Source organism: Pseudomonas sp. B707, assembly GCF_022496685.1.
Classification (GTDB): Bacteria; Pseudomonadota; Gammaproteobacteria; order Pseudomonadales; family Pseudomonadaceae; genus Aquipseudomonas; species Aquipseudomonas paraglycinae.
In genome coordinates this window covers 54,495-109,859 of sequence record NZ_WTVE01000009.1, presented here as the reverse complement: position 1 = coordinate 109,859, position 55,365 = coordinate 54,495, and the positions used below count along the sequence as shown (strand labels likewise).

Annotated in this window: 56 protein-coding genes (2 of these 56 running past the window's edge); 26 read left to right on the top strand and 30 right to left on the bottom strand. The window is 61.8% G+C overall.

Features of this window, described 5'->3' with window-relative positions; translation table 11 throughout:
- Both GQX66_RS03455 and GQX66_RS03450 read right to left on the bottom strand, forming a co-directional pair.
- Positions 1–708, bottom strand: partial view of an alpha/beta fold hydrolase gene (locus GQX66_RS03455; protein ID WP_011333489.1) — the 5' portion only. 231 nt of this gene lie to the left of the window's left edge; 708 of the gene's 939 nt are visible here — the first part of the coding sequence; the start codon lies at positions 706–708; its stop codon lies off the left edge, out of view.
- A 16-nt stretch (positions 709–724) separates the two neighbouring features.
- Positions 725–2,179, bottom strand: coding sequence for an NAD(P)/FAD-dependent oxidoreductase (locus GQX66_RS03450; RefSeq protein WP_240866383.1), 1,455 nt, complete (start codon positions 2,177–2,179; stop codon positions 725–727).
- A 190-nt stretch (positions 2,180–2,369) separates the two neighbouring features.
- Between GQX66_RS03450 and GQX66_RS03445 the strand changes: the two genes are divergently transcribed.
- Both GQX66_RS03445 and GQX66_RS03440 read left to right on the top strand, forming a co-directional pair.
- The gene (locus tag GQX66_RS03445; RefSeq protein ID WP_129974363.1) at positions 2,370–3,443 is read left to right on the top strand and encodes a diguanylate cyclase; all 1,074 of its coding nucleotides are present in this window, start codon (positions 2,370–2,372) and stop codon (positions 3,441–3,443) included.
- A gap of 84 nt (positions 3,444–3,527) precedes the next feature.
- The gene (locus GQX66_RS03440; RefSeq protein WP_240866380.1) at positions 3,528–4,754 is read left to right on the top strand and encodes a M20/M25/M40 family metallo-hydrolase; all 1,227 of its coding nucleotides are present in this window, start codon (positions 3,528–3,530) and stop codon (positions 4,752–4,754) included.
- A gap of 88 nt (positions 4,755–4,842) precedes the next feature.
- Here the strand turns inward: GQX66_RS03440 and GQX66_RS03435 are convergent, their stop codons facing one another.
- From GQX66_RS03435 to GQX66_RS03400, 8 genes are all read right to left on the bottom strand, one after another.
- Positions 4,843–5,712, bottom strand: coding sequence for an oxaloacetate decarboxylase (locus tag GQX66_RS03435; RefSeq protein ID WP_007956238.1), 870 nt, complete (start codon positions 5,710–5,712; stop codon positions 4,843–4,845).
- 160 nt (positions 5,713–5,872) lie between these two features.
- Positions 5,873–6,907 carry an arginine N-succinyltransferase gene (gene astA, locus GQX66_RS03430; RefSeq protein WP_007956239.1) on the bottom strand — a complete coding sequence of 345 codons (1,035 nt, stop codon included), beginning with the start codon at positions 6,905–6,907 and terminating at the stop codon, positions 5,873–5,875.
- A 55-nt stretch (positions 6,908–6,962) separates the two neighbouring features.
- Complete coding sequence (locus tag GQX66_RS03425) at positions 6,963–7,979, bottom strand: arginine N-succinyltransferase (RefSeq protein ID WP_236191765.1); 1,017 nt, start codon at positions 7,977–7,979, stop codon at positions 6,963–6,965.
- A gap of 118 nt (positions 7,980–8,097) precedes the next feature.
- Entirely contained in the window at positions 8,098–9,447 is a 1,350-nt protein-coding gene (locus tag GQX66_RS03420) for an APC family permease (protein WP_011333496.1), read from the bottom strand.
- Between the two features lie 87 nt (positions 9,448–9,534).
- Positions 9,535–10,287: an N-formylglutamate amidohydrolase gene (locus GQX66_RS03415; RefSeq protein ID WP_240866376.1), complete on the bottom strand. Its 753-nt coding sequence runs from the start codon at positions 10,285–10,287 to the stop codon at positions 9,535–9,537.
- Positions 10,271–11,602 carry a glutamine synthetase family protein gene (locus GQX66_RS03410; RefSeq protein WP_240866373.1) on the bottom strand — a complete coding sequence of 444 codons (1,332 nt, stop codon included), beginning with the start codon at positions 11,600–11,602 and terminating at the stop codon, positions 10,271–10,273. Before GQX66_RS03410 ends, GQX66_RS03415 begins: the two co-directional genes overlap by 17 nt.
- Entirely contained in the window at positions 11,599–12,243 is a 645-nt protein-coding gene (locus GQX66_RS03405) for an isochorismatase family cysteine hydrolase (RefSeq protein WP_129974029.1), read from the bottom strand. The genes GQX66_RS03410 and GQX66_RS03405 overlap by 4 nt, the downstream gene beginning before the upstream one ends.
- Positions 12,244–12,245: 2 nt before the next feature.
- Entirely contained in the window at positions 12,246–13,100 is an 855-nt protein-coding gene (locus GQX66_RS03400; RefSeq protein ID WP_011333500.1) for a MurR/RpiR family transcriptional regulator, read from the bottom strand.
- Between the two features lie 320 nt (positions 13,101–13,420).
- Between GQX66_RS03400 and GQX66_RS03395 the strand changes: the two genes are divergently transcribed.
- Entirely contained in the window at positions 13,421–13,993 is a 573-nt protein-coding gene (locus tag GQX66_RS03395) for a histidine phosphatase family protein (RefSeq protein ID WP_129974028.1), read from the top strand.
- Positions 13,990–14,745: a precorrin-6A synthase (deacetylating) gene (gene cobF, locus GQX66_RS03390; RefSeq protein WP_240866370.1), complete on the top strand. Its 756-nt coding sequence runs from the start codon at positions 13,990–13,992 to the stop codon at positions 14,743–14,745. Before GQX66_RS03395 ends, cobF begins: the two co-directional genes overlap by 4 nt.
- Here cobF and ftrA read toward each other — a convergent pair.
- A complete protein-coding gene (gene ftrA / locus GQX66_RS03385; protein WP_240866366.1) occupies positions 14,714–15,703 on the bottom strand; it encodes a transcriptional regulator FtrA in 990 nt (329 codons plus the stop codon). The two genes, cobF and ftrA, sit on opposite strands and share 32 nt — an antisense overlap.
- A gap of 100 nt (positions 15,704–15,803) precedes the next feature.
- On the opposite strand from ftrA, the gene GQX66_RS03380 reads away from it, so the two are divergent.
- From GQX66_RS03380 to GQX66_RS03365, 4 genes are all read left to right on the top strand, one after another.
- Positions 15,804–16,238 carry a rhodanese-like domain-containing protein gene (locus GQX66_RS03380; RefSeq protein ID WP_085748238.1) on the top strand — a complete coding sequence of 145 codons (435 nt, stop codon included), beginning with the start codon at positions 15,804–15,806 and terminating at the stop codon, positions 16,236–16,238.
- Between the two features lie 254 nt (positions 16,239–16,492).
- Positions 16,493–17,272: an ABC transporter substrate-binding protein gene (locus GQX66_RS03375; protein WP_007956251.1), complete on the top strand. Its 780-nt coding sequence runs from the start codon at positions 16,493–16,495 to the stop codon at positions 17,270–17,272.
- Between the two features lie 128 nt (positions 17,273–17,400).
- A complete protein-coding gene (locus GQX66_RS03370) occupies positions 17,401–18,513 on the top strand; it encodes a succinylglutamate desuccinylase/aspartoacylase family protein (RefSeq protein WP_240866363.1) in 1,113 nt (370 codons plus the stop codon).
- 66 nt (positions 18,514–18,579) lie between these two features.
- Complete coding sequence (locus GQX66_RS03365; RefSeq protein WP_240866352.1) at positions 18,580–19,296, top strand: prolyl oligopeptidase family serine peptidase; 717 nt, start codon at positions 18,580–18,582, stop codon at positions 19,294–19,296.
- Between the two features lie 3 nt (positions 19,297–19,299).
- On the opposite strand, the gene GQX66_RS03360 is transcribed toward GQX66_RS03365, so the two are convergent.
- Together GQX66_RS03360 and GQX66_RS03355 are read right to left on the bottom strand one after the other, a co-directional pair.
- On the bottom strand, positions 19,300–19,866 hold the full coding sequence (locus tag GQX66_RS03360; protein WP_129974025.1) for a hypothetical protein: 567 nt from the start codon (positions 19,864–19,866) through the stop codon (positions 19,300–19,302).
- Between the two features lie 86 nt (positions 19,867–19,952).
- Positions 19,953–20,726, bottom strand: coding sequence for a hypothetical protein (locus GQX66_RS03355; protein WP_240866350.1), 774 nt, complete (start codon positions 20,724–20,726; stop codon positions 19,953–19,955).
- Positions 20,727–20,873: 147 nt separating this feature from the next.
- On the opposite strand from GQX66_RS03355, the gene GQX66_RS03350 reads away from it, so the two are divergent.
- Both GQX66_RS03350 and GQX66_RS03345 read left to right on the top strand, forming a co-directional pair.
- A complete protein-coding gene (locus tag GQX66_RS03350) occupies positions 20,874–21,413 on the top strand; it encodes a chalcone isomerase family protein (protein WP_240866347.1) in 540 nt (179 codons plus the stop codon).
- 76 nt (positions 21,414–21,489) lie between these two features.
- A complete protein-coding gene (locus tag GQX66_RS03345) occupies positions 21,490–22,809 on the top strand; it encodes an Nramp family divalent metal transporter (protein WP_240866344.1) in 1,320 nt (439 codons plus the stop codon).
- Here the strand turns inward: GQX66_RS03345 and GQX66_RS03340 are convergent.
- Positions 22,806–23,699 (bottom strand): LysR family transcriptional regulator, encoded by an 894-nt coding sequence (locus tag GQX66_RS03340; RefSeq protein WP_240866396.1) that lies wholly within the window; start codon positions 23,697–23,699, stop codon positions 22,806–22,808. The genes GQX66_RS03345 and GQX66_RS03340 overlap by 4 nt on opposite strands.
- A gap of 115 nt (positions 23,700–23,814) precedes the next feature.
- On the opposite strand from GQX66_RS03340, the gene GQX66_RS03335 reads away from it, so the two are divergent.
- The gene (locus GQX66_RS03335; RefSeq protein WP_011333514.1) at positions 23,815–24,417 is read left to right on the top strand and encodes an NAD(P)-binding domain-containing protein; all 603 of its coding nucleotides are present in this window, start codon (positions 23,815–23,817) and stop codon (positions 24,415–24,417) included.
- 117 nt (positions 24,418–24,534) lie between these two features.
- On the opposite strand, the gene GQX66_RS03330 is transcribed toward GQX66_RS03335, so the two are convergent.
- The 3 genes from GQX66_RS03330 to GQX66_RS03320 are packed head-to-tail and all read right to left on the bottom strand — an operon-like array spanning position 24,535 to position 27,116.
- The gene (locus GQX66_RS03330; protein ID WP_007956270.1) at positions 24,535–25,716 is read right to left on the bottom strand and encodes an acetyl-CoA C-acetyltransferase; all 1,182 of its coding nucleotides are present in this window, start codon (positions 25,714–25,716) and stop codon (positions 24,535–24,537) included.
- 11 nt (positions 25,717–25,727) lie between these two features.
- Positions 25,728–26,393, bottom strand: coding sequence for a CoA transferase subunit B (locus GQX66_RS03325; protein ID WP_007956272.1), 666 nt, complete (start codon positions 26,391–26,393; stop codon positions 25,728–25,730).
- Positions 26,394–26,417: 24 nt separating this feature from the next.
- The gene (locus tag GQX66_RS03320) at positions 26,418–27,116 is read right to left on the bottom strand and encodes a CoA transferase subunit A (protein ID WP_102688464.1); all 699 of its coding nucleotides are present in this window, start codon (positions 27,114–27,116) and stop codon (positions 26,418–26,420) included.
- 284 nt (positions 27,117–27,400) lie between these two features.
- Between GQX66_RS03320 and GQX66_RS03315 the strand changes: the two genes are divergently transcribed.
- Positions 27,401–28,291, top strand: a complete 891-nt coding sequence (locus GQX66_RS03315; RefSeq protein WP_129974018.1) for a LysR family transcriptional regulator — start codon at positions 27,401–27,403, stop codon at positions 28,289–28,291.
- 241 nt (positions 28,292–28,532) lie between these two features.
- Here the strand turns inward: GQX66_RS03315 and GQX66_RS03310 are convergent, their stop codons facing one another.
- Together GQX66_RS03310 and GQX66_RS03305 are read right to left on the bottom strand one after the other, a co-directional pair.
- Positions 28,533–29,375, bottom strand: a complete 843-nt coding sequence (locus tag GQX66_RS03310; RefSeq protein WP_129974017.1) for an NAD-dependent protein deacetylase — start codon at positions 29,373–29,375, stop codon at positions 28,533–28,535.
- A gap of 81 nt (positions 29,376–29,456) precedes the next feature.
- The gene (locus GQX66_RS03305; RefSeq protein ID WP_240866341.1) at positions 29,457–30,503 is read right to left on the bottom strand and encodes a class I SAM-dependent methyltransferase; all 1,047 of its coding nucleotides are present in this window, start codon (positions 30,501–30,503) and stop codon (positions 29,457–29,459) included.
- Positions 30,504–30,846: 343 nt separating this feature from the next.
- On the opposite strand from GQX66_RS03305, the gene GQX66_RS03300 reads away from it, so the two are divergent.
- Both GQX66_RS03300 and GQX66_RS03295 read left to right on the top strand, forming a co-directional pair.
- Positions 30,847–31,686 carry a DUF692 domain-containing protein gene (locus GQX66_RS03300; RefSeq protein ID WP_129974015.1) on the top strand — a complete coding sequence of 280 codons (840 nt, stop codon included), beginning with the start codon at positions 30,847–30,849 and terminating at the stop codon, positions 31,684–31,686.
- Positions 31,679–32,428: a putative DNA-binding domain-containing protein gene (locus GQX66_RS03295; protein ID WP_240866338.1), complete on the top strand. Its 750-nt coding sequence runs from the start codon at positions 31,679–31,681 to the stop codon at positions 32,426–32,428. The genes GQX66_RS03300 and GQX66_RS03295 overlap by 8 nt, the downstream gene beginning before the upstream one ends.
- A 59-nt stretch (positions 32,429–32,487) precedes the next feature.
- Here the strand turns inward: GQX66_RS03295 and GQX66_RS03290 are convergent, their stop codons facing one another.
- Both GQX66_RS03290 and GQX66_RS03285 read right to left on the bottom strand, forming a co-directional pair.
- The gene (locus GQX66_RS03290) at positions 32,488–33,795 is read right to left on the bottom strand and encodes a HAMP domain-containing sensor histidine kinase (RefSeq protein ID WP_085748251.1); all 1,308 of its coding nucleotides are present in this window, start codon (positions 33,793–33,795) and stop codon (positions 32,488–32,490) included.
- Entirely contained in the window at positions 33,792–34,532 is a 741-nt protein-coding gene (locus tag GQX66_RS03285) for a response regulator (protein ID WP_011333526.1), read from the bottom strand. Before GQX66_RS03285 ends, GQX66_RS03290 begins: the two co-directional genes overlap by 4 nt.
- Before the next feature lie 306 nt (positions 34,533–34,838).
- On the opposite strand from GQX66_RS03285, the gene GQX66_RS03280 reads away from it, so the two are divergent.
- The 3 genes from GQX66_RS03280 (at position 34,839) to GQX66_RS03270 (ending at position 36,768) form a co-directional block, all read left to right on the top strand.
- Entirely contained in the window at positions 34,839–35,108 is a 270-nt protein-coding gene (locus GQX66_RS03280; protein WP_039767844.1) for a DUF2790 domain-containing protein, read from the top strand.
- 29 nt (positions 35,109–35,137) lie between these two features.
- Positions 35,138–35,476, top strand: a complete 339-nt coding sequence (locus GQX66_RS03275) for a hypothetical protein (RefSeq protein WP_240866333.1) — start codon at positions 35,138–35,140, stop codon at positions 35,474–35,476.
- Between the two features lie 77 nt (positions 35,477–35,553).
- Positions 35,554–36,768, top strand: coding sequence for a cytochrome c biogenesis protein DipZ (locus GQX66_RS03270; protein WP_240866317.1), 1,215 nt, complete (start codon positions 35,554–35,556; stop codon positions 36,766–36,768).
- Positions 36,769–36,786: 18 nt separating this feature from the next.
- Here the strand turns inward: GQX66_RS03270 and GQX66_RS03265 are convergent, their stop codons facing one another.
- Positions 36,787–37,248 (bottom strand): GNAT family N-acetyltransferase, encoded by a 462-nt coding sequence (locus tag GQX66_RS03265; protein WP_102688472.1) that lies wholly within the window; start codon positions 37,246–37,248, stop codon positions 36,787–36,789.
- Positions 37,249–37,478: 230 nt separating this feature from the next.
- Here GQX66_RS03265 and GQX66_RS03260 point away from each other — a divergent pair, with 230 nt between their 5' ends.
- On the top strand, positions 37,479–37,751 hold the full coding sequence (locus tag GQX66_RS03260; protein WP_007957179.1) for a DUF4242 domain-containing protein: 273 nt from the start codon (positions 37,479–37,481) through the stop codon (positions 37,749–37,751).
- 25 nt (positions 37,752–37,776) lie between these two features.
- Positions 37,777–38,589, top strand: a complete 813-nt coding sequence (locus tag GQX66_RS03255; protein ID WP_103387128.1) for a class I SAM-dependent methyltransferase — start codon at positions 37,777–37,779, stop codon at positions 38,587–38,589.
- Between the two features lie 41 nt (positions 38,590–38,630).
- Here the strand turns inward: GQX66_RS03255 and pcsA are convergent, their stop codons facing one another.
- Positions 38,631–39,353 carry a phosphatidylcholine synthase gene (gene pcsA / locus GQX66_RS03250; RefSeq protein WP_240866292.1) on the bottom strand — a complete coding sequence of 241 codons (723 nt, stop codon included), beginning with the start codon at positions 39,351–39,353 and terminating at the stop codon, positions 38,631–38,633.
- Positions 39,354–39,613: 260 nt separating this feature from the next.
- Here pcsA and GQX66_RS03245 point away from each other — a divergent pair, with 260 nt between their 5' ends.
- The 4 genes from GQX66_RS03245 to ligD all read left to right on the top strand — a co-directional run bounded on the left by GQX66_RS03245 (position 39,614) and on the right by ligD (position 45,413).
- Positions 39,614–40,339: a tellurite resistance TerB family protein gene (locus tag GQX66_RS03245; RefSeq protein WP_240866280.1), complete on the top strand. Its 726-nt coding sequence runs from the start codon at positions 39,614–39,616 to the stop codon at positions 40,337–40,339.
- 168 nt (positions 40,340–40,507) lie between these two features.
- A complete protein-coding gene (locus GQX66_RS03240) occupies positions 40,508–41,884 on the top strand; it encodes an iron-containing redox enzyme family protein (protein ID WP_134023071.1) in 1,377 nt (458 codons plus the stop codon).
- A gap of 11 nt (positions 41,885–41,895) precedes the next feature.
- Positions 41,896–42,849: a methyltransferase gene (locus GQX66_RS03235; RefSeq protein ID WP_085748261.1), complete on the top strand. Its 954-nt coding sequence runs from the start codon at positions 41,896–41,898 to the stop codon at positions 42,847–42,849.
- Positions 42,850–42,866: 17 nt separating this feature from the next.
- Positions 42,867–45,413, top strand: a complete 2,547-nt coding sequence (gene ligD, locus GQX66_RS03230; RefSeq protein WP_240866277.1) for a DNA ligase D — start codon at positions 42,867–42,869, stop codon at positions 45,411–45,413.
- On the opposite strand, the gene GQX66_RS03225 is transcribed toward ligD, so the two are convergent.
- Both GQX66_RS03225 and GQX66_RS03220 read right to left on the bottom strand, forming a co-directional pair.
- The gene (locus GQX66_RS03225) at positions 45,414–45,818 is read right to left on the bottom strand and encodes a hypothetical protein (protein ID WP_178082640.1); all 405 of its coding nucleotides are present in this window, start codon (positions 45,816–45,818) and stop codon (positions 45,414–45,416) included.
- A gap of 117 nt (positions 45,819–45,935) precedes the next feature.
- Positions 45,936–46,250, bottom strand: a complete 315-nt coding sequence (locus tag GQX66_RS03220) for a DUF2388 domain-containing protein (RefSeq protein ID WP_039770957.1) — start codon at positions 46,248–46,250, stop codon at positions 45,936–45,938.
- 247 nt (positions 46,251–46,497) lie between these two features.
- On the opposite strand from GQX66_RS03220, the gene GQX66_RS03215 reads away from it, so the two are divergent.
- On the top strand, positions 46,498–48,111 hold the full coding sequence (locus tag GQX66_RS03215; RefSeq protein ID WP_102688479.1) for a methyl-accepting chemotaxis protein: 1,614 nt from the start codon (positions 46,498–46,500) through the stop codon (positions 48,109–48,111).
- A gap of 40 nt (positions 48,112–48,151) precedes the next feature.
- Here the strand turns inward: GQX66_RS03215 and GQX66_RS03210 are convergent, their stop codons facing one another.
- A complete protein-coding gene (locus tag GQX66_RS03210; protein ID WP_085613009.1) occupies positions 48,152–48,577 on the bottom strand; it encodes a nuclear transport factor 2 family protein in 426 nt (141 codons plus the stop codon).
- Positions 48,578–49,009: 432 nt separating this feature from the next.
- On the opposite strand from GQX66_RS03210, the gene mqo reads away from it, so the two are divergent.
- Complete coding sequence (gene mqo, locus GQX66_RS03205; RefSeq protein WP_039770951.1) at positions 49,010–50,659, top strand: malate dehydrogenase (quinone); 1,650 nt, start codon at positions 49,010–49,012, stop codon at positions 50,657–50,659.
- 66 nt (positions 50,660–50,725) lie between these two features.
- Here mqo and GQX66_RS03200 read toward each other — a convergent pair whose 3' ends face one another.
- The 3 genes from GQX66_RS03200 to GQX66_RS03190 all read right to left on the bottom strand — a co-directional run bounded on the left by GQX66_RS03200 (position 50,726) and on the right by GQX66_RS03190 (position 53,324).
- Positions 50,726–51,154, bottom strand: coding sequence for a nuclear transport factor 2 family protein (locus GQX66_RS03200; RefSeq protein ID WP_240866275.1), 429 nt, complete (start codon positions 51,152–51,154; stop codon positions 50,726–50,728).
- A gap of 402 nt (positions 51,155–51,556) precedes the next feature.
- Positions 51,557–52,423, bottom strand: coding sequence for a CAP domain-containing protein (locus GQX66_RS03195; RefSeq protein WP_240866264.1), 867 nt, complete (start codon positions 52,421–52,423; stop codon positions 51,557–51,559).
- Between the two features lie 130 nt (positions 52,424–52,553).
- Positions 52,554–53,324 (bottom strand): alpha/beta fold hydrolase, encoded by a 771-nt coding sequence (locus tag GQX66_RS03190; protein ID WP_240866261.1) that lies wholly within the window; start codon positions 53,322–53,324, stop codon positions 52,554–52,556.
- A 111-nt stretch (positions 53,325–53,435) separates the two neighbouring features.
- On the opposite strand from GQX66_RS03190, the gene GQX66_RS03185 reads away from it, so the two are divergent.
- Complete coding sequence (locus GQX66_RS03185; protein WP_178083790.1) at positions 53,436–54,380, top strand: aldo/keto reductase; 945 nt, start codon at positions 53,436–53,438, stop codon at positions 54,378–54,380.
- Between the two features lie 55 nt (positions 54,381–54,435).
- Here the strand turns inward: GQX66_RS03185 and paoC are convergent, their stop codons facing one another.
- Positions 54,436–55,365: the 3' end of an aldehyde oxidoreductase molybdenum-binding subunit PaoC gene (paoC, locus tag GQX66_RS03180; protein ID WP_240866257.1), read on the bottom strand. It continues 1,269 nt past the right edge of the window; 930 of the gene's 2,199 nt are visible here — the last part of the coding sequence; its start codon lies beyond the right edge, outside the window — the gene reads right to left on this strand; it ends in the stop codon at positions 54,436–54,438.

The following is a 55,365-nucleotide window of genomic DNA, read 5'->3' as shown; positions in this document are numbered from 1 at the left end:
GCTGGCGCGAAAATCGCGGAAGATCTCTTCCAGTTCGTCGCGGCATTGTTCGTAACGCTGGGCGATGGCGTCCAGCACCAGGCCGGGCACCCACGGTGGCGAGGCCATGGTCATGGCATAGAAACGTCGGAATTCTTCCCGGGAATTGATCAGAAACGGATTGTGCCCACGGGCGAGGTGGCGCTCCATGTCGCTGGGCTCGGGCGCGGTGACGCCAGCCGGGTCGATCAGCGCCACCGAAGCGATGCGATCCGGATAGGTCGCCGCCAGCCACGCGGCGATGTAGCCGCCCATGGAGTTGCCGATCACATGGACTTTCTCGACGCCGCAGACGTCGAGCAACTGGATCATGCGCTTGGCCTGCACCGGAATGTCGTAGCCACCGCCGGCCTTGAAGCCGGTTTCGCCGTGGCCGGCCAGATCCGGGATGATCACCCGGTACTGCCCGACAAAATGCCGGGCGAAGCGCAGCCACAGGTTCTTTTCGGCACTGTAGCCGTGCAGCATCAAAATGCTGCTCGATGCTTCATAAGGCCCGCCTTGCCAGGTCGATACGGTCATTTCGGCAATCGGCACTTCAATCTTGTGCAGCCGGTACAGCCTGGCCTCCAGGGCCGCGCTCAGATCGTAGAGCCAGTGGCCGACTGCCGGGTAGCTCAACCAGCTCCAGGCCACGAAAACCGCGAGGGCGACAAACAGCAAAAGCATCGTGGGTCTTCCTTGTTCAAGACAGAATGTGGTCGGCCGGTTTCAGCGCCCGGGTCAACCGGTGGTAGCTGAAACTGAAGCCGGGGAACATCGCGATCACGTGACCGCTCCTGCTTTGATACCAACTGTGGCAGCCGCCGGTTTTCCAGACCGTGCGTTCCATTTCCCGGTGAATCATCTGAGTGTAGGTACGTTCTGCTTCGGGGCGAACTTCGATGCTGCGCAGACCTTTGGCCTGCAAGGTGCGGATGCAGTCGAGGATGTAGTTCATCTGCGATTCGATGATGAACAGCGCCGAGGTGTGGCCGATGCCGGTGTTCGGCCCGGTGACGATAAACAGATTGGGAAAGTCTGGCAGGCTGGTGCCGAGGTAGGCGCGCGGGTATTGCGCCCACACATCGCGCAGTTGCACGGCGTTTTTTCCGCTGACCGGGTAGGAAATCACGCCGTCGGTGGCGTCGTAACCGGTCGACCAGACGATCAGATCGACGTTGATGTGCTGACCGTCCGTGGTGACGATGCCGGTTTCATCGAGGCTGGCGATGCCCTGTTCGCGGCTGTGCAACGTGACGTTGGGCCGGGTCAGCGCCGGGTAATAGGTGCTGGAGAGCAGCACCCGTTTGCAGCCGATGGTGAAGTCCGGTGTCAGTTTTTTCCGCAACTCGGGGTCAGTCACCTGGCGTTTGAGAAACTTCAGGGCTTGGCGCTGCACCATGTGAATCGCCGGTTTCGAGTATTTGAAGGCGATGACCCGGGTTTCGAATTGCCAGTAGATCATCCAGCGCAGCAGTTTGTAGGCGGGTTTCAGACCCAGCAGCCAGCACTGGAACCGACCGAACGTACGGTCGGCCCGGGGCAGCACCCAGTGCGCGGTGCGCTGAAACACGTGCAATCGGGCGACCTTCGGCGCAATCGCCGGAATCACCTGAGCCGCACTGGCGCCGCTGCCGACAATCGCTACTCGTTTACCGTGATAGTCGTAGCTGTGATCCCAATTATTTGTATGAAAGGTCTTGCCCTGAAAGCGATCCTGACCGGGGAAGTGTGGGATAACCGGTTGGCTCAACGGCCCGGTGGCATTGATCAGGAACTGCGCATAAAAAATGCCTTTGGTGCCGGTGTGTACGGCCCAGCGCTTTTCGGTGTCGTCCCATTCGACGCGCTCGACGTTGGCCTGCAGTTCCACCCGGTCACGCAGGCCGAAGCGTTCGATTACATGGTCGGTGTAGCGATGCAGTTCAGCCTGTTCGGCGAACATCTGGGTCCAGCGGTAAGGCGCAAACGACAGCGAATACAGCGGCGACGGCACATCCACCGCTGCGCCGGGGTAGGTGTTCTGGCACCAGGTGCCGCCGAAAAAGTCCCGGCGTTCCAGCAAGCGAAAGTCGTCGATACCGGCCTTGAGCAGATTGACCGCCGCGCACTGGCCGCCAAAACCGCTGCCGATGATCAACACTTGATAGGTCTGCATGGGCCTCCTTCTTAGAGTCTTTTTTCCATTTTCTTCCTTTCATGTATAGCCAATCATTTGCCCGCCGTGTGGTGCTGATGACGAGGTATTCGGCCCGCTGGCCGGTGATGGCTATTTAACGTTGCCCTGATAGACTCCCAGCACATCGGGTCTGCGGTCTGCGCAGTACCGTCGAGTGGTCGAGGTCCTTATGGGAAGAACGGGAGGAAAGGGACTTTCACTGGCCAGGAGGCTCTACACATCGCGAACCCTCGGGCTGGTCCTGGGGCTTTTGTGCGTGAGCGTCGCGATGTACCCGCTCGACCCGCCGGCCTGGGTCTGGGCGCTGATGCTGTTCAACGGCCTGGTCTGGCCGCACCTTGCTTATCAATGGGCCCGCCGGGCGAAGGTTCCGTACCACGCCGAACACCGCAACCTGTTGATCGACGCCTTCCTCGGTGGCTTCTGGGTCGCCGCCATGCACTTCAATCCCTTGCCCAGTGCCACGACCATTTCGATGATGGCGATGAACAACGTTGCCATCGGCGGCCTGCGTTTTCTGCTGGCCGGGGCGGCGGCGCAGTTGCTCGGCGTCGGCGTCGGGCTGGTGGTATTTGCCCCCGCGTTCGTCCCGATGACCACGCCGGCACAGCTTTATGCCTGTCTGCCGCTGTTGATGCTGTATCCGTTGGCGCTGGGCTGGATCTGCTTTCGCCAGGCCTACACCCTCGGCCTGCATAAACGTGAATTGCTGGCCCTGAGCCGCACCGACAGCCTCACCGGTCTGCTCAATCACGGCGCCTGGAAGGATCAACTGGAAATCGAATTCGAACGCTGCAAACGCCAGCAGACAGGCGCTGCGATTGCGCTGATCGACATCGATCACTTCAAGGCAATCAACGACACCTACGGCCACGTGGCCGGCGATATCGTCCTGCGCCAGTTGAGCAAGATGCTCAAGCAGAACCTGCGTATGGCCGATGTGGCGGGGCGCTACGGCGGCGACGAGTTTTGCGTGATCCTGCCGGACTTGCCGCTGTTCAATGCGGCGCAGGCGATGGAAGCCTTGCGTGAGCGTTTTTCCTTTCTGGTGTACGAACAGAACCCGGCGCTGAAAGTCAGCCTGAGCATCGGTCTGGCGGCGCTCGATCCGGCTCACGGCGACGCGACACGCTGGCTGGATGACGCCGATCAGGCGCTGTACGAAGCCAAGGCCGGCGGGCGTAACCGGGTGATCTGCTGCAGCGACGACAAGCCGCGGCGCGAGGTATTCGATTCGGTTTGAACGGATCGGGTGTCGCATCCGGGATAGAGCCTTGGGGCGATGTCAGGTACGGTTCAGTACCCGACACGAAACAAGGATTGATTCATGACGTTCAAATTCCGTCGTTCTCTGCTGGCCGGCCTGTCCCTCACTTTTGCAGCCTCCGGTGTCTTTGCCGAACCGCACAAACAGGTGCTGGCCGACGCAGAGCAATACAAACCCGAAGCCCTGAAACTGCTCGAGCGCCTGGTCAATATCGACTCCGGTTCCGGCTATGAACCGGGGCTAAAGCAAGTCAGCGACATCGCCATTGATGAGCTGAAAAAGCTCGGCGCGACCATAGAACTGGTACCCAACACCCCGGAAAAAACCAACCACGTGCTCGCCACGCTCAAAGGCACCGGCAAGGCGAAAATCCTGCTGATGGCGCACATGGACACGGTGTTCAAGGAAGGCTCCGCCGCCGAGCGACCGTTCCACATCAAGGACGGCCGTGCCTACGGGCCGGGGGTGATGGACGACAAGGGCGGGATTGTCGCCGGCATCTACGCGCTGAAGATCCTGAAGAACCTCGACTTCAAGGACTACGCGCAAATCACCTTCCTGCTCGATGCCAGCGAAGAAACCGGCTCGGACGTCGCCACCGACCTGATCAAGAAAACCGCCAAGCTTCACGACGTGACCCTCAATCTTGAACCGGGCCGTCCGGCGGATGGACTGGTGGTGTGGCGCAAGGGCAGCGCCACCGCGCTGGTGGAGGTCAAGGGCAAGGCTGCTCACGCCGGCGTCGCACCGGAACTGGGGCGCAACGCGGCGATGGAAGCGGCGCACCAGATCCTGCAACTCGGCAAACTCGGCGACGAAGCCAGGAAAACCACCATCAACTTCACCGTGCTCAAGGCCGGTGATCGCACCAACGTGATCCCGGATCAGGCCACGGCCAAGGCTGACGTACGGGCGGCGGTGCCGGAAGAGTTCGACCGGATCGAGAAGGATCTGGCGCGGGTGTCCCAGGACAAGCTGATCCCTGAGACCGAAGTGAAGACTTCATTGCAACGCGGCTTGCCACCGATGCCGCAGACGGCGGAGTCGGATCGTTTGATGGCGATGGCGCAAGGGATTTACGGCGAAATCGGCCGCAAGTTGACCGAAGAAGGCAGCGGCGGGGCGGCGGATGCGAGCCTGTCGGCCGGGGTGGGGACGCCGACGCTGGACGGGTTCGGGATTGTCGGCGGCAACATTCATACGCCGGAGGAATACGCGGAGGTGGAGAGCGTGGCGCCGCGGATTTATCTGTTGTCGCGGATGATTATGGAGTTGACGAAACGGTAACGGCAGGCAGCGGTTTCGCGGCGGGCGCCATGCGAGTGGACTCGTGATGGCGTCGGGCCGCTCTGCCTCTTTGTAGCGTGGTGCGGGGTTACTCTTTGACGCTCATGTATTCCTTGGCCCAGAGGATGTATTCCTCAGGCTGGGTGTAGGTGTGGGTCAGTTCGGTGGCGCTCAGGTCGGAGGCCTGGGTGAAGATCTGGCGTTGTTCGCGCAGGCTGTCGTAGGTCGCCTTGATCGCCGCGAAGTAGGCACCGTGGCCGTCGATGGTTACGCGCACACCCAGTTCGGCCAGGCGTTTGTCGTCGCGCAGTGCCGGGTTGCCGTAGGTGACCAGCATCAGCGGGACGGTCAGGTGTTCGGCGATCTGCTCGAGCTGATCGAAGTCCTGGATCCCCACCATGCAGATACCGTCAGCGCCAGCAGCTTGATACTGCTTGGTGCGGCTGATGATTTCCTGGTTCGGCAGGATGCCGGCGTTGGTCCGGGCGATGATTGCCATCTCCGAATCGACCCGGGCTTCCAGTGCCGCGCGGATCTTGCCGACGCCTTCGGCGACGGTGATCAGGTCGGTGGATTTGCGGCCGAATTGTGCCGGCAGCAGGGTGTCTTCGATGGTCAGCGCAGCGACGCCGGCGCGTTCCAGTTCGACGATGGTGCGCATCACGTTGAGCGCGTTGCCGTAGCCGTGGTCGGCGTCGGCGATCACCGGCAATTGGGCCACGCGGCCGATGCGGGTGGCCTGTTCAGCGAATTCGCTGAGGGTGATCAGGGCAAAGTCCGGGGCACCCAGCACCTGCAACGAGGCGACCGAGCCGCCGAGAATCCCTACTTCAAAACCCAGGTCAGCGGCGATGCGGGCGGACATCGGATCGAACACCGAGGCGGTGTGATAGCAGGTGTCGGAAGCCAGCAGCTGACGGAAGTTACGGCGCAAATCTTGATGAGAAAGCCTGGTCATACGAGTTCCACCAATACAAAGGAATGGAAAGGCTTGAGCAAAGGTGTCAACGCCGAAGGTGAAAAGGCTATCACGCCAATGGGTCAAGGATCATGACGAATTAACGAGGAAGTTAACCAGGAAAATCCTGTTCAGGCTCTTTCGCAGCAGGTATGGGCGCTCAGGCCGCCACCGCCTGCTGCTGTTGATTGGGCAGCGGTACCGCCCGCACTGAGTTGCCCGGCTGCAATTGCAGGCGTTTTGCGGTGAGGCGGTCGATCACCAGACTGCTGCCAACCCGGCGTCCCGGCGCGACGGTGATGCGGCAGTTTTCCAGGCGGCGGTTGTGGATCAACCACAGCGGCGCCTGATCGTCCGGCGTGCCGATGCTCAGGGTCAGTTCCAGGCTGTCGCGCACGGTGCGGATGCTTCGGATCGGCGCCTCGATCACCGGGCCGCCGTCGAAGATGTCGATGTAGCCTTTGTGGGCGAAGCCCTCGGACTGAAGGATTTTCAATGCCGGTTCGGTGTTGGGGTGGGCCTGGCCGATAACGGCCTGAGCCTGTTCGGTGAGTAGGCAGGTATACAGTGGCTGACGCGGCATCAGTTCGGCGATGAAGGCTTTATTGCCGAGCCCGGACAGGTGGTCGGCGTGGCTGAAGTCCATCTGGAAGAAGTGCCGGCCCAGGCTGTCCCAGAACGGCGAACAGCCTTGTTCGTCGGCACTGCCGCGCAGTTCGGCGATCATTTTCTCGCCGAACAGGTGCGGGAATTCGGCGACAAACAGCAAGCGCCCCAGCGATAGCAGACGTCCATTGCTGCCATGGCGCTGGTCGTGGCGCAGGAACAGCGAGCACAGCTCCGATTGGCCGGTCAGTTCGTTGTTGAGGAACAGCGTCGGGATCTGCCGCTGAATGCCCAGGTCTGGCGCCGAGCTGACGGTCAGCCCGACCCGATAGTTGTACCAAGGCTCACGCAGGCCGACGGCCCCGGCCAGAGCGCTGACGCCGACCACGCGCTGCTCGTCGTCTTCAAGCACGAACAGGTAATCGGCATCGGCCCGCTCGACCTGTTCGGCGAACGCCCGTTGCGCCCAGCGTACCCGGTGGGCCAGGCGATCTTCGTTGGCGGGCAGGGTGGTGAACCCCGGCCCGGCCTGTTGCACCAGCGTCATCAACGCTGGCAGGTCGCTGACTTGGACCGGACGGACAATCATGCTGCAACTCCTTTTGCGCGCCAGCTCGGGCACTGTCGTTGGGTAGGGGCGCGGTTCACAGGGCGATCAACCGGATCGTGCCGCCAGCGCGGACGTTGAGCGCCGCGCACAGGGCCGGATCGAGCGCCAGGGGCTGACCGGGCTGGAAATCCAGCTCGGCGACCACCGCCCGAAAGCCATGCAGAGCATCGTTGCTCACCAGATAGCGACCGCGAGCATCGATCAGGGGTTCCTCCTGAACCGTGACTGTCTGGCTCTGCGCGATAGAACGGATGTTGGCGGTGCGTGCATACAAGGTCGGGCCGGCATCGAACAGATCGATGTAGCTGTTGGTTTCAAAACCCTCGCGCTCGAGGATGTCGAAGGCTTCCTGACCGTCCGGGTGGATGCGGCCGATGCAGTCCTGCGCGGCTTGCGGCAGCATCGGCACGTAGATCGGGTATTGCGGCATCAGTTCGGCGAGAAACGTACGGCTCTGCAAACCGCACAGGCGTTCGGCTTCGACGTAGGGCAGGTCGAAGAAATGTTTGCCCAGCGCATCCCAGAACGGTGAGTTGCCTTGCTCGTCGCTGTAGCCAACGATCTCGGTGATCACCGCTTCGGCAAATCGCGGCGCGTGGGCGGCGATGAACAGCAGGCGTGCCCGCGACAGCAATTCGGAAAACGGCGTGCGCACCAGCGCTTCATCGATGTGAAAACCGCGCAGCAGCGTATGCCCGCTGAGGTCGTGACACAGCGACAGCGCCGGCACGCCGTGCTCGATGTTCAGCTCCCGCGAGGCGCTGGTGAAGTGGCGGTTGCGCAGGCTGTAGAACGGCTCGTTGAAACCTGCGGTGGCGAGGATTTCCGAGCAGCCGACCAGTCGATGGCTGTCGATGTCTTCCAGCACGAAGAAGTAATTCTCCGGGCCCTGAGCCGCCGCATCGCTGTCGAACGAGGCACAGGACGCGGCGATTTTTTCGCTAAGACGTTCGCTGTCGTCCGGCAGGGACGTGACGCCCACCAGGCTGTCGCGCGCCAATTGTTGCAATTGAGGCAGGTCGTTTGGCTCGACTGGGCGTAAGACCAGCATGGATGCACTCCTGTATCAAAAGGTTCGGCCCATTCGCCGAACCTGACTATCACTGTCGGTTTCCACGCGTTAAAGCGGCGGTCGCCTGATTTGTTGTCAGACGCCGCTCTTTTTCTTGTCAGCCATTGCTCGGGTCAGGCAGCGCGGTACTGGCGCCGAGCTTGTTCAGGAAGAACAGGTACACCAGACCCAGTGCGATCCAGATCAGGCCGAGTTTCTGTGCATCGACGCCCATGTTGTACATGATGGCCGCGACGATGATGAAGCCGATCACCGGGCAGATCAGGTGACGGATCACCTGGCCGGATTTCTGCCGGCGCCAGTAGTAATTGATCACGGTCAGGTGCAGCAGCATGAAGCCGCTCAGGGCGCCGAAGTTGACCAGGGAAGTCAGGGTGTCCACCGAATTGATGAACAGGTAGCAGATCACCAGCGACAGCACGGCTACCAGATAGATGCTCAGGTACGGCGTGTTGTGTTTCGGGTGGACCTTGGCCAGCACTTTCGGCAGCTTGCCGTCGCGGGCCATGCCGAACAGCAGGCGCGAGACCGCCGCTTGTGAAGTGATCGCCACCGCCACGCCCCAGGCCAGGGCCGTGGCCACGCCGGTCAGGGTCGCCAGCCAGCTGCCGGCAGCGATTTCGGCGATTTCATAGAACGCGGTGTCAGCGGACTTGAAGCCCATGCCGGCTGCCAGATCGGTAGCGATCCAGGTTTGTGCGACGAAAATCACACCCATCACTACCAGCGTGATCAGTGCCGCTTTGCCGACGCTGCGGCCCGGATCGCCCTTGATCTCTTCGGCAAGCGTAGAGATCGCATCGAAACCGAGGAACGACAGCACCGCAATCGACACCGCTTGCATCAGCAGGGCGAAGTTGAAGGTTTCCGGGTGATACAGCGGCGCCAGGGTCAACTGGCCGTTGCCGCCACCGTTGTGCAGGGCATTCCAGGCATAGAACAGGAAAATGCCCAGCACCACGAGTTGCGCCAGCAGGAACACAATGTTCATGCGAGCGGTAAAGGTGATGCCGCGCAGGTTGACGAAGGTCGCGCTGACCAGGAACGCCAGAATGAAGCCGACTTTCGGAATGTCCGGGTACAAATGGTTGAGCGCCATCGCCGCATACACGTAAAGCAGCGGCGGAATCAGCAGGTAATCGAGCAGCATCAGCCAGCCGGCGATGAAGCCGACGTGTTGATTCAGGCCCCGTTGCGCGTAGGAATACACCGATCCGGCAATCGGAAAGGCCCGGGCCATGCTGCCGTAACTCAGAGCGGTGAACACCATCGCCACCATGCCGATGATGTACGCCAGAGGCACCATCCCCGGTGCCTCGGCGTTGACGTAGCCATACACGCCGAACGGGGCGATGGGGATCATGAAGATCATCCCGTACACCACCAGATCGGTCAGTGTCAGGCTACGTTTCAACTCCTGTTTGTAGCCGAACTCTTCTATTTCCATGAAGCGCAACTCCTTGTCAGCCAATCGGTCGTTTTAGTTGTTATATCGGTCCGTCGTTTACAGCATCAGCAGTGGTTACAACATTTTTTACAGCAGTGGTGCCAGATAATTCGCCCAGCGAGAAACCGCTTCCGGGCTACGCAGCAGGTCGTTGCGCACTTCGATCAACACCGAATCGAGGCCCCTTGCATCGCCATGCACCGGCAGGGTCATGTCGCCCAGCGGGTCGATTTTGTACGGCTGGTTGCCGGCGACTTTCAGCGGGTGTCGCTCCAGACCGTCGAGCATCCGTTGGGCATAGGCCCGGGCCTGACCGAACAGCACGCCGACTTCCAGCTCGCGCGGCTGGCCGTAGTACACCGGGGTGAAACTGTGAATCCCTACCACCCGTACCGGCCGACCTTCGGCCAGACGTGCATCGATCAGTTGTTGCAGCCGTGTGTGAAACGGCTTGAACAGGCACTGGCGACGGTATTCGCGGGTGGCCTCGTCGAGCTCGCGGTTGCCCGGCACCTGATAGATCTCGCTCTGCGCCGGTATGCTGTCGGGCGCATGCCGCGGGCGGTTGAGGTCGATCAGCAGGCGCGAATAGTTGGCGCTCAGCAGAGTTGCACCCAGTTGCTCCGACAGTTGCTCGGCCAGCGCCAGGGCTCCGATGTCCCAGGCGATGTGTTCGCGCGCCGCCGTGTCATCCAGGCCCAGATTGTTCAGGGCCTCGGGGATGTAACGGCTGGCGTGTTCGCACACCAGAATCAGCGGGTGCGTCGAATCTTCACGGCTCAGGTTGTAGACCGGTCGGGTGTACAACCCAAGCTCAACGGATTCAGTACAGGCGTGCATAGTGCTCACAAAGATCAGCGGGCGAGAGCTGTTCCGTCAGCGCCAGTTCCTCGGTTTTAAGGGCGAAAAAAGTCTCGAGCAACGCGCTTGGCAGCGCTTCGACCAGCGCTTCACTGCGACGCAGGCAATCCAGTGCCTGGGCAAGAGAGGCGGGCAGGGCAACGATGCCCCGGGCCTTGCGTTGTTCGTCGTTGAGTGAATCGGGGATTTCATCGGTGATCGCGTTCAGCGCCAGACGTTGCTCGATCCCCAGGCGTCCGGCAATTAACAGCGCGGCCATTGCCAGATGCGGCGAGGCGGTGGCGTCCATGGCGCGGAACTCAAGGTTGTATTGCTTCGCCACGGGTTTGTTCCCCAGGCTCACGGTCGGGCAGATCCGCAGCGCCGCTTCGCGATTCTGCTGGCCGAGGCAAGCGTAGGAAGCGCTCCAGTGGTGCGGCTGCAAGCGTTCATACGACACCGGCGTCGGTGCAGTGAATGCGCACAGCGCCGGTAAGTAATGCAGCACACCCGCCGCCCAGTGCTGGCCGAGGGTCGACAGGCCATTGCTGGTGCCGGCGTCGTAGAACATCGGCTGACCGGCCAGATCGAGCAGGCTGACGTGCAGGTGTACGCCGTTGCACACCGCGTCGGCGGCGGTCTTCGGCGCAAAGCTCAGATCCAGACCCATCTGCCGGGCGATTTCGCGGGTGATCTCGCGCACGTTGACCGCGCGATCCGCCGCCGCCACGCCAAGGGTAGGGCGGCAGGTGATTTCGTATTGATGCTTGCCGTATTCGGGCAGGAACATTTCCGGCTCGACGCCACCGGCGCGCAACGCACTGAGCAGCCAGCCACCGAATTCGGCGCCCTGGCGCTGGGCTTCGAGCGAGAACGCCAGATGTTCGGCAAACCCGGCGTGCAGGTTGAATTCGTGCTCGAACGCGGCGTTGACCTGCAAGCCGAGCTCATCGCGATAGCGCTCGACCTCGTTGCGCAGCAGCGTGCGCGGACAGGCGGCCCATGGTCGGCCATCGGTTTCGCGGATGTCACCATGGATGAAATCCAGAGCTGGCGCTGCGGCGTCCGGGCCGTTGCCGACGGTGACGCGGCTGGCCAGATCGGGAATCAGCCGCAGGTCGCCATACGCGCCCCACGGACTGGTCGAAGCGATGATGTCCTGCGGCGTTAGCGCACTGTTGGCTGGTACCCAGCCGCAACCGGCGGCCTGATAATGCTCCAGCTCATCGGTGGGAAACGAGCGGCCACGGGTGACGCCGATCAGGTCGGTGGTGACGATGGTGGTCATCGGCAACGGTGACAGGCGTTCGCTCATGGCTGCATCTCCTGCAACCGACCGAGCACGGTGTCGGTGTCGGTGATCCAGCAGTAGCCCTTGATCGCGTTCAGGCAGGCGTCGTGACGTGCTTCGGTGTAGGTCGCGCAGGCGTCCGCCACCAGAGTGACGAGGTAGCCACGGTCGGCGGCGTCGCGCACGGCCATGTCGACGCACTGGTCGGTGACAATTCCGGCGATGATCAGGTGGCGGGTTTCCAGATTGCGCAGCACGTAGTCGATGTTGGTCGAGTTGAAGACCCCGGAAGAGGTCTTCGGCAGCACGATTTCGTTTTCCGCCGGGGTCAGTTCGGCGATGACCTGTGCCTGCGGGCTGCCCTTGGGCAGGTGCATGTCCGACAGCTTGTGATCCAGCGAGCGGTCACGGCCATCGGCGGTCAGGCTTTCGATCAGGGTGTGCAGCACGTTCTGCCGTGCTTCGCGGAAGGCGTTGAGCAGGCGAACCTGATTGGGTACCACTTGCGAGCGCGTGCGGTTGAGGAAATACGCGGCGTCCGGGCCTTCGAGGTGCGGGTCGAACTGCGGCTCGAGCCAGGCGCGCTGCATGTCCACCAGCAACAGGGCGGTGTGATCGGTGACAAACGGCAGGTCCCGTGGCGAGCGATGGGGAAGGCTGAACATCCTTATTTATCCTCCAGCAAATGGGTGTCGAAGTCGTTGCGCAGGGCATCGATGCCTTCCAGGCGATCGGCCAGGTCCGGGCTACGCAGAGTCAGGCAAGCAATCAATGCTTCAACCTGGGCCAGCGCCGGGACCATGGTGTCGAACGGCGAGGCCGACTCCACCGGGGCGCTGATGATCATGTCGGCCAGCTCGCGCAGCGGTGAGGCGTAGATGTCGGTGAACAGCACAACGCGGGCGTTGCTGTTCTTCGCCGCGCTCGCCACGCGCAGGGCCTGGGTCTGGTAGCGGCGATAGTCGAACACCAGCACCACGTCCTGACGTTGCAGGTCGAACAGGCGGTCGGGCAGTTGCGCGTTGTCTTCCAGCGCAAAGCAACCGGGGCGCAGCAGACGCAAATGATTGAGCAGGTAAGTCGCCATCAAACTGCTGAAGCGTCCGCCGAAGCAGTAGACCTGATGGCGGGTGTCGAGCAGCCAGTCGGCCAGAATTCGCACATCTTCCGGCTGGGTCAGGGCCTGGGTTTCGGCCAGCAGGTTGTGGCTATGAGCCAGATAATGACTCCAGGCATCGTCCTTGTTCTGATGCGAGCGCGGCTGCAACAGAGTGCGCGGCGAGCGCAGGCGATGGTCCATGTCACTGAGCAGGGCGTCCTGGAATTCGGCGTAACCACCGAAGCCGAGCTTTTTCACCAGCCTCACGATGGTCGGATCGCTGACGCCGGCATGTTCGGCCAGGCGCGCCATCGGGCCAAGCCCGTTGCGTGGATACTGATCGAGCAAGGCGCGAACGACTTTGCGCTCCGACGGCGTCAGGTCAAGGCCGGGGTCGGTGATCAGGTCTCTTAAAGGGGGCATCCGGGCTCCTGCTGGATGGGGTGTTGAATTCGCTTCACAATCCGTTAAAACAGTATTTATGTAACTGACGCTACATGTCTAGCGAATTTTTCCGCGTTTAAATCAGGCCCCAAAATGAGGCGGGATGCCCGTAACGCAAGGGTTACACGTATGTCGACCAGTTTTGTAGTCCATTGCCCATAATGGTGTCAGACATTGCCGCTTTCACACGCTCGGATCATCCAATCGACTCGCCCGGAGCATCCCGGTTTACGGCACAATTGCCGCTTCATCAGCGATTATGTCGATGACCGTCCTGTCTTTCAGCCGAGTAGCCTCCCGTGCAGACCACCCGTTTGACCTTGATCTGCCATGCCAGAACAGTCGCACAAAAATTGGCGTGTTTTCCTACGAACGAGCCTGTTGAAGACGTGGCGCTGGCGTCCGACTCGCTGGCTTCGCGTCTGGACACTGCGTCACGGTTGATTTGCGGCCCGGAACTGCGCACTCGCCAGACGGCGGCGTGGTTTGGCCACGACATACACATTGATCAGGCCCTGCGTGATTGCGACTGGGGACGCTGGCAAGGTCAGTCGATAAAGGATTTGCAGCGGAACGAACCCGAGGCATTGCAAGCCTGGCTCGACGATCCGCACGCCGCACCCCATGGTGGCGAGTCGGTGGCGCAACTGCGCGAGCGAGTGGCCGCGTGGCTGGTTTCACTGCAAGCCACGCCGGGGCACGTGGTGGCGGTTACCCATCCGTTCGTGATTCGTGCTGCATTGATGCAGGTCGTGCAGGGCGAGGCGTTTCACAGCATCGATGTCGAGCCGCTGGCGGTGGTCGATCTGCGGTTTGCCGGGCGCTGGCGACTACGCTTGTCCGGCATGAGCGTGGAAGGAGCAGAGCAATGAAGCGATTGCTGGTGATCGGCATCGGTGCCGGCAACCCGGACTACATCACGATGCAGGCGGTGAAGGCGCTGAACCGGGTGGACGTGTTTTTCCTGATGGACAAGGGCCGTAGCAAGGACAAGCTGATCGACCTGCGGCGAGAAATCTGCGAGCGCTACATCAGCGATCGTACGTACCGTTTCGCCGAAGCCCACAGCCCGGAGCGCGAGCGCGGCGATGTGGACTACAGCGCCAGCGTCGATGATCTGAACCGCGCCAAGCAGCAAACCTTTGAACGCCTGATCAGTGACGAATTGGCTGACGGGCAGTGCGGCGGTTTTCTGGTGTGGGGCGATCCAGCGCTGTACGACAGCACCATTCGTATCCTGCAGGCGATTCTGGATTCGGGGCGATGCGCGTTTGAATTTGAAGTCATTCCCGGCATCACCAGCGTTCAGGCCCTGGCGGCACAACACAAGGTGCCGTTGAACACCATCGGCCGCTCGATTGAAATCACCACCGGCCGACGCCTGGCGGCAGGGCAGGTGAGTGACACGGACAGTCTGGTGGTGATGCTCGACGCCGAAGATTCCTACCATCAGGTGACGGATCAGGAGACAGAGATCTACTGGGGCGCCTACCTCGGCACGCCGGACGAAATCCTCATCCATGGCAAGCTCGACGACGTTGCCGATGAGATAGAACGGGTACGCAAGGCTGCGCGGGCCGAGCATGGCTGGATCATGGACACCTATCTTCTGCGCAAGCCTTGATCTCTCGACCAAAGCGTTCGCGATACACCGACGGCGGCACCCCGACCACGCTGCGAAACGCCACACGAAAGCTCTCCACCGACCGATAGCCACAGCGCAGGGCAATCTGTTCGGTGTTCTGCGGCGTGCTTTCCAGCAATTCCCGGGCCCGGGCCAGGCGTTCGTGTTGCAGCCAGGCCTTGGGTGACTGGCCGCTGGCTTCGCTGAATTTTCGCAGGAAGGTGCGTTCGCTCATCGCCGCTTCGCTGGCCAGATCGCGCACTTCCAGCGGTTCGTGCAGGCGCTCGCGGGCCCACTGCATCACGCGCGACAGGTCGCTGCGCGGCGTCGGGCTGACCGGCGTCGGAATGAATTGCGCCTGACCGCCGGTGCGCTGCGGCGACATCACCAGCCGCCGCGCCACCGAGTTGGCGATCTGGGTGCCGAAGTCCCGCGCCACCAGGTGCAGGCAGGCGTCGATTCCGGCCGCGCTGCCGGCCGAAGTAATCAATTGGCCGGAATCGACGTAAAGCACGTCCGGGTCGACATCGATGGCCGGGAAGCGCTCGGCCAGCTCCGAGGTGTAGCGCCAGTGAGTGGTGGCGCCGTGCCCGTCGAGCAGGCCGCTGGCCGCCAGCACAAACACGCCCGAGCAGATCGACAGCAACCGGGCACCGCGCGAATGGGCTGCACGCAATGCTTCCAGCAAGGCTTCCGGCACCGGCGCACTACGGTCGCGCCAGCCGGGAATGATGATGGTGCGCGCATCCGCCAACAGCTCAAGACCGCCATCGGCCAGCACCTGAATTCCGCCCATGGCGCGCATCGGCCCTTGATCGACGGCGGCGATGCAGTGCTCGTACCACGGGAAATCGAACTCCGGCCGGGCCAGGCCGAAGATCTCCACGGCGATGCCGAACTCGAATGTGCAGAGGCCGTCGTAGGCCAGAATCGCGACCAATCCAGGTGAATCAGGCATTTGGCGGAAAATTCCCGGTGAGTGTCTTGTGCGCCACTGTAGCGGCAAGCGGCGGCTCGATAAAGTCTGTTCATCCCCACAGACAAAGGAGTGATTCAACATGCCCAGCCTGGTTCGCGAAATCCCTGCAGCGCCTTCAGCCATTGCCCTGATGCATTTCAGCAACCGTCTGACCTTTGAAACCGATTGTTCCGACGTCTTCAGCAGCCAGGAAGCCGGTGATGTCGACTTTGTGCTGGTGGACGTGCGCGGGCCGTTGGCCTACGAACGTGGACATGTGCCGGGAGCGATCAATATTCCGGGGCGTTTGCTGACGGCGGAAGGGTTGGTGGACTACTCGAAAAACACGCTTTTCGTGGTTTATTGCGCCGGTCCCCACTGCAATGGTGCCAACAAAGCTGCGGTGAAGCTGGCGGCGTTGGGTTATCCGGTCAAGGAGATGATCGGCGGGGTGACCGGGTGGCTGGATGAAGGCTTCCAGTTGAGTGTTGCGACAGCGCGCGTCGCCACTGCGCCGATCGCTTGCGACTGCTGATAGCCAGAAGGTTGCCGCTTCGGCGGCACCTTTTGTCGGCTTTGTCCTACAACCCTTGCACCGCTCTGGCGCACACTTTTCCCACGTGATGGCACTCGCCGATTTTCTGTAAGTATTTGTCGCTTAAACACAATTTGCCCCGTGCGCGCCGCCATAGACTGCCGGCCACTTCGGTTTCTTTGCGCTACACAGCCCAAGGCCGAACCTGACAATCGAAAGCTGCCAATAAAAGCCTCCGCACACGGGAGTAATAAATGAAAAAGCTGGTTATGTTCGGTGCCCTGGCACTGTCGATGTTGTCCCTGACCGCCGTGGCCGAAGACGCCAAACCGATCCGTATCGGTATCGAAGCCGGTTACCCGCCATTCTCGATGAAAACCCCTGACGGCAAACTGGCCGGTTTCGACGTGGACATCGGCGACGCGCTGTGTGAGCAGATGAAAGTCAAATGCACCTGGGTCGAGCAAGAGTTCGACGGCCTGATCCCGGCGCTGAAAGTGAAGAAGATCGATGCGATCCTGTCCTCGATGACCATCACTGACGACCGCAAGAAAAACGTCGATTTCACCATCAAGTATTACCACACCCCGGCGCGCTTCGTGATGAAGGCAGGCTCGGGCGTGAAAGACCCGCTGGTTGAGCTCAAAGGCAAGAAAGTCGGCGTGCTGCGCGCCAGTACCCACGACCGTTACGCCACCGAAGTGCTGGTGCCGGCCGGGATCGAACTGGTGCGTTACGGCTCGCAGCAGGAAGCCAACCTGGACATGGTGTCCGGTCGTATCGACGCGATGCTGGCCGACTCGGTCAACCTGAGCGACGGCTTCCTGAAAACCGACGCCGGCAAAGGCTTTGAATTCGTCGGCCCGACCTACGAAGACGCCAAGTACTTCGGCGGCGGCGCCGGTATTGCAGTGCGTAAAGGCGATACCGAGCTGGCTGAGAAATTCAACACCGCCATCAACGAAATCCGCGCCAACGGCAAGTACAAGCAAGTGCAGGACAAGTACTTCGACTTTGACGTGTACGGCCATTAATACGCCGTAGAAAAAAGTGGCCCCGTTCATTCGGTGGCCACTTTTTTTTCGCCCGTGATTTATCCTGTCAGCACATTTTCAATGCAGTCATTGCCTCGGCAACGACTACAGAATTTCCGGAGTTCCCCATGCAACGCATCGACCACCTTCTGCCCTGGAGCCACCTGGGCAGCGAACGTTCCCTGAGCGTGTTCCGTTACGGCGCCGGCCCGCGCAAGGCCTACATCCAGGCCAGCCTGCACGCCGATGAACTGCCGGGCATGCGTACCGCGTGGGAGCTGAAAAAACGCCTGGCCGAACTGGAAAGCAACGGCCAGTTGCAAGGCGTGATCGAACTGGTGCCGGTGGCCAACCCGATCGGCCTCGATCAGCACCTGCAAGGCAGCCACATGGGGCGTTTCGAGCTGGGCAGCGGCAAGAACTTCAACCGCTCCTTCGTCGAACTCAGCGCGCCGGTGGCCGAGCGCATCGGGCATCAGTTGGGTGGTGATGCCCAAGCCAACATTGCGTTGATCCGCCAGACCATGGGCCAGGTGCTTGATGCGTTGCCAGCGCCGGCGTCGCAACTGGAAGCGCTGCACCGCCTGTTGCTGCGCCACGCCTGTGAGGCCGACATCACCCTCGATCTGCATTGCGATTTCGACGCCGCGATTCATATCTACGCCTTGCCGCAGCACTGGCCGCAGTGGCGATCCCTCGCCGCACGCCTGAAGGCTGGCGTGGCGCTGTTGTGTGAAGATTCCGGTGGCAGTTCGTTCGATGAATCCTGCTCCTCGCCGTGGTTGCGCCTGGCGCGGATGTTCCCGGAGGCTGCGATTCCACCGGCCAACCTCGCTACCACACTGGAACTGGGCAGCATGGGCGACACCCGCGTCGATCAGGCTCAGGCCAATTGCGAGGCGATACTGGGCTTTTTGGCCGAGCAGGGCTTCATCAGCGGTGAATGGCCGAAAGCGCCGGACGAATGCTGCGAAGGCATGCCGTTCGAAGGCACCGAATACCTGTTCGCCCCGCACCATGGCGTGGTGAGTTTCCTGCGCGATGCCGGTGAGTGGGTCGAGCGCGGCGATGCGCTGTTCGAAGTGGTCGATCCGTTGAACGACCGCGTGACCACCGTGCGTGCCGGCACCAGTGGCGTGTTGTTCGCCATCGATCGCGGTCGCTACACCCAGCCGGGTATCTGGCAGGCGAAAGTGGCGGGGCGCGAGCCGATTCGAGTCGGCAAGCTGATCAACGACTGACACCCCATCCTCCGGATCACAGTGTTAGGCTCTGCGCCGAACCCTGCACTGTGTGAAGGAAGGCTTATGTTGAAGGTGTTTACGCTGTTGACGCTGCTCGCGTCCACTGCCGTTCAGGCTCAGACCTCGCTGCAAAACGATCTGCCGCTCAACTACCTGGCCCAGGTTCACCCGGACGCCGAACAGCGTCCGCTGGTGATTTTCCTGCATGGCTATGGCAGCAACGAAGCAGACTTGATCGGTATGAAATTTCAGCTGCCCAAGCAGTACAACTACCTGTCGGTGCAGGCACCGATGGCGTTGGGTGAAGGGCGTTTCCAGTGGTTTCGCAAGAAAGGCGAAGGTGCCTACAACGGCGAGACGGATGATCTGAAGGCCAGCAGCCAGAAACTGCGGGCCTTTATCGCCGCAGCGGCGCAGAAATATCACGCGCAACCGGAGAAGGTGTACCTGATCGGTTTCAGCCAGGGCGCGATGATGACCTACGAGGTAGGGCTGCGGCAGCCGGCGGTAGTGGGTGGCATCGCGGCGTTGAGCGGGCGGGTATTGCCGGTGCTCAAGAGCGAGCTGAAATCAGAGCAGCAGCATCCGCCGCTGGAAATCTTCATCGGCCACGGCACGGCGGATGACCGTGTGCCTTACAGCGGTGGCACCGAGGCCGATGCGTTGTTGCAGAAGCTGTCGTACAAACCGCAATTTCATGCCTATCCCGGCGTCGGCCACAGCATCAGTGCGGCCGAGCTTCGGGATTTGAACGACTGGTTGCAGCAACTCAACCCGTGAAGATCACTTTTCCTTGAGGATGGTTTTCACCAGTGCCTCGTGACCGCTCTTGTCGCTGGCTCGGGAAATCACCTGGACCAGCGCCATGCGCGTGCCGGAACCGGCCAGCAACGTGGTGTTGAGAGTCTGGCCGCCGCCCTGGGTGGCGGTGCTGTCGACCTGACGCAAGCCCAGGCCGTTACCTTTCTGGGTCAGGCTCTTTTCGCTGAGCTTGTTGAAGTCCGGCAGGGCCTTGCGTTGGGCGTCGATGAAATCGGAGACGGTGCCGTCGAGGAATGCACTGTCGTTGTCCTTGACGTTGTTGCCTTCGGGAATCTGGTTTTCGGCGACGATGACCACAGTCTTGGTGGCGTCGTTGCTGTACATGGTGCCCTTGGCGCCGGTCGGCCCGGCCGGCAGCGGGTCGCCGACAAAGCCCTTGGGCAGGACAAAACTGAATTTGCCGTCGAGCATCGAGACTTTCTCGGTGACAACCTTCTCTTTGGCCTTGGCTGCCTGAGCATTGATGGCGCCGAAACCGGCCACCGCCGCCAACAACAGGACGACGGCTTTCTTGCTAAGCAATGACATTCGAATCTCCGAGGGATGGTCGCGCTTGGGCGGCGATCATCCCACGGAGCACACCCGGCACTCCAGAGCGGTTTGTCCGGGCGGGTTCAGTTCGGCGACGGTGCCGGCGCGGGTTTGGCCAGCAACTGCCGGGTGACGCCCAGCATCGCCACCGAAACGGCCACGGCCACCACGAAACCGCCGAAACCCAGATTGGGAACCGTCAGCGCCAGCACCAGACAAAACGCCGAAAACGAATACATCCCCGTCGCTGTCGCCCGCAACAACGCGGCGGTAAACGCCGGGCCACGGGTCTGCTGGGAAAACACCGCAATCACGCTGCCGAGCACCGGGAACACCGCGAGCAGACCGCTCCAGCGCTCGCCGACGGTGCTGGCCAGCATCGTCACCACCAGCGTGAGCGCGGCCCCGGCGATCATCCGCCAGACCAGTTTGTCCGACTTCGGCGCCGGGCCACTTACCACCGGTTGTACCTTGGGAAACAGGTATGGCGCGGCAAGCAGGGCAGTTGCAGCGGCGGCAATCGAGAAGGGCAGAGAGGCCGGTATCAGCGACAGGATCAACGCCAGCACGGCCCAGACCGATAAAGAAACCACCAACGCCAGCGGCCAGCTCGCCCGCTGCGCCACCTGCGCGTAAGTGATGCAAAACGCGATCATCGCAAACATGGCCGACAGCGCCGCCACCGCCGATTGCGCGGCAAACGCCGGGCCTTGCTCGATGGCGAGGAAAAACAGAATCGGCCCGACCACCACTGGCAACCCCGACAGCCACCCGGCGACGCTGGGGCCCCAACGCTTGCCCGCGAGGGAAATCAGCAGCAGGAAACCGGGAATCAGCAGCAGTTTGAGGATCAGCACGCAGGTGTCTCCTTCGGGTCAATAAGGGCCACGTTAGCACTGTGGTTCACGGATTGCTGTATATGCATGCAAAACATGTATACAAAATGACGAGCGCAATAGCCGACTATGCTCTGAGTATCAGGGTTTACCGGAGTCGATACCGCGATGAGCAATACACCGAAGTTGTTGCGTGGATGCTGCGGGATCGGCTTGTGGGCGTTGTTGCTGACACCCACCTGGGCCAGTTGGCAGGACGCGGTGCCCGGCGCGCAGATCATCGGCACCGGCGATTTCAGCGTGTTCGGTTTCGACGTTTACAACGCCCGGTTGTGGAGCGCCGCGCGTCCATTGGCCGATGGTCAGCCCTTCGCCCTGGAGCTGATCTATCGGCGTAGCGTGTCCCGCGAAGATTTGGTCAAGGCCAGCGTCGACGAGATCAAACGCCTGGCAGGCTCCTCCATCAATCCTGCGCAACTGGCGGTGTGGCAGGCCCAGATGCAGCAATCGTTCGTCGACGTGCAGGCCGGCACGCGGATCACCGGGGTGTATCTGCCAAGGCAGGGCGCGCGGTTTTTTGTTGGCCAACAGTTGCAGCACGAGATCAATGACCCTCTGTTCGCCCAGGCTTTTTTCAATATCTGGCTGGATCCACGCACGCGCAATCCCGAACTGCGCCAGCAACTGCTGGGTACTGCCAAACCCTGATCGCAGCACATCTGCGCTTGGGCGCACCGACTGAAACGTCTAAGCTGCGTCTTTCGACTTGTTTCTGGATGTGTGCGTGAAATTCAGCTTGCCCAAAATCGCTACGGCGCCGTTCTGCCCGCCGGAAGTGGCCGGCAGTGTTCCGGTCGATCCCAACGCCTCGTTCTTCAAACGCGTGCTGCGCTTTGCCGGCCCCGGTTTGCTGGTGTCGATCGGCTACATGGACCCGGGCAACTGGGCCACCGCCATCGAGGCCGGTTCGCGCTTCGGTTACAGCCTGTTGTTCGTAGTGTTGCTGGCGAGTCTGGCGGGCATGGTTGTGCAATGCCTGTGCTCGCGATTGGGCATCGCCACCGGGCGCGATCTGGCGCAGCTGTCCCGCGAACGCTACAGCACTCCGACGGCGCGGCTGCAATGGGTGCTGGCGGAAATCTCGATCATCGCCACCGACCTGGCAGAAGTGCTCGGCTGTGCGCTGGCGTTTCACCTGTTGCTGGGGTGTTCGCTGACGTTCGGCATCGCCCTGACCGCATTCGATACATTGCTGGTGCTGGCCCTGCAGAACCGTGGTTTCCGCCGGCTGGAGGCAATCATGCTGGTGCTGGTGGGCACCATCGGCGCGTGTTTCTTCGTTGAATTGCTGTTGATCAAACCGTACTGGCCGGACGTCGCCCTAGGCTTCAAACCGTCACTGTCGGCGATCAGCGACGCCGCGCCGTTGTACCTGGCCATCGGCATCCTCGGCGCCACTGTCATGCCGCACAACCTGTACCTGCACACCTCGATCGTGCAGACACGGTTGATTGGCAAGGATCTGGCCAGCAAGCAGGACGCGGTAAAACTGGCGCGCATCGACACCATCGGTTCGCTGGCGCTGGCGTTGCTGGTCAACGCGGCGATCCTGATTCTCGCGGCGGCAGCCTTTCATCAGTCCGGACACACCGACGTGGTCGACATCCAGGACGCCTATCACTTGCTCGACCCATTGGTGGGCGGCGCGCTGGCCAGTGTGCTGTTCGGCGTGGCGTTGCTGGCCTCGGGGCAGAGTTCGACCTTCACCGGCACCATCGCCGGGCAAGTGATCATGGAAGGCTATCTGAACCTGCGGATCCCTTGCTGGCAGCGGCGCCTGATCACCCGTGGGCTGGCGCTGATTCCGGCATTCATCGGCGTGTGGCTGATGGGCGACGGCGCGGTGGGCAAGTTGCTGGTGTTGAGCCAGGTGGTGTTGAGCCTGCAACTGCCGTTTGCGCTGTATCCGCTGATTCGCATCACCAACGACAAGCAACTGATGGGGCCGTTTGTGAACCGGTTGCCGACCAAGGTGCTCGCGTGGGGATTGTTTGTGGTGATCAGCGGGGCGAATGCCTGGTTGATTCTGCAGCTGGCGGCCTAACGGCCAAACGCTTCCACCACAAAATCAATGAACACCCGGGTCTTGGCCGGCAGCAAGGTGCGGCTGGGGTAGTACAGCGAAATCGCGCCGGCATCGCATTGCCAGTCGGGCAACAGTCGCACCAGTTCACCGCGTTCGATCTGCGCACTGACATCGGGCAGCACCAGCATCGTCACGCCCAGACCCAACAACGCCGCGGTGCGCATGGCCATCGGGTCATTCAGGACGATGTTCGGGTTGAGCAGGGCGCTGGCCTGTTCGCCGGCTTCGTTGTGCATCTGCCATTGGCGCAGGCGCCCGGTGCGCAGGCCGCGCATGACGATGCCGTGGTGATCGGCGAGATCAGCCGGATGTCGCGGCAGTGTGCGGCCGGCCAGATACGTCGGCGACGCCACCGCCAGCACTTCGGCGGACGACAATGGCCGGGCGACCACGCCGGGCGTCAGTTCGAAGCCGCCACCAATCGCCACGTCGTAGCCCTCGGCGATCAGATCCACCTGACGATTCTCGAAGTGCCATTCCGGGCGAATCAGCGGATAGCGCGCCAGAAACTCCGGCAGCAGCGGCAGCATGTGATCGATGCCGAACGTCGGCGGCAGGCTGATCTTGAGCACGCCCGCCGGCTCGCCGCGCTCGGTCGCCACCGTCGCAATCGCTGCCTGCAAGGCGTCGAGGTTGCCGCCGATGCTCGCCAGAAAACCTTCACCTGCCTCGGTCAACGACAGCTTGCGGGTCGAGCGCTGAAACAGCCGCACGCCGAGGTTGCGTTCAAGAATGGCCACGTTGCGACTGACCGCCGCCGGGGTCAGCGCCAGCAACCGTGCGGCGGAGGAGAAACTGCCGGTCTCGGCGCTGCGTACGAAAGATTCCAGATTGGCGAGTGTTTCCATGGGTTCGACCTGATAGCGATGCTTGAAGATCATTCAAGGCATTACCGGCTAATCAAGTGGGAATGGCAAGCGCAAGATTCGTTTCGAGTCTTACCCCCACTTTGAGGAGAACACCATGAGCACTATCGGAATCATCGGCGCTGGCGCCATCGGTTCAGCGTTTGCCAAAGCCTTGTCGCGTCAGGGCATCCCGTTGGTCATCGCCAACAGTCGCGGGCCGGAGACCCTGGCCGAGCTGGTCGCGGAACTCGGCCCGACTGCCCGTGCCGTTACCCGTGAAGAAGCGGCGGCCCAAGACATCGTGCTGGTCGCGGTGAACTGGTCGAAACTGCCAACCGCACTGGCCGGGCTCCCGGACTTCGGTGGACGGATCGTTATCGACGCCAACAATTCGATTGAAGCGCCGTCGTTCAAACCGGTGGATTTGCAGGGGCGGCCGTCCAGCGAAGTGTTCGCCGAATGGGTGCCGGGCGCGCGTGTGGTCAAAGCGTTCAACCATTTGCTGGCACGCTTGCTGGAAGCGGATCCGGCGTCGGAGGGTGGCAAGCGCGTGTTGTTCCTGTCCGGGGATGATGCGCAGGCCAAGGCGGAAGTGGGTGCGCTGATCGATCAGCTCGGCTTCTTCGGTATCGATCTGGGTGAGTTGAGCGTGGGTGCACGACTGGTGCAGTTCCCGGGCGGGCCGTTGCCGGTGCTGAATCTGGTGAAGTTCGCCTGACGTCCGGGCAAAAAAATACCCGGTGCGACGTGAGTCGTACCGGGTTTTGTTGCCAACGGGCAGTGGATGTCGTGGATCCGCCGCCCGCTGTGAACTCGCTTTTGTAACGCTAAGGATTTACGCGCGTTCCAGTGCCAGGGCCACGCCCTGACCGCCGCCGATGCACAGGGTCGCCAGACCCTTTTTCGCATCACGCTTGATCATTTCGTGCAGCAGGGTCACCAGCACACGGCAGCCCGATGCACCGATCGGGTGACCGAGGGCAATGGCGCCGCCGTTGACGTTGACCTTATCCAGATCCCATTGCAGATCCTTGGCCACTGCCAGCGATTGCGCGGCGAAGGCTTCGTTGGCTTCGATCAGGTCGAGCTGGCCAATGCTCCAGCCGGCCTTGTCCAGGCAGCGGCGAGTGGCGGAAACCGGGCCGATGCCCATGATCGCCGGGTCGACGCCCGCGTTGGCGTAGGCGGCGATTTTCGCCAGCACCGGCAGGCCCAAGGCCTTGGCTTTTTCGGCGCTCATCAGAATGACCGCAGCCGCGCCGTCATTCAGCGACGAAGCGTTGCCCGCGGTGACGCTGCCGTCCTTCTTGAAGGCCGGACGCAGTTTGGCCAGGGATTCGGCGGTGGTGTCGCCGCGTGGCTGCTCGTCGACCTTGAACGCCACCGGATCGCCTTTGCGCTGCGGGATCAGGATCGGGGTGATCTCATCGACAAAACGACCGGCCTCGATGGCCGCGGCGGCTTTCTGTTGCGACGCAGCGGCGAAGGCGTCCTGCTGCTCGCGGCTGATCTCGTACTTCTCGACCAGGTTCTCGGCGGTGATGCCCATGTGGTAATCGTTGAACGCATCCCACAGGCCATCGCTGATCATGGTGTCGACGATTTGCGCGTGACCCATGCGCAGACCGGTGCGCGCGCCCGGCATCACATAATTGGCCAGGCTCATGTTTTCCTGGCCGCCGGCGATGATCACGTCAGCATCGCCGCAACGGATCGCCTGGGCGCCGAGGTGCAGGGCCTTGAGGCCCGAACCGCAAACCTTGTTCAGGGTCATGGCCGGTACGGCGTGGGGCAGACCGGCCTTGATCGCCGACTGGCGCGCCGGGTTCTGGCCGGCGCCGGCGGTCAGTACCTGGCCCATGATCACTTCATCGACCTGAGCACCGTCCAGACCGGTCTGCTCAAGCAACTGGCGGATGACCGCTGCGCCCAGATCCACGGCGGAGACGGTGGCCAGCGATCCCTGGAAACTGCCGATCGCGGTACGCGTGGCGGCAACAATGACGACGTCTTGCATTTTCGAATTCCTCACTCGGCAGCGAACTGCATTTCCGGTACGTGATCCGGGACGATCAGTTTACCTGCGGTTTTGGCGACGATTTCCTCGACGCTGACGCCAGGTGCGCGTTCCTTGAGGACAAAAGCGCCATTTTCGATTTCCAGGTACGCAAGGTCAGTCAGGACGCGCTTGATGCAACCGGCGCCGGTCAGCGGCAGGCTGCACTGGCTCAGCAACTTGGACTCACCGTCCTTGGACGCGTGGGTCATGATGACGATGATGTTGTCGGCGCCGGCCACCAGGTCCATCGCGCCGCCCATGCCCTTGACCAGTTTGCCGGGGATCATCCACGAGGCGATGTTGCCTTGCACGTCCACTTCGAACGCGCCGAGCACGGTCAGGTCGACGTGACCGCCGCGGATCATTGCGAAGGATTCGGCGGAGCTGAAGATCGACGCGCCAATGCGCGCGGTCACGGTCTGCTTGCCGGCGTTGATCATGTCGGCGTCGATGGTGTCTTCAGTCGGGAAAGGTCCCATGCCGAGCAGGCCGTTTTCCGATTGCAGCATGACTTCCATGCCTTCGGGGATGTAGTTGGCGACCAGGGTCGGGATGCCGATACCGAGGTTCACGTAGTAGCCGTCCTGCATTTCGCGGGCGACGCGTTGAGCCATTTGTTCGCGAGTAAGTGCCATGTTCTTGTTCTCCGTCAGCCTGGATTATTTGCGGATGGTGCGTTGTTCGATGCGTTTTTCGAACGTGCCGCAAATGACCCGGTCGACGTAGATGCCGGGCGTGTGGATGTGTGCCGGATCCAGCTCGCCGGGTTCGACGATTTCTTCGACTTCGACCACGGTGATCTTGCCGGCGGTGGCGGCCAGCGGGTTGAAGTTCTGGGCGGTGTGGCGATAGATGACGTTGCCGAAGTGGTCGGCTTTCCAGCCTTTGACGATGGCGAAGTCGCCGGTGATGGATTCTTCCATCAGGTACTTGCGACCGTGGAATTCACGCACTTCCTTGCCATCGGCGACCGGAGTGCCGACGCCTGTGGCAGTGAAGAAGGCCGGAATGCCTGCACCGCCTGCGCGCATTTTCTCGGCGAGGGTGCCTTGCGGGGTCAGGACGACTTCGATGTCGCCTTTGAGCAGTTGCTCTTCGAACAGTTTGTTTTCGCCGACGTAGGAGGCGACCACCTTGCTGATCTGGCGGTCGGTCAGCAGCACGCCGAGGCCAAAGCCATCCACGCCGCAGTTGTTGGAGACGACGGTGAGGTCGCGGGTGCCCTTGCGCTTGATCTCGGCGATCAGGTTTTCCGGGATGCCGCACAGGCCGAAGCCACCGGCGATCACGGTCATGCCGTCTTCAAGACCTGCCATGGCTTCCTCGTAGGAATACACGCGCTTGTCGAAACCTGCCATATGCACCTCTTTTATTGTTTGTCGGGCGGCTGGCTAGCCGAATGACTGGAGTGTCGCGCTGAAGGATATATTTGTTAAGTTGATTTTTAAGGTTGATTGATTGATAAAGCTCAATAATTGACCTCGTTGATCGTTCCCACGCTCTGCGTGGGAATGCCTCTAGGGACGCTCCGCGTCCCAGTGACGCGGAGCGTCACGGGCTGCGTTACCACGCGGACGGTTCGACGCCTCGACGTGGGAACGATCAATGAGGTGTTCAGCTTAGTTCCTTGAGTGAATCGTTCATGACCATCAAGCAGATCCGCGCTTTTCTCGCCGTGGCCCAGAGCCTGAGCTTTGCCGTGGCCTGCGAGCGCCTGCACCTGTCTCAATCGGCGCTGAGCCTGACCATCAAGGCGCTGGAAGAAGGTCTGGGCGGGCGCCTGTTCAGCCGCAACACGCGCAACGTGGCGCTGACCCCGGAGGGCGAATCGCTGCTGCCGCTGGCCCGGCGCCTGATCGCCGACTGGGACAACGCCGAAGACGAAATGCGCCAGCGCTTCAGCCTGCAGCGTGGGCGGGTGACGCTGGCGGCGATGCCGTCGTTTGCCGGTAACCTGCTGCCGCCGATCCTCAAGACCTTCCGCGCGCGCTATCCAAACGTCAACGTGACAGTCAACGACGTGATCAACGAGCAAGTGCTGGAAATGGTGCGCGATCGTCAGGTCGAACTCGGCGTGGCGTTCGAGCCGATGCAGAACACCTCGCTGACCTTCACGCCTCTTTATAAGGATCGCTTCGTTGCGGTGGTGCCGCAGGATTCGTCGCTGGCCGACCGTAGCGACATTGATTGGCAGACCTTGCTGCAGGAACCGTTCATCACCCTGCAACGACCGTCTACGGTTCGGGTGATGCTGGAGGAACACTTGCAGGCCCGGGGCATGAAACTGCCGGTGGAATTTGAAAGCCATCAACTGGCGACAGTCGGGCGCATGGTGGCGAGTGGGCTAGGCGTCAGTGCGGTGCCGGCGTTGTGTGCCGGGCAGATGCGCGAGTTGGGCGCGCATTGCCTGACCTTGCACGAGCCCGTGGTTGAGCGGGCGATTGGCGTGCTGACGGATCCGGGGAATGAACTGTCGGCGGCGGCTCAGGCGCTTTTTGACATTCTCAAGGCTGAGGATTTTGGACATCTTTGAAATCCATCCCCCTCACCCCAGCCCTCTCCCGGAGGGAGAGGGAGCCGACCGAGTCGTGCTGCTTAGTACATCGACCTGAGCCACCGAGTCGATTATGGATTCAGGCTCATCAACTCTTGAGTTCGACTCGATATTTCAGGTCGATGTAACTCTTATATTCAGCGTGGTCAGTTCCCTCTCCCTTGGGAGAGGGCTAGGGTGAGGGGTTAGGGATCGCAAGCCGGACATCTCCCTCCCACCATCAACCATTCATTGCTTGAGCCAACAGCGGTAACAATTCCTCACAACACCCCTCAATCTTCAAATCCAGCAACTCATCCGCCCGCGTCTTCCCCAGATTGATCGCAATCAGCGGCTTGCCCCGATCCGCAATCACCCGGCACAGGCGAAACGCCGAATACGCCATCAACGACGAACCCACCACCAGCATCCCGGCGGCATTTTCCGCCAGCGCCATGGCCCGCGCTGCTGTCGGCTGCGCCACGTTCTCGCCAAAAAACACCACGTCCGGTTTCATCCGTTCGCCTGCGCAATGCGGGCAGTGCGGCACCTGGAAGCGCGCCTCGAAGGCCGGATCGAGCAGAGTGTCGCCGTCCGGCGCCTGCACGGCATCGACGCCGGCCAGATACGGGTTCTGCGTTTCCATCAATTGCTGAATCGAATCCCGCTCGCTGCGCTGACCGCAATCCAGACACAGAACCCGGTGCAGGCTGCCGTGCAGTTCGATGACGTCGTGACTACCGGCCTGATCATGCAAGGTGTCGACATTCTGGGTAATCAAACCGCCGATCCGCCCTTGGCTTTGCAGACTGGCCAACGCCTCATGGGCCGCGTTCGGCCGTGCCTGGCGCACGCGGGGCCAGCCGAGCATGGCCCGGGCCCAGTAGCGCCGACGCGATTCCGGGGCCGCGAGGAATTCCTGGTACATCATCGGCTGCCGGCCACGGCGCACACCGTCGGTGTCGCGGTAGTCCGGGATGCCCGATGGCGTGCTGATGCCGGCGCCGGTCAGCACAATGAAGTCGCCGTCGGCCATGACCTGTTGCAGATAGTCGAGCGGGTCGGGGAGGGGACGGTCGAGCATGATCAGCGCTCCGCAGGCTGTAAGTGCCTTGCAGGTTAGCACCGACGGACACCTCTTTTCAGAGGCGTCCGCTGCCCGAGGTTATTTGCGAGCCTCCAGGATCAGGTTGAACGGCGTCTGCGTCGCACGCCGGAAGTGTTTGAAACCTGCTTCGGTAAACACCTTGCGCAAGCGCGACTCGCCCGCCTGCGCACCGAGGCCGAGTCCCACTTCCTGGGACAGCGAATTTGGCGTGCAGATGAACGTTGACGCGGCATAGAACAAGCGCCCGACCGGCGTGATGTTTTCGTCCAGGGTGTCGTTGGCAAACGGTTCGACCAGCAGCACCGTGCCGTCGTCTTTCAAGGATTTAAACGCATGCTTTGCCGCACCGACCGGGTCGCCCATGTCGTGCAGGCAGTCGAAATAGCAGATCAGGTCATAGTCATCGCCGGGATAGCTTTTCGCCGTGCCCTGGAAGAACCGCGCGCGACTGCTGACGCCGCCTTCTTCGGCCCGTTGGGTGGCGACGGTGATCGAAGGCGCGTGATAGTCGAAGCCGACGAACCGCGAGTTGGGATACGCCTGGGCCATGATCACCGTGGACGCACCGTGACCGCAGCCGATGTCGGCGACCTTGGCACCTTCTTCGAGTTTGGCCACCACGCCGTCCAGCGCCGGCAGCCACTCGGCGATCAAATGCCCCTTGTAGCCGGGACGAAAGAAGCGCTCGGTGCCGGTGAACATGCACGGATGGTGATCGCCCCAAGGCAGGGCGCCGTTGCCGCGCATGGCCTTGACCAGTTTGTCCTTGTCATGGAAAAACGACGCCACCACCCCGAGGCCGCCGGCCACGTACACCGACGAATCTTCCTTGGCCAAAGCCAGCGCCTGTTCTTCCGGCAAACGAAACTTGCCGTCGTGGTGTTCCATGTAGCCGGACGCCGCGTGGGCGCTCAGCCATTCGCGCACCAGTCGCGGGTTGCAGGTGGTTTTTGCAGCGAGGGATTCGGGGCTGACCGGCTGGCTGTCGGCCATGGCCCGGTACAGGCCGAGTTCTTCGCCGACAATGACATTGGCCAGCATCGCCGCGCCGCCCATGTCGTTGACCAGTTTGCCCATGAATTCGTTGAGTCTGGCCTCGTCCATTTCATGTGCTCCTTTGACAGGATCACAGTCCGGTGGCGTTGGGGGTCGAGGCATTCACCACCGGGCGGTGGTCGTGGAAACGGGCAGGGCGACACTGCTGTCCTGCGTCCCCCTCGACTGGGTACTGATTGAGTCTAGCCGCTGTTGGCGCCGGCGGGAGCGGGCTGTGTGGATTTCGGGGTTGTGTATCGCGACGGTGTCTGTATCCCACTGTGTACAGGCCCGCCGCCGATACAAATCCCGCCACTTCCCCCGCATTACCCACACAGCCGCGATACACCCGCCGGTTTAACTGAGCCTGTCAGTCGCCGCCCCCGGCGGCTCCTCAGCAGAGACCTTGCCCATGCAGATTCCCCACCCCACCTTGCAGGCCAGTGTCGGGCTCGGCCTGCGTCGCGGCCTGATGAAAGACCTGCAAGCCGCTCGCACCGGCGATTTCGACTTTCTGGAAGTCGCCCCGGAAAACTGGATCGGCGTCGGCGGCGCTCATGGCGCCGCGTTGCGTGAGCTGGCCGAGCGATATCCGTTGTCCTGTCACGGACTGTCGTTGTCGCTCGGTGGCTCGGCGCCGCTGGACGTCGGTTTCCTCCGGGAAGTGCGGACCTTCCTCGATCATCACAAAGTACCGCTGTACAGCGAACACCTGAGCTATTGCAGCGACGACGGTCACCTCTACGACCTGCTGCCGTTGCCGTTCACCGAAGAGGCGGTGCACCACGTCGCCGCACGGATCCGTCAGGCGCAGGACATCCTCGGTCGGCGACTGGCGGTGGAAAACGTTTCCTACTACGCCGCGCCTCGCCAGGACATGGACGAAGTGACCTTCACCAACGCCGTGCTGCGCGAGGCCGATTGCGATCTGCTGCTGGACGTCAATAACGTCTACGTCAATTCGATCAACCACGGTTTCGATCCGCAGACATTCCTGGCCGCCATCGAGCCGGGCCGGGTGGTCGGGATGCACGTGGCCGGGCACTTCGACGAGTCCGACACACTGAAGATCGACACCCATGGCGCCTCGGTCAAACCGGTGGTCTGGTCGTTGCTGGTCGACGCTTATGCCCGATTCGGCGCGCAGCCGACCTTGCTGGAGCGGGATTTCAATTTCCCCGCGTTCTCTGAACTGGTGGCCGAACTGCAAACCATCCGCCGCCTGCAAGCCGAAGGAGGCCCGCGTGGATAATCTTCTGCTGCAACAACAGGCCCTGACCCGCTATTTGCGCGATCCAGAACATGAAGCGCCACCCGCCGACATGAACGCGGCGCGGGTCAATGTCTATCGCGATCTGGTGTTCAACAATGTCTCGCAACTGCTGGGCAGCACATTTCCGGTGCTGATCCGGATCATCGGTCAGGAACGCTGGCGCATGTTGATCCGCGGCTTTCTGCGGGACTACCGCGCGCAGACACCGAAATTCGGTGAGATCGCCGAGGAGTTTGTCGGCTACCTCGCCTCGGAACCTGCCGTGTTGAGCGAGGGCGACTGGCCGGCGTTTCTGGTGGAGCTGGCGCATTACGAATGGGTGGAAATGGTGTTGCAGCAGTCCGACGCCGAAGCCTTGCCGGCGAGCGATCCGGCGCACTTGCTGGAGCAGCCGTTGCAGGTTTCGGCACTGGCCTGGCCGTTGGCGTACACCTGGCCGGTGCAAATCCTCAGCCCTGACCATCAACCGTCTACACCACCGGCCCAGCCAACGTTGTTGCTGGTACGGCGCGCGGTAGATTTCAGTGTGAAGTTTTCCGAGCTGAGCCCGCTGGCGTGGCGGTTGTTGCAGCGGATCGAGGAGTTCCCGTTGCTCAATGGTCGTGAGCAACTGCAAGGGTTGGCGTTGGAGGCGGGGTTGCCGGAAACAGTGTCATTCATGGACAGCGGTCTGGCGTTGTTGCAGCAACTGCATGAGGACGGAGTGATCGGCATCAACTGATCTCACCGACAACAAAAAGCCCTGTGAGAGCATTGGCTCCCACAGGGCTTTTTGTTGGTTCAGGCCTGTAGCGGCAATTTCAGCTCCGCACACAACCCGCCACCTTCGCGATTGCTCAGCGTCAGCGAACCGCCCAGCGCCATCGCCAGTTGCTGGGCAATCGCCAGCCCCAGCCCGGTGCCGCCGGTGCTGCGGTTGCGCGAGTTTTCGACGCGGTAGAAAGGCTCCATCACCTGGGCCAGCTCTTCTTCGGCGATGCCCGGGCCGCGATCCATGACCTTGATCGACAGTTCGTTCCTGTCGCGTTGAATCAGCAGCTCGGCAGCGCCGGCGAACTTCAGCGCGTTGTCGGTCAGGTTGACCAGCACCCGGCGCAACGCGTGGGGACGGGTGTCGATGACCGCCTCACTCTTGCCGCTCAACTGCACCTCTTTGCCCATGTCCTGATAGTCGAACACCAGGCTGTCGAGGAACGAGTCCAGATTGGTGCGTCGGCTTTCCTCGGTCGAGCCGTGGATGCTGCGGGCATAGGCCACACCTTCGCGCACCAGATGTTCCATCTCGCCGAGGTCGTTCCACAGTTTGTCTTTCTCGGCCGAATCGTCCATGAACTCTGCCCGCAGCTTCATGCGGGTGATCGGGGTTTGCAGGTCGTGGGAGATCGCCGCCAGCAGTTGCATGCGTTCTTTCAGGTACGCGGCGATGCGCGCCTGCATCGAGTTGAAGGCGCGGGCGGCGTAGGCCACTTCGTTCGGGCCTTTTTCGTCGAGGTTGATCGGGTGGGCGTTCGGGTCGAGGGTTTCCACGGCGTTGGCGAGGCGGGTAAGGGGGCGGATGGCGATGCGCACCGCCAGCCAGGTGCAGGCGAGCATCAGCGCCAGTTGCCCGAGCAATACCACCGGCAGCCATGGCGACAGCGGCACCATCGACGGGCGCACATCGATGGTCACCGGGCTGCCGTCGCTCAGGCGCAGGTGGCCCTGAAAGTGTTTTTTCGGGCCGGGAATATCGGTGAACGTCAGCGGATAGGCCTCGCCAATTGCGTCGGTGATCGAGGTGACGGCAATCGGCACGTCCTGCGGATCCAGCGGTGTACCCGGTTCGCCTTCGCTCAGCAGATAACCGTAATTCTTGCGAGCCAGGCGTTTGAGCCACATTGGGCGTTCTTCGGCGGGCAGTCGGTCGAGGATGGCAATCGAGGTCGAAACGTCGGTTTCGAGGTTGCCGAGCATGGTGTTTTTCGCGCTTTCGTAGCGCTCGTAATATTGCGCGCCGAACGACAGCGCCTGAGCGAGGATCAGGCCGATCAGGAAAATCAGCGACAAGCGGGAGGCGAGGGTACGCGGCCAGTGCAGGGCGAGATTCATGCGGGGGCTCCGAGGACTTCGACCGGCAGCGAAAACACATAGCCTTCGCTGCGCACGGTCTTGATGTAGGCCGGTTCGCGGGCGTCATCCAGCAGGCGCTGGCGCAGGCGGCTGACCAGCAGATCGATGGATCGGTCGAACAGATCGGCGTCGCGGCCCTGGGTCAGATTCAGCAATTGATCGCGGCTCAACACCCGTTGCGGATGGTCGAGGAACACGCGCAACAGACGGTATTCCGCGCCACTGAGCGCGACCATGGTGCCGTCCTTGTCCAGCAGATGCCGGGCCGATGTGTCGAGCTGCCAGCGACCGAACGCCAGCAGCCGACCGCTTTCGGTCACCACCAGATTCGGCGGCAGCATCCGGGTGCGCCGCAGGACGGCATTGATCCGCGCCAACAGTTCGCGGGCGGCGAAGGGTTTGGTCAGGTAGTCGTCGGCGCCCATTTCCAGGCCGAGGATGCGGTCGGTTTCATCATTGCGCGCGGTCAGCATCAGGATCGGTGTGGCCTTGTGTTTGCCCGAGCGCAATTCGCGGCACAGCAGCAGGCCATCGTCGCCGGGCATCATGATGTCGAGCACGATCAGGTCGACGGTATTGGCTTCCAGAAAACTGCGCATCTGCCGGCCATCGGCAACCACCGTGGTGCGCAGGCCGTTCTTCTTCAGGTAATTGCCGACCAGTTCGCGAATCTCGCGGTCGTCGTCGACGATCAGGATGTGATCGACATGTTCCATGGGGCCAAACCTCAATCAAAGGGGATTGCCGGGCAGTCTATCGAGCATGCGCGAGGCCGCATGCCTGCCTTTGTATTGCAGTGTATCCAGCGCTGTGACGGATACACGCCGACGCAAAAAGCGGATTTTTACAGGGTTTTGTATCGCTGTGTATCCCGGGCGCGTGCGGATACGTAGCGATTTATACACGGCATTTGCCGACACATGCGCGATACCTCGCGAGCTTTAAATGAGCTCCATCGAGGCACACACAGAACGCCTCGGCCAAATCAACGATTCAACCATTGAAGCCCCGAGGAAAACGCCATGAACGCCAAGACCAAATCGATCGCTGCCGCTTGCCTGTTTGCCGCTCTGAACATCTGCACCCTGTCGGCCCGCGCCGAAGCCGATGTCACCCCGCAAACCTACTCCTACGGCAGCCACCTGGACATCCAGAAAGTGGTGTCGCTGAAACAGGACAACTCGATGACCTGCGGCATCGTCGATGCCCGCCTAACCTACCTCGACTCGGCTGGCAAGACCCAGGTGCTCGACTACCGCAAATTCGCCGACGGCTGCAACGAAGACAACTGATTACCCACCTCTATAAAAGGAACATCGCTATGAACAACGTATCGCGCTATCTGACCGCTGTTGCCTTCTCCCTCGCCGGCGTCGCGGCCCACGCCAACGCTGCCGTCGAACAGGACAGCTGTGGCAGCAGCACCTGCTTCCAACTGGCTCCGGTGGCCAAGCCGGGCAGCGACGGCCTGATCGCCGCCGACGGCGCCAGCCGCACACCACAAGGCCAAACACTGGCTGCCGACGGCTCCAGCCGCACGCCACAGGGCCAGACACTGGCTGCCGACGGCTCCAGCCGCACGCCACAGGGCCAGACACTGGCCGAGAACGGTGCCAGCCGCACGCCGCAAAGCCAATGGCTGGACAACCAGACGGCTTGAGGATTGAAGGGGGCTGCCCGTAACGGGCGGCCCCCGATCCAGTCAACAGACCACCCCTCATTCAAAAGGTGAACCTCATGTTTCTCATCGCTTTCCTGGGCGGTCTGTTGACTGTCCTCAGCCCGTGCATTTTGCCGGTGGTGCCGTTTCTGTTCGCCGGAGCCGACCGCACCCGTTCTTCGATCCTGCTGACCCTCGGCGGCATGGCCCTGACCTTTGCCCTGATCTCCAGTCTGGCGGTGGTCAGCAGCGAGTGGGTGATCGAGGCCAGCAACACCGGTCGCCACATTGCGCTGGCGGTGATGGTGCTGTTTGCGCTGTCGCTGATTTCCGCCCGTATCGGTGACTGGCTGGCCCGGCCCTTCGTGCTGCTGGGCAATCGCCTCGACCCGGACAGCCGGAAAAAGGCCGGCCCGATGGCGTCGATCATGATCGGTGTCGCCACCGGTCTGCTGTGGGCGCCGTGCGCCGGTCCGATCCTCGGCGTGATCCTCACGGGTGCCATGCTGCAAGGCGCCAACGCCCAGACCAGCCTGTTGCTGCTGGCCTACGGCGCAGGCAGTGCGCTGTCGCTGGGAACGCTGATCTTCGCCGGTCGCGGCCTGGTCAACCGGCTGAAACCGTCGATTCCGTTCACCGGCTGGTTCCGTCGCGGTGCGGGTGTCGCGGTGCTGGCGACGGCGGCGGTGATCGCCACCGGTGCCGACAACCTGCTGCTGGCCAACACTTCGTCCCAAGGCGTGGCGTCGGTCGAGAAAAGCGTGCTGGAAAACGTGCCGAAGGTGGTGGACTACTTCGTCAGCAAAGTCCGTGCGGACTCGACCGAAGACGAGGCCGGCAAAGGCGCGATGCCGTCGCTGTCCGGCGCGGTGCAATGGCTGAACTCGCCGGAACTGACGGCTGAGTCCCTGCGCGGCAAAGTGGTGCTGGTGGACTTCTGGACGTATGACTGCATCAACTGCCAGCACACCCTGCCGTATGTGAAAGAGTGGGAGAAAAAGTACGGCAAGGACGGTCTGGTGGTGATCGGCGTGCACACTCCGGAATACGGCTACGAGCGGATCATCGACAACGTCAAGGATCAGGTGCGGAAGCTCGGCATTACATACCCGGTGGCCATCGACAACAACTACGCGATCTGGCGCAACTTCGATAACCAGTACTGGCCGGCGCATTACCTGGTCGACGCCAAGGGGCAGGTGCGTTACACCCACTTTGGCGAAGGCAGTTACCAGGCGCAGGAGCAGATGATTCAGCAACTGCTCAAAGAGGCCAAGGCACCTGCTGCGTAAACCGCGAAACTCAATGGCTCACAGGTCGCGCACCATGAGCCATTGTTCGTTGCCCCAGGCGTGAAAACGCTCCAGCACCGTCCAGCCGCGTTTGGCGTAATAGTCCTTTTTGCTTTGAGTGTGCAGGTAGAAACGCGGCAGGCCCCGGAGTTTCGCTTCTTCGGCAATTCCGTCGATCAGCCTCTCTGCCAGACCCTGACCGCGTGATTCGGGGCTGACCAGCACACAGGCCAGCCACGGCCCCAGATCCGGTCGTAGGGCAAGGTCCGCCCGTGCCAATGCCGCACCGCCCAGCAGTCGATCCCCGTCCAGCGCAATCAGGCAGCGCCAGTCGCCATTGGTCTGGCCCTCGGCAAATTCGCGCTGCCATTCGGCCAGGGGCTGCTCGGCATATTCGTAGTGAAACTGGCGGTGGATCCATGCCGCGTAAGTGTCGCTGTGTTGCATGTGATCGGCGAGCCATTCGAAGCGCAAGGACATGATCGAATTCCGTTTCGGGGGAGGGTCTGCATGAGAGCCGATCAGCCGGCGCGTTGGCAACCCCCCGACAGTGTTTCGGGGCCTTTACAAAATCCCGCCACTCATCGGCCAACGCCCGGTTTTACGGGCTCTCCGGACGATTGGCAGGGACGCCGGACAGCGCCCGCGCGATAGTGGGCGAGCAGGGCCGCCAACGGCTCTGACATCCATAAAAAGAAAGCGAGGTTGCCATGCCGAAGTTCGTGATTGAACGCGAGATTCCAGGAGCCGGAAAGCTATCGGAGCAAGAACTCAAGGCCGTATCGCAAACGTCCTGCAACGTGCTGCGTGAACTCGGGCCAGAGGTGCAGTGGCTGCAGAGTTATGTGACTGCCGACAAGATCTATTGCGTGTACATCGCACCCAACGAGGAACTGGTGCGCGAACACGCCAAGCGTGGGGGATTTCCGGCCAATAGCGTGTCCCGGGTGACGAGCATCATCGATCCGACGACCGCCGATTGACCCCTCTGCCGTGGAGCCCCCATTCATGAGTACCCCCATTGATCTCACTGCCCTGAAGGAACGCCAGAAAGTCGCCTGGGCCAGTGGCGACTACGCCGTGATCGGCACCACCTTGCAGATCGTCGGCGAAACCCTCGCCGAGGCCTGCGACCTGCGCTGCGATGAAGAAGTACTGGACGTCGCCGCCGGCAACGGCAATGCCACGCTGGCGGCGGCACGCCGGGGTTGTCTGGTGACGTCCACCGACTATGTCGCGGCGCTGCTGGAGCGCGGGCAGGACCGGGCGCGCGCCGAGCATCTGGAGGTGACCTTTCAGGTCGCCGATGCCGAAGCGCTGCCGTTTGCCGATTCCAGTTTCGACGCGGTGCTGTCGACCTTCGGCGTGATGTTCGCCCCGGATCAGGCGAAGGCGGCCAAGGAGCTGGCGCGGGTCTGCCGCCGTGGTGGCCGGATCGGCCTGGCCAACTGGACACCGGAAGGTTTCGTCGGCCAGATGTTCAAGACCCTCGGTCGCTACCTGCCACCGCCACCCGTTGCGCAACCGCCCTCGAACTGGGGCGCGGAAGCCTGGCTGCATTCGCATTTCGACGATCGCCAGTTTCAGTTGCAGGTGACTCGACGCCACTTCAACTTCCGCTATCGCTCGGCGGCGCATTTCATTGATGTGTTTCGCCACTGGTACGGCCCGGTACACAAGGCATTCGCGGCGTTGCCGCCGGAAAGCGGGCAGGCGCTGGAAACGGACCTGACGTTACTGATCGACGGATTGAATCGGGCGGGAGCGGAATCGATGGTGGTGCCGAGTGAGTATCTGGAGGTGGTGATTACCAAACGCTGAAGCCATTGTGGGAGCGAGCCGGCTCGCTCCCACAGGAGTTTCTATTTCAGATGCGCACTGTCAAACCACTCCAGCGCTGTGCGCCAGATGCAGATGCCGAGAAAGTACGCCGACGCCAGCAGCCACAAACCCATCACCAGCGGGTTGATCGCCGGGTGGTTCAGCACCAGCGACAGACTGCAGAGCAACCAGATCGCCGTCACCGCAATGTTGATCGGCATGAACCGGCGGACCCGGAACGGGTGCAGGAATTTCATACGGGTCACGGTCAACAGTGCCAGGCCAATCACCGTGAGGAAGGTGAGCCACGGCCCCGGATCGATGATGTACAGGCACAAGGCAACCACGTTCCACGCAGCGGGGAAGCCGACGAAGTAGTTGTCCTTGCTCTTCATGTTGACGTTGCAGAAGCAGAACAGCGACGACACCAGAATCAGCGACACGGTCAGCAGCAGGGTGTAGTCAGGCAGGGGAATGTAGCGATAGATGAACAGCGCTGGGATGAACACGTAGGTCAGGTAGTCGATCACCAGATCGAGGATCGATCCGTCGAAACTCGGCAGCACCGACTGCACGTTGACCTTGCGCGCCAGCGCCCCGTCGAGGCCGTCGACGATCAGCGCCACGCCCAGCCACATCAGGCAGTGGATCGGCTGGTTTTCCAGCAGGGCAAGGGTGGCCAGGAAGGCGGTGACCACGCCGGTCGCGGTGAAACCATGGGCGCCCCAGGCCTTGAGCCTGGCGATGTGGACGGTCGATATCACGAAGGCGTTCTCCAGAAAGTGCAGCAAGCCGCGTAAACCCTCGGGCAGCAAGGGCGGCGACCAACCGGGTCGGGGTTGCAGTTATCGACCGGTCGGGCCGGGTCAAGGTTCACCCATTCGTGAAGATTAGCTGGCCGGGGGAAAATTTCTCTGGAGAATCACTCGCCCAGGGCCACGTCAGCCCAACGGTGCTGGCGCAACGCATCAGGAGGACTATCGTTGCCTGACGCAGTCATACCCCTTTGCCTGAGGACAACGTCATGAACACCAGTGATCTGCTCGAACAACTGCTGCGAGGCCAGGCCTCGGCGGGACAACAAGCTGGCGCGTCGGCCGGCGGGGGAGCGGGTGGGCTTGGCGGGTTGCTCGGCGGTCTGCTGGGCAGCGGCAGTGGCGGCGGTTCTCCTGCCGGAGGGCTGGGTGGCCTGGGTGGGCTGCTTGGCGGATTGCTCGGCGGTGGCGGGGCGCTGGGGGGCGGTACGCAGCGTCGTTCCGGTGGCACCAACTACGCGGCGCTGGCCTCGCTGGGCATGATGGCGTTCCAGGCGTATCAGGCCTGGCAACGCAGCCAGGCGTCCGCCGCGCCGCAGCAAACCCCGCAAACTGCGGACCTGTTGTCCGGTACGCAAGTCGAAGAACACAGCCACGCCGTTCTGCGTGCATTGATCGCGGCGGCCAAGGCTGACGGGCGGATCGACGAGTCGGAAAAACACCTGATCAGCAGCGAAATCGGCAAGCACACCGATGACCCGAACCTGCAGCAATGGCTCGACGATGAAGTCGCCAAGCCGCTGGACCCCACCGAAGTGGCTCAGGCGGCGCAGAACGATCCGGCCATGGCCGCCGAAATGTATCTGGCCAGCGTGATGCTGGTGGACGATCAGCAGGACGCCGAGCGCAATTATCTGGATGAACTGGCGGCGGCGTTGCAGATCGACCCCGAGTTGCAGGTCCACCTGGAGCAGCAGGCCAAGGGTACGGCCTGACAGCAAAACCTCGCAGCCTTCGACCGCTTCTGTTCAAACCAGGAACGTGTCGGGGGCTCCGTCCGTCCGGGCAAATTTAACGTCGATTGAATTTTCGGCAGGCGCCGCCTCTCTGCTGCATTAGAGGCGAGTGACTGAGCGTCCTGCCAATCGATCGAGAATATTGCCATGACTGTCCTGACTCACCTGCAAGCTGCCCCCGCCCAATCGCGACCGCTCGACTCTTCGGGTGAGTTGCGGCGTATCCATGAAGCGCTTTTATCCGACGAACATCCGCAGCCGCTGGCGCGCGCCTTTCTGGAAGATCAACTGCTGCAAGCCGCTCGGTTGAAGGATGAGTTGCCATCGGAGCCCGCGCAGTGGCATGCCTGGGTGGCAGAGCACTGTGCCGATGTTGCCCGGCAATATGCCGACTACTTGCAACAACGCAAGGCTGGAGGCGCACCGCAGTTCTTCAGTTGCAAGGCTCATGCGCTGTATTTCCTGCAAGCGGTGGCGCCGACCAAGCTGGTTGATGGCGCCTGGCTCTATGGTCTGCTGGGACAGTGGCGCGATCCGCGCTTCAGCAGCCTGCTCAGCACCTATCTGGAAGAGCTGGGCGATGGCAATCCGGCGCAGAATCACGTCGTGATCTACCGTCAACTGCTCGCCGAACAAGGCCTCGAGCCCAGCAGTCCTCTGCCCGACGAACGCTACCTGCAAGGCGCGCTGCAATTGGCCCTGGGTGCCGGCGGCATGGATTTTCTCCCGGAGGTGATCGGTTACAACCTTGGTTACGAACAGCTGCCCTTGCACCTGTTGATCAGCAGTTACGAGCTCAGTGAGTTGGGGATCGATCCCTACTATTTCACCCTGCACGTGACCATCGACAACGCCAGCACCGGCCATGCGCAAAAAGCCGTTCAGGCCGTTCTTGATCTGTTGCCTCTGGAAGCCGATCGCAGCGATTTCCTGCGCCGGGTCTCGCTGGGCTATCGGCTTAATGACCTGGGACAGGGCAGTCGCGCAATCATCGAGGAGTTCGATCTGGAGCGCGAACTGTTGGCGATGCTTGAACGCAAGTGTCCGTTCGCCCAACACATGCACTCCGACTATTGCCGCTTTGAAGGCAAGACCGTTAATCAGTGGCTGGCCGATCCGCAGCAGCTGTCCGGATTCTTGCAGGCCATGCAGGACAAAGGCTGGATCAAGCGCAACGAAAATCCGCAGGGCAGCCGCTTCTGGCAATTGATCGATGGCGATGGTGCGGCGATGTTCGGCGTGTTCAGCGCCTATGAAAAACAACTGGTGCACGACTGGATTGCCGGAAACTGGACTTCTGCGGACAAACCCGTCGCGTTCCGCCGCCGCCCCTCGGTCCCTGCGCCGATCGAGGTGCCCGAACAGGACCCTGATGTGCAGCGCCTCAGTGCGGCGCTGCAAGGGCAGGACGCTCACAGCCAAATCGCAACGTTGATCCCTTGGCTTGCGCCGGCACGCCATGCACATCCGGCCGGGCTGCTCGCCACTCGCCGTTTCATCCAACTCAAATCCGGCCTGCGTTAAGGAAGTCATCAATGAATCAGGAAGAACAACTGTCCGCCAACGACCTCGTGCTGCTGCAACTGGGGCGGCGCTTGCAGGCCGACGGCTATCGTTTCATCACCCCGACGCCGCTGACCCATCAACGGGTCAACCAGCGTGACGAAGGACAACCAGCCGATTGCCTGCGGGATGTGTTCGGATGGTCGCGCCCGTTCGAACCGGGCCTTCTGTCCGCCGATGAACAACGGCAATTGCAGGACGCCAAGGTGATCGATGAGTTCGACGGGCGCTTAAAGAGCCGGGTGCGCTGGTCGAGCCTGGATGACTTGCTTTTCGTGCATTCCGGATTCCCCACCGATGCCGCCGACTCAGTGTTCTTCGGCCCGGACACCTATCGCTTTGCTCAACTGATCCACAGTCATTTGCAGCAGAACTTTGCGCCCATCCACCGTGCGGTGGACATCGGTTGTGGCGCCGGAGTCGGCGCGATCCTGATCGGCCGTGCCCGGCGAGAAGCGCAAGTGCTGGCGGTGGATATCAACCCCGCCGCATTGCGCCTGACCACGATCAACGCGGCGTTGGCCGAAGTAGCCAATGTCGAAGTGCGCGCCAGTGATGTATTGCAGGGCGTCGACGGCGAATTCGACCTGATCGTCGCCAACCCGCCCTACATGGCCGATCCGGCCGGGCGAGCTTACCGCCACGGTGGCGGGACGCTGGGTGCGGGGCTGTCGTTGCGGATCGTCGAACAGGCGCTCAATCGCCTGACTCTCGGCGGCTCGCTGGTGCTTTATACCGGTGTGGCGATGGTTGATGGCCGCGATCCCTTCCTCGATACCGTAGTGCCACGGCTGGATGAAAAGCGCTTCGGCTGGACCTACCGCGAACTCGATCCCGATGTGTTCGGCGAAGAGTTGTTGAACCCCGGCTATCAGCGCGTCGACCGGATCGCCGTGGTCGCGCTGACGGTGACTCGAACAGGCTGAAACAAGGCAGGTGCAGGATGAGCAGGAATCTCGACGACTACAACCGGAAGCGCGACTTTTCGGCGACCTCTGAACCGGCAGCTGAACGACGTCGGGGCAAGAAATCCGCCGGCGACCACGCCCTGCAATTCTGCATTCAAAAGCACGACGCCTCGCACCTGCACTATGACTTTCGCCTGGAACTCGACGGCGCGCTCAAGAGCTGGGCGGTGCCCAAGGGCCCGTCGCTGGATCCCAAGGTCAAGCGCCTGGCGGTGCACGTCGAGGATCACCCGCTGGATTACGCGACGTTCGAGGGCAGCATTCCCGAAGGGCATTACGGTGCCGGCGATGTGATCGTCTGGGATCGCGGCGTGTGGATTCCGCTGGAAGACCCGGAGAAAGCCTACGCCAAGGGCAAGCTCAAATTCGAACTGCAAGGCGAGAAGCTCGCCGGGGTGTGGAATCTGGTGCGCACCCACATGCCAGGCAAAAAAGAGCAGTGGTTTCTGATCAAGCATCAGGACAGCGCCGCGCGCCCGCAAAGCGATTACGACGTGCTGGTCGCCGAGCCCGACAGCGTGCTCAGTGAACGCACGATCGTCGACAAACCCAGCCTCAGTGCGAAGCAGGTCAAGCCGCTGAAGGCTTCGTCGAAAGCGCCGCGCAAGCCGGCTTCGGGCAAACTTGCCGGGGCGCACAAGGCCAGGATTCCCGCGCAACTCAAACCGCAACTGGCCACCCTGGTGGAGAGTGCGCCGGAAGGGGATTGGCAATACGAGATCAAGTTCGACGGCTATCGGATCATGGCGCGTATCGATCAGGACGAGGTGCAGTTGTTCACCCGCAATGGCCATGACTGGACGCACAAATTGCCGAAACAGGCGCAAGCCCTGGCGACGCTGGGCCTGGAGTCGGCGTGGCTGGATGGTGAGATGGTCGTCGCCGACGCAGACGGAGTGCCGGACTTTCAAGCCCTGCAAAACGCGTTCGATTCGGGACGCAGCGAAAACATCGTCTATTACTTGTTTGATCTGCCGTATCTGAACGGTGTCGACCTGCGCGAGGTGCCGGTGGAGGAACGGCGCGCAGCGCTGGCCACTGTTCTGAAAACCCATCAAGACCCGCTGCTGCGTTTCTCCGAAGCGTTCGACGAAACCCCGCAGGCGTTGCTCAACAGCGCCTGCCAGATGCGCATGGAAGGCTTGATCGGTAAACGCCTCGGCTCGCCTTACGTGTCGCGCCGCAGCAGCGACTGGATCAAGCTCAAGTGCAAGCATCGCCAGGAATTCGTGATCGTCGGCTACACCGATCCGAAAGGCGCGCGCAGTTCGTTCGGCGCGTTGCTGCTGGGTCTGCATGATCGTGACAGCGGCGAGTTGCGGTACGCCGGCAAGGTCGGCACGGGATTCAATGAAACCACCCTCAAGAGCATCCTCGCGCAGCTCAAACCGTTGCGGGTGAAGAAACCGGCGGTGGCCAGCCCGCCCACGGGGTTCGAGGCCAAGGGTGTGCACTGGCTCAAGCCTAGTCTGCTGGCGGAAGTGGCGTTTGCCGAAATGACCCAGGACGGCTCGGTGCGCCACGCCGTGTTCCATGGCCTGCGCGAGGACAAACCGGCCAAGGACATCACCGAGGAGCGCGCCAAACCGATGAAGACTTCAAAGGCTCAATCTACCGCGCCGTCCCAAACCGATCTGGCCGACGGCAAGGTGCGGATCACTCACCCCGACCGGGTGATCGACGCCAGCAGTGGCACCACCAAAATGCAGCTGGCCGAGTATTACGCCAGCGTCGCCGAATGGATTCTGCCGCAGCTCAAGGACCGCCCCGTGGCGCTGGTACGTGCGCCGGACGGCATCGCCGGTGAGCTGTTCTTCCAGAAGAACGCCGAGAACCTGGCGATCCCCGGCATCCGCACGCTCGACAAGGAGCTGACCGGCCAGCCGGTGATGCTGATCAACAACGCCGAAGCCTTGATCGGCGCGGTGCAGATGAGCACGGTCGAACTGCACACCTGGAACGCTACCACCACGGATCTGGACAAGCCCGACCGCTTTGTCCTCGACCTCGACCCGGATCCGGCGCTGCCCTGGAAAAGCATGGTCGAAGCCACGGCGCTGACCCTGACCGTGCTGGACGAGTTGGGCCTCAAGGCGTTTCTCAAGACCAGCGGCGGCAAGGGCATTCATCTGGTGGTGCCGCTGACCCGCAAGCATGGCTGGGACGAGATCAAGGATTTCAGCCACGCCATCGTCACGCACATGGCGAAATTGTTGCCGGAGCGCTTTTCTGCGGTGTCCGGGCCGAAAAATCGCGTAGGGCGGATCTTCATCGATTACCTGCGCAACGGCCTGGGCGCCACCACCATTTGCGCCTACGCAGCGCGTACCCGCGAAGGGTTGCCGGTGTCTGTGCCGCTGTTTCGGGAAGAGGTCGGGGAGATCAAGGGTGCCGATCAATGGAACGTACGCAACGTTCACGAACGACTGGCGGAAGTGGGCGATGAACCTTGGGCTGACATGAAGAAATCCCGGCAGAGCATTACGGCCGAGATGCGTAAGCGGGTGGGCATGAAAAAATGATCAGGTGCCGCGCAGCAAGTCGTGGGCGTTGAGCAGATCGAAGGCGACTTGCGGATTGTTTTCCAGGCCACGGCGGATGGCGGCGGGGATGGTTTTGCGGGTTTTGCGGCAGAGTCCAGGAAGCTCTTCGACCTCGATTTCGATGCCGCCTCGCACGGTTCGCACTTCACCGAACTTCGGTGCGATCAGCACGCGAATCCCGAGCTGATCGAACATCTTGCCTTGCAGCCGCTGGAGGTCGGCGAGGTCTTTGAGGTTTTCCAGACGCTCGAGCAGACGCTTTTCTTCCTCGCGAGTCAGCAAAAGGATGCGCACATCCGCGCCGGGCGTATCCAGCAGCGGATCACGCCCGCAGATGCACAGACCCGGCGGGCAAGGGGAGCGGAGTGAGGCGGAAATCGTCATGGCCTCCATCATAGAGGCCGTTCGACGGTTTTGCCCATGGTCGTTCGCCAGCCGTCCATCGGCAGGGCGTAACGGTGGCAAGTCCGTCAGCCACCATCATCATCGAACGTGCCGTGGTTACTGCGACAGACCTTCGTAGTGAACCAGGATGGCGTTGGCCAGCTCTTCATCGCTGGCGTTCAGGCCAGGATTGTCCTGACGCACCTGCTGCAGTACCGATTCCAGGTACACGCCACGGATCGTTCCGCCGCTGGCGACGAATGCCGACAAGTCGTCACGGGCCGGAATCACCATTTTGTGATCCTTGAACGTGGAATACAGCGAGGCGGAAACGCCGGCCGAAGTGGCGACATCCCCCGCATCCACGCGGGCGAAAGCCGAACCGAAAGGCAGGCACAGCATAAGAGACGAAACCAGTAGTAAACGACGCATGACGGTGTTCCTCCAGCAGCGTAAAGCGAAAAGGAAGTACCACATAATGTGAGAGGTGTCGGCGGGCACGGGAGTTCCGTAAGTCGGCTCAGCCGGTTGGGGGCGGCATGAGAACCGTCGCACAGTGCGGCATTTTTACTGGATGTAACGAAACACGCTGAGACGCTCTAACGCAGCGTGTTCATGGAAATAGGCTTAACTGAAGTGTTGAACGGCGCCGCGTGGCGCGACCTGGGAGGAAATCACGGTGTCGATCAAACTGCGTTTGGTGTTGCTGATTGCGACCAGCCTGCTGACGGCGCTGATCGTGAGCCTGGTCAGTTATGTCGGCAATCAGCGGATGGCTTCGGCGGTCAGTGACAACGCGGTCAGCATGAGCGCGCTGCGCAACCACATGGAAGCCGACATGATGCACGACGCCCTGCGCGCGGACGTGTATTCGGCGATGCTGGTGGGGCTGGGCAAAAGCACCAGTTCGGCGGACGAGGTGCGCAGTTCGGTCGAAGAGCATGCGGCGCATTTTCGCGAAGTGCTGGGTGAAAACCTCAAGCTTCCGGTGAACCCGACGATCAAGTCCGCGCTCGAGCAGATCAAGCCAAGCCTCGACACCTACATCAGCGCCGGCGAGCAGATCGTCGGTCTTGCGCTGGAAAATCCGGACAGCGCCCAGCAACAACTGGGGACCTTCAATACCGCGTTCAGCCAGCTCGAAGAACAGATGGCCGCTCTCAGCGAGCTGATCGAAACCAATACCCGGCAGACCAGCGAAGGCACTGAGGCGGCGATCCACAACGCCAATGTCGCGCTCGGCATCGTTCTGATCGCCAGTCTGTTGCTGCTGTTGGCCCAGGGCCGGTGGGTGATCCTGAGCATCATGGGGCCGCTGAAATCCGCCAGCCGCATCGCCGAAAGCATTGCTCACGGCAACCTCAGCGAGCCGATCGCCGAACCGTCCGGCAAGGACGAAGCCAGTGCGCTGATCCGCACGTTGGCCACCATGCAGCGCGACCTGCGAGACATGATCGACGTGGTGCGACGCAACGCCCATGGCGTCAGCGGCATGAGCGAACAACTGAGCCACGGCTGCCATCAGGTGGCCGACAGCAGCCAGCAGCAAAGCACCGCCGCCGGCACCATGGCTGCCGCCGCGAGCCAGATGACCGCCAGCATCGAGGAAATCACCCGTCACGCCGAGCGTGCTTTGAACATGGCCAGCCAGGCCGAGTCACTGGCGAAAAACGGCGGGCAGGTGATCCATCAGGTGGTCAGCGACATGGACGACATCGCCCGTTCCGCCCAGCAATCGGCGCAGGTGATCCGCACCCTCGATCAGGAATCCGAGGGCATCTTCAACATCATTCAGGTGATCAAGAGCATCGCCGACCAGACCAACCTGCTGGCGCTCAACGCGGCCATCGAGGCCGCCCGGGCGGGCGAGCAGGGCAGGGGCTTTGCAGTGGTGGCCGATGAGGTGCGCAGTCTGGCGGCGCGCACCAGCGCCTCGACCCAGGAAATCGCCGCGATGGTCGCACGCATCCAGAACAGCACCCGCGAGGCCGTCAGCAGCATGGAGGCCGGTGTCGCCCAGGTCGACAAAGGCATGGCGGTCACCGCCGACGTCGAACGCGCCATCCGCGAAATCCTCGACGCCACCCTCAGCACCACGCAACTGGTCAACGACATCACCCGCACCATCGGCGAACAGAGCCAGGCGAGCAACGAGATTGCCCATCAGGTGGAAATGATCGCGGGCATGTCGGAGGGCAACAGCAAGGTGATCGGTCAGACGGCCAATACCACGGATGAGCTGTCGAGTCTGGCGGGGCGGCTGGCGCAGTCGGTGGATCGGTTTCGGTTGTGAGAGCAGGCTCTGCCGCCTTGTCAGCGGCAGAGCTCATGCTTCAGAACTTGTACGCCTGACGCCCCACCAGCAACCACTTGCCAGCCTGCTTCTGCCAGATCTGGAAGTTCTCGATTTCCGTCGGCACGACCTCGGTGCCTTTGAGGGCCTGTGCTGAAAAATGATGGCGCACCAGCGCGGTGTCTCCGGACAGGGTGATGGTCTGGTTTTGCATTTCCAGGGTCTTGAACGCGCTCTTGCCGGTTTCGATATCGGCAATGAAGGCTTTCTTGTCCTGGATCTTGCCGCTGGAGTGGCCGTAGGTGAGGTTGTCGGCAGTCAGCGCGTTCAGTTCGGCGATGTCCTTGTGCAACATTGCCTGGGTCAGGTGATCGACGGCCTGGGCGACGTCCTGTTCCGCCGGGGCGGCGGCGACGTAGCCGCTGAAAACACAGAAAAGACCGAGCAGCACTTTGCTTTTGTTCATGAGAATTCCTTGTTTTTGTAGGTTTCGGAACGACTGGTTTATTTGTCAGTCGTCGTACAACTTAGCAGGAATATGAATGAGGTAGAAAGAGCTTCAGGAACCAATCGAAAACTATCCGGTCGCGAACAGACGCGCGGGTTTGCCATGACGTGATATTCTTCGCCCCACTTGGTTTGACCTAATTCAGTCTGGCGCGCTTTTCGGCGGGCCAGACAGAACCCCTGTCGCTCAAGTAGCTGAAGCCAATAATGATAAGAAGTCAGTTCAGAAGGGACATATAACTGAGGTCGACGCAGCCTGTCGGCCTTGTGTGCCCACCCGTCAAAATTGAAGTGTGCCGGAACCCGCGACGCTGGCCTGAGTGTCGCGAAAGAGGGGACCTCATACGTACAACAGCGGCGGGCGGAAGGCGTTTTATCATAGGTGCAACAGATGTTTAAGAAAGTGAACACAGCCTTGCTGGGGCTGGCTTTGGCGATGGGGATGTCTTCCGCCAATGCCGAAGAAGCAAAGAAAGTCGACGTCCTGCTGATCGGCGGCGGCATCATGAGCACCACCCTCGGTGTGTGGATCAATGAGCTGGAACCTACCTGGTCGATGGAAATGGTCGAGCGCCTCGACGGCGTCGCCCTGGAAAGCTCCAACGGCTGGAACAACGCCGGTACCGGTCACTCGGCACTTGCCGAGCTGAATTACACCCCGGAAGACGACAAGGGCAATGTCACCATCCCGAAAGCCGTCGAGATCAACGAAGCGTTCCAGGTCTCCCGTCAGTTCTGGGCCTGGCAGGTTCGTCAAGGCGTCCTGAAGGACCCTCGTTCGTTCATCAACACCACTCCGCACATGAGCTTCGTGTGGGGCGATGACAACATCAAGTTCCTGAAAAAGCGCTACGAAGCCCTGCAAGCGAGCCCGCTGTTCGCCGGCATGCAGTACTCCGAAGACCCGGCTGTGATCAAGAAGTGGGTTCCGCTGATGATGGAAGGGCGTGACCCGAACCAGAAAATCGCGGCCACCTGGAGCCCGCTGGGTACCGACATGAACTTCGGCGAAATCACCCGCCAGTTCGCCGGTTACCTGCAGACCAAGCCTAACTTCAACTTGAAGCTGTCCAGCGAAGTACAGGACATCACCAAGAATGCCGATGGCACCTGGCGCGTCAGCTACAAGAACCTGAAAGACGGCACCAAGACTGAAACCGACGCCAAGTTCGTGTTCATCGGCGCCGGCGGCGGTGCACTGCACCTGCTGCAGAAATCCGGTATCGAAGAAGCCAAGGAATACGCTGGCTTCCCGGTAGGCGGCTCGTTCCTGGTGACTGATAACCCGGCCATCGCCGAACAGCACCTGGCCAAGGCCTACGGTAAAGCTTCGGTTGGCGCGCCTCCGATGTCCGTTCCGCACCTGGACACCCGTGTCCTGGACGGCAAGCGCGTCATCTTGTTTGGCCCGTTCGCGACTTTCAGCACCAAGTTCCTGAAAGAAGGTTCGTACCTGGACCTGCTGACCAGCACCACCACTCACAACATCTGGCCTATGACCAAGGTCGGCATCAAGGAATACCCGCTGGTCGAGTACCTGGCCGGTCAACTGATGCTGTCGGATGAAGACCGTCTGAACGCGCTGAAGGAATACTTCCCGAACGCCAAGGCCGAAGACTGGCGCCTGTGGCAAGCCGGCCAGCGCGTGCAAATCATCAAGCGTGATGAAGCCGCTGGCGGCGTGCTGAAACTGGGCACCGAAATCGTTGCTTCCAAGGACGGCTCCATCGCCGGTCTGCTGGGCGCATCCCCAGGCGCATCGACCGCTGCACCGATCATGCTGAGCGTGCTGCAGAAAGTCTTCAAAGACAAAGTCGCCAGCCCTGAGTGGCAAGCCAAGCTGCACCAGATCGTTCCAAGCTACGGCACCCAGCTGAACAACGATCCAGCCAAAGTCGCTGAAGAGTGGGCTTACACCGCCAAGATCCTGCAACTGCCAACCCCTCCGGTGATTGGTCAGGTTGCAGCTCCAGCGGCGGACGCCTCGGCTGAAAAAGCCCCGGCTCCGAAAGAAAGCGCTGCACGTGACATGGCTCTGTAACTAGACGCCTGACACACGAAGCCCACTGAACCGGCGACGGTCAGTGGGCTTTTTTGTGTCCGGGTTTCAGGCCTTGGCGGCCGCCAGATAAGCCCCCAGCCGCCGGCCCATTTCCTCGCCCAACGCCTGCAAGCCACTCAATGGCCTTACCATCACCTCGAACTCGACGATCTTGCCCTGTTCATCGAAACGGATCATGTCGATGCCCTTGAGCTCTTTCGTCCCCACTTTGGCGCTGAATTCCAGCACCACATTCAGACCATCGGCCGTCGCCAGTTCACGGTGGTAATTGAAGTCTTCAAACACCTCGAAAACGGTATTGAGGATCATCGAGACCACCGGTGCACCCGGGTAAGGCGTGTGGGCCATCGGCGAGCGGAACACCGCTTTGGAATCGAGCAGGTCGGGCAGGGCCTTGAGATTGCCGGTGCGGATCATCTCGTGCCAGCGATTCAGGGACTCGGCGGCGTTGGGGTGCAGGTTCAGGTCGGACATGGTTTCACTCCTGTATTTTTGTTGTTCTTGGCGCGGCGCCCATGACTCTAGATCAAAGCGGCGCAATGGAAACCATTTGTACCGATCTGAATGTCGACCCATGCGCCAGCCCGATCCATCTGATCCGCTTTTTCCTGTCGAATCTGCATCTGTAACCATCTCAGCCATGCGCCCAAAATAGCCCTGCCGTTCGGTCATACGCGACGCGCTTCATTCCGGAGCGCCCGGTGCGCCGGACATTCAGTATTCAGGAGGCCTTCATGGCTAAGATGGCGATTTTCCTCGGCGGCTTTCTTGTGTTGACCATCATGATTGGCGTCCTTGCCACGATTTCTCCGGTCTGACGATCAGCCGTCGAGTTGCGACTTGCAGCGCTCTTCGACGGTTTCGGATGGAACCGGATCAAGGCGCCCCGAACACCATCGTCCAGTAAACCCCTTCATCACTGCGCGCCTCGCTGGCAAACCCGGCGCCGACCTGGGTGAACATCGGGTTCATCAAGTTGGCGCAGTGTCCGGGGCTGGCCAGCCAGCCGGCCATGGCTTTGCCCGGTGAGCTTTGTCCGGCGGCGATGTTTTCGCCGATCTGCCGGCCACGGTAACCGGCCGCCCGGGCGCGATCTGCCGGGCCGTCGCCGTCCGGGTCGCGGTGGGCGAAATAATTGCCGTAGGCCATGGCCTTGCTGTGGCCCTGAGCGGCGGCGCCGAGTGCCGGGTTCCAGCTCAAGGGGCGGGCGGCGGCGAAGCGCTGGCGACCGCACATACGGGGTCGGGCGCGGGCGGCGTTGACTTCGGCCAGCAAGGCCTTGCCGACGCTGCGGTTGTCGCCGACGCGACTGTCGAGCACCGGCCGGGCCAGCACCACTTGCCATTCGCTGCGGGCGCGGCTGATGCCGATGTCGGCGTATTGACCGTCGAGCAACGCGCCGCAGTAATCGTCTTGCAGCATTTCGAACGCCTCTTCGGCGTCCTGTGCGCCGACGATCCGGATGCTGCGCACCGCCACGGCGGCATAGCCGGAGTCTTTCAATCGTTCGCGCAATCCACCGCCATAACCATAACCGACCGGTAACGCCAGGCTCGACTTCAGCGTCAGCGGCGCCAGCCGTTGGGCGGTGCGTCGGTCACAGCGTTGCGGATGGGCGCGGTAGTCGTTGATGGCGGCCACCAGTTGTCGCTCGGCACCGGCGTGGGCAGAGGGAGAAAGCAGGGGAGAAAGGATCAACAGGCACAGCGAAACGAAGCGAGACGAACGAACGGCGTGGCGCATGGGACGCAAAGCTCTGAAAAAGGACAACACAGAAGGTGAGTGAACCGCAGAACGCGGCGCGGGTAGGACTGGCCTTTTTGCACTTGGTTCACGAAGCAGCGCCGGGTTTCATCGGCTGCCGACGAAGTGCTCAGCGATTCAACACATCCTGCATCCATTGCAGATATTGCGGCCGTTCGGAAATCGAATTGTGTGCCGAGTCGTTCACCACTTTGAGCGTGGCCACACCGTCGGGAAAACTGTGCAGCAAGCGCTCGGTGCTGGCCCTTGGAATCACCTCGTCATCACTCGCCGCCAGCAGCAGCGTCGGCACGCGGATATGTGCCGCGTACTGGCCGGACCGGAAACGATCCTTGAGCAACCACTGCACCGGCACCCACGGATATTGGCGGGCGGCGATTTCTTCGAGGCTGTTGTAGGGCGTGACCAGAATCAGCCGCGCCACCGGCCGTTGGCTGGCCAGACGCACCGCGACACCGGAACCGAGGCTGCGTCCCAGCAGCGCGACCTGCGGATGACTGGCATAGACCTGATCGAACAGCGCCAGCGCATCCTCGGCGATCGCTTCTTCGGAGGGCGAACCGCCGCTGCCACCAAAACCCCGGTAATGCAGCAAATACAGCGAATAGTCAGGAAACGCCTCGGAAAACTCCGGCAGATTGTGCGAAACGTCCTCGGCATTGCCGCCGAAATAGATCAGCGCTCTGGGCCCGGCGCGCTCGCGCACCGTCACGCGGATGTCGGCGTCGGGCATGGCCAGCGTCAACCGAGACTCCGGTGAAACGAGGCTGGCGGGCTGCGGAAAATAAATCAGCGCCCGCTGAAAAACGAACAGCGCCGCGCACAGGATCAGGTACACGGCGACGATCAATGCGACGAGTGACAACAGGGTTCTGGACATTCGACTAACTTTAACCGGGCGCGCAGGTTGGCTGTCGCAGTGTAGTCCAACGGTTTTGCGGGCTGCGTCAAAACACAAGGTGCAACAGATCCACAGGGCAAGGGCGCCAGCATGAACCACACTGAGGGATATTCCCGCCGCCGGTTGCTGACACTGGCAGCCGGGGTGTCAGCGGTTTTCACCTTTGACCGGGCGCTGGCCGCCATTTCGTTGCCGAACGCCACAGGAGCCCAGACCATGCAGACCCGCGCCATCCCTTCGAGCTCCGAGCCACTGCCGCTGGTGGGGTTGGGCACTTATCGCGGTTTCGACGTCGCTCCCGGCGATCCGGTCTACAAACAATTGCCGGCGGTGCTCGGCGAGCTGTTCAAAAAGGGCGGGACGCTGATCGACAGCTCCCCCATGTACGGCCGCGCCGAGGAAACCACCGGTGAATTGCTGTCGATCCACGAACCGCGCTCGCCGGCGTTTCTGGCGACCAAGGTCTGGACCCGTGGTCGCGAGGAGGGCATTGCGCAGATGGAACAGTCGTTCAGCCTGCTGCGCACCGAGCGCATCGACCTGATGCAGATCCACAACCTGCTCGACTGGCAAACCCATCTGCCGACCCTGCGCGACTGGAAAGAGCAGGGCCGCATCCGCTACATCGGCATCACTCACTACACGCCGTCGGCCTATGAGGAGGTCGAAGCGGTGCTCAAGGCCGAGCCGCTGGACTTCCTGCAAATCAACTACGCCCTGGATGATCGCGGGGTCGAGAAACGCATCCTGCCGCTGTGCCGCGAACGCGGGGTGGCGGTGATCTGCAACCGACCGTTCGGTGGTGGTGACCTGCTCGCGCGGCTCAAGGGCAAGCCGCTGCCAGGCTGGGCGGCTCAGGTGGGGGCGAAGAGCTGGCCGCAACTGGCGCTGAAATTCCTGCTGGCGCATCCGGCGGTAACCTGCGTGATTCCCGGCACCAGCAATCCGTTGTACATGGCCGACAATGCCGGCGCCGGGTTCGGGTTGATGCTGACCGATGCGCAGCGTCAGCAGTTGATTGCGCTGGTGAGTTAATCAACTTCCCGGGAGTGGTAGCGCACTAGCACCCCATGCTAGTGCGCTACCGGTTTCAGATCATCGACGGCAACGCATCCAGAACCTTGTCGAGGGTAATCGGGTACTCCCGCACCCGTGCGCCCGTGGCGTTATAGATCGCATTCGCCACCGCCGCACTCACGCCGCAGATCCCCAGTTCCCCGACCCCCTTGGCTTTCATCGGCGAGGAAATCGGGTCGGTTTCATCGAGGAAGATCACCTCCTGATGCGGGATGTCGGCATGCACCGGCACTTCGTAGCCCGCCAGGTCATGGTTGACGAAAAAGCCGTGGCGCTTGTCCACCGCGAGCTCTTCCATCAACGCCGCGCCGACGCCCATGGTCATGGCGCCGATCACCTGGCTGCGGGCTGATTTCGGATTGAGAATCCGCCCTGCGGCGCACACCGCGAGCATGCGCCGCACGCGGACTTCGCCGGTGGCGGCATCGACGGCGACTTCGACGAAGTGCGCGCCGAAGGTCGATTGCTGGTACTGCTTGGCGAGGTCGGCGAATTCGATGCTGTCCTCGACTTCGATCGCGGCGTGTTGCGCGGCCTCACGTAACGTCACGTTTTTGCTGCCCAAGCGCACGTGGCCATCGGCAAACTGCGCTTCACCCGCGTTCATGCCCAGTTTGGTCGCGACCGCTTCGCGCAGCTTCATGCACGCCGCGTAAACCCCGGCGGTCGAGCAATTGGCGCCGAACTGGCCGCCGGAGCCTGCCGACACCGGAAAATTCGAATCGCCCAAATGCACAACCACATCGTCGAGACGCACGCCCATCACTTCGGCGGCGGTCTGGGCAATGATCGTGTAGCTGCCGGTGCCGATGTCCGTCATGTCGGTTTCCACGCTGATCTTGCCGTCGCGCTCCAGCCGTACGCGTGCGCCGGACTTCACCAGCAGGTTGTTGCGAATCGCCGCCGCAACGCCCATGCCGATCAGCCAGCGACCTTCACGACG

Coding starts and splice junctions, on each gene's coding strand:
- GQX66_RS03285 (WP_011333526.1), bottom strand. CDS start 34,532: ATGGAACATGTCGATCACATCCTGATCGTCGACGACGACCGCGAGATT.
- GQX66_RS03255 (WP_103387128.1), top strand. CDS start 37,777: ATGAGTACCCCCATTGATCTCACTGCCCTGAAGGAACGCCAGAAAGTC.
- cobF (WP_240866370.1), top strand. CDS start 13,990: ATGAAGCGATTGCTGGTGATCGGCATCGGTGCCGGCAACCCGGACTAC.
- GQX66_RS03370 (WP_240866363.1), top strand. CDS start 17,401: ATGCAACGCATCGACCACCTTCTGCCCTGGAGCCACCTGGGCAGCGAA.
- GQX66_RS03450 (WP_240866383.1), bottom strand. CDS start 2,179: ATGCAGACCTATCAAGTGTTGATCATCGGCAGCGGTTTTGGCGGCCAG.
- GQX66_RS03330 (WP_007956270.1), bottom strand. CDS start 25,716: ATGCAAGACGTCGTCATTGTTGCCGCCACGCGTACCGCGATCGGCAGT.
- mqo (WP_039770951.1), top strand. CDS start 49,010: ATGTTTAAGAAAGTGAACACAGCCTTGCTGGGGCTGGCTTTGGCGATG.
- GQX66_RS03440 (WP_240866380.1), top strand. CDS start 3,528: ATGACGTTCAAATTCCGTCGTTCTCTGCTGGCCGGCCTGTCCCTCACT.
- ftrA (WP_240866366.1), bottom strand. CDS start 15,703: ATGCCTGATTCACCTGGATTGGTCGCGATTCTGGCCTACGACGGCCTC.
- GQX66_RS03335 (WP_011333514.1), top strand. CDS start 23,815: ATGAGCACTATCGGAATCATCGGCGCTGGCGCCATCGGTTCAGCGTTT.
- GQX66_RS03305 (WP_240866341.1), bottom strand. CDS start 30,503: ATGGACGAGGCCAGACTCAACGAATTCATGGGCAAACTGGTCAACGAC.
- GQX66_RS03260 (WP_007957179.1), top strand. CDS start 37,479: ATGCCGAAGTTCGTGATTGAACGCGAGATTCCAGGAGCCGGAAAGCTA.
- GQX66_RS03185 (WP_178083790.1), top strand. CDS start 53,436: ATGAACCACACTGAGGGATATTCCCGCCGCCGGTTGCTGACACTGGCA.
- GQX66_RS03310 (WP_129974017.1), bottom strand. CDS start 29,375: ATGCTCGACCGTCCCCTCCCCGACCCGCTCGACTATCTGCAACAGGTC.
- GQX66_RS03290 (WP_085748251.1), bottom strand. CDS start 33,795: ATGAATCTCGCCCTGCACTGGCCGCGTACCCTCGCCTCCCGCTTGTCG.
- GQX66_RS03315 (WP_129974018.1), top strand. CDS start 27,401: ATGACCATCAAGCAGATCCGCGCTTTTCTCGCCGTGGCCCAGAGCCTG.
- GQX66_RS03320 (WP_102688464.1), bottom strand. CDS start 27,116: ATGGCAGGTTTCGACAAGCGCGTGTATTCCTACGAGGAAGCCATGGCA.
- GQX66_RS03375 (WP_007956251.1), top strand. CDS start 16,493: ATGAAAAAGCTGGTTATGTTCGGTGCCCTGGCACTGTCGATGTTGTCC.
- GQX66_RS03270 (WP_240866317.1), top strand. CDS start 35,554: ATGTTTCTCATCGCTTTCCTGGGCGGTCTGTTGACTGTCCTCAGCCCG.
- GQX66_RS03365 (WP_240866352.1), top strand. CDS start 18,580: ATGTTGAAGGTGTTTACGCTGTTGACGCTGCTCGCGTCCACTGCCGTT.
- GQX66_RS03340 (WP_240866396.1), bottom strand. CDS start 23,699: ATGGAAACACTCGCCAATCTGGAATCTTTCGTACGCAGCGCCGAGACC.
- GQX66_RS03235 (WP_085748261.1), top strand. CDS start 41,896: ATGAATCAGGAAGAACAACTGTCCGCCAACGACCTCGTGCTGCTGCAA.
- GQX66_RS03325 (WP_007956272.1), bottom strand. CDS start 26,393: ATGGCACTTACTCGCGAACAAATGGCTCAACGCGTCGCCCGCGAAATG.
- ligD (WP_240866277.1), top strand. CDS start 42,867: ATGAGCAGGAATCTCGACGACTACAACCGGAAGCGCGACTTTTCGGCG.
- GQX66_RS03265 (WP_102688472.1), bottom strand. CDS start 37,248: ATGTCCTTGCGCTTCGAATGGCTCGCCGATCACATGCAACACAGCGAC.
- GQX66_RS03445 (WP_129974363.1), top strand. CDS start 2,370: ATGGGAAGAACGGGAGGAAAGGGACTTTCACTGGCCAGGAGGCTCTAC.
- GQX66_RS03425 (WP_236191765.1), bottom strand. CDS start 7,979: ATGCTGGTCTTACGCCCAGTCGAGCCAAACGACCTGCCTCAATTGCAA.
- GQX66_RS03350 (WP_240866347.1), top strand. CDS start 20,874: ATGAGCAATACACCGAAGTTGTTGCGTGGATGCTGCGGGATCGGCTTG.
- GQX66_RS03195 (WP_240866264.1), bottom strand. CDS start 52,423: ATGCGCCACGCCGTTCGTTCGTCTCGCTTCGTTTCGCTGTGCCTGTTG.
- GQX66_RS03420 (WP_011333496.1), bottom strand. CDS start 9,447: ATGGAAATAGAAGAGTTCGGCTACAAACAGGAGTTGAAACGTAGCCTG.
- GQX66_RS03225 (WP_178082640.1), bottom strand. CDS start 45,818: ATGACGATTTCCGCCTCACTCCGCTCCCCTTGCCCGCCGGGTCTGTGC.
- astA (WP_007956239.1), bottom strand. CDS start 6,907: ATGATTGTCCGTCCGGTCCAAGTCAGCGACCTGCCAGCGTTGATGACG.
- GQX66_RS03190 (WP_240866261.1), bottom strand. CDS start 53,324: ATGTCCAGAACCCTGTTGTCACTCGTCGCATTGATCGTCGCCGTGTAC.
- GQX66_RS03280 (WP_039767844.1), top strand. CDS start 34,839: ATGAACGCCAAGACCAAATCGATCGCTGCCGCTTGCCTGTTTGCCGCT.
- GQX66_RS03435 (WP_007956238.1), bottom strand. CDS start 5,712: ATGACCAGGCTTTCTCATCAAGATTTGCGCCGTAACTTCCGTCAGCTG.
- GQX66_RS03210 (WP_085613009.1), bottom strand. CDS start 48,577: ATGAACAAAAGCAAAGTGCTGCTCGGTCTTTTCTGTGTTTTCAGCGGC.
- GQX66_RS03400 (WP_011333500.1), bottom strand. CDS start 13,100: ATGCCCCCTTTAAGAGACCTGATCACCGACCCCGGCCTTGACCTGACG.
- GQX66_RS03200 (WP_240866275.1), bottom strand. CDS start 51,154: ATGTCCGACCTGAACCTGCACCCCAACGCCGCCGAGTCCCTGAATCGC.
- GQX66_RS03275 (WP_240866333.1), top strand. CDS start 35,138: ATGAACAACGTATCGCGCTATCTGACCGCTGTTGCCTTCTCCCTCGCC.
- GQX66_RS03415 (WP_240866376.1), bottom strand. CDS start 10,287: ATGCACGCCTGTACTGAATCCGTTGAGCTTGGGTTGTACACCCGACCG.
- GQX66_RS03410 (WP_240866373.1), bottom strand. CDS start 11,602: ATGAGCGAACGCCTGTCACCGTTGCCGATGACCACCATCGTCACCACC.
- GQX66_RS03220 (WP_039770957.1), bottom strand. CDS start 46,250: ATGCGTCGTTTACTACTGGTTTCGTCTCTTATGCTGTGCCTGCCTTTC.
- GQX66_RS03360 (WP_129974025.1), bottom strand. CDS start 19,866: ATGTCATTGCTTAGCAAGAAAGCCGTCGTCCTGTTGTTGGCGGCGGTG.
- GQX66_RS03405 (WP_129974029.1), bottom strand. CDS start 12,243: ATGTTCAGCCTTCCCCATCGCTCGCCACGGGACCTGCCGTTTGTCACC.
- GQX66_RS03300 (WP_129974015.1), top strand. CDS start 30,847: ATGCAGATTCCCCACCCCACCTTGCAGGCCAGTGTCGGGCTCGGCCTG.
- GQX66_RS03380 (WP_085748238.1), top strand. CDS start 15,804: ATGCCCAGCCTGGTTCGCGAAATCCCTGCAGCGCCTTCAGCCATTGCC.
- GQX66_RS03240 (WP_134023071.1), top strand. CDS start 40,508: ATGACTGTCCTGACTCACCTGCAAGCTGCCCCCGCCCAATCGCGACCG.
- GQX66_RS03245 (WP_240866280.1), top strand. CDS start 39,614: ATGAACACCAGTGATCTGCTCGAACAACTGCTGCGAGGCCAGGCCTCG.